The 57,671-nt window shown below is 40.4% G+C and carries 44 protein-coding genes (2 of these 44 running past the window's edge); 18 read left to right on the top strand and 26 right to left on the bottom strand.

The annotated features are described in order from the left end of the window. Both AN213_RS12945 and upp read right to left on the bottom strand, forming a co-directional pair. Positions 1-669, bottom strand: partial view of a uracil-xanthine permease family protein gene (locus AN213_RS12945; protein WP_054562436.1) — the 5' portion only. 570 nt of this gene lie to the left of the window's left edge; 669 of the gene's 1,239 nt are visible here — the first part of the coding sequence; the start codon lies at positions 667-669; the stop codon falls past the left edge of the window. Positions 670-678: 9 nt separating this feature from the next. Next, a complete protein-coding gene (upp, locus tag AN213_RS12940; RefSeq protein ID WP_054562437.1) occupies positions 679-1,308 on the bottom strand; it encodes a uracil phosphoribosyltransferase in 630 nt (209 codons plus the stop codon). 192 nt (positions 1,309-1,500) lie between these two features. Between upp and AN213_RS12935 the strand changes: the two genes are divergently transcribed. Further along, the gene (locus AN213_RS12935) at positions 1,501-2,319 is read left to right on the top strand and encodes a hypothetical protein (protein WP_160318716.1); all 819 of its coding nucleotides are present in this window, start codon (positions 1,501-1,503) and stop codon (positions 2,317-2,319) included. On the opposite strand, the gene AN213_RS12930 is transcribed toward AN213_RS12935, so the two are convergent. From AN213_RS12930 to AN213_RS12890, 9 genes are all read right to left on the bottom strand, one after another. After that, positions 2,316-3,287 (bottom strand): Gfo/Idh/MocA family protein, encoded by a 972-nt coding sequence (locus AN213_RS12930; RefSeq protein WP_055198796.1) that lies wholly within the window; start codon positions 3,285-3,287, stop codon positions 2,316-2,318. The two genes, AN213_RS12935 and AN213_RS12930, sit on opposite strands and share 4 nt — an antisense overlap. Positions 3,288-3,289: 2 nt before the next feature. Continuing rightward, a complete protein-coding gene (locus tag AN213_RS12925) occupies positions 3,290-4,237 on the bottom strand; it encodes an aminoglycoside phosphotransferase family protein (RefSeq protein ID WP_055198795.1) in 948 nt (315 codons plus the stop codon). 145 nt (positions 4,238-4,382) lie between these two features. Continuing rightward, positions 4,383-6,638 (bottom strand): acyl-CoA dehydrogenase, encoded by a 2,256-nt coding sequence (locus tag AN213_RS12920; RefSeq protein WP_054562441.1) that lies wholly within the window; start codon positions 6,636-6,638, stop codon positions 4,383-4,385. 253 nt (positions 6,639-6,891) lie between these two features. Next, on the bottom strand, positions 6,892-8,424 hold the full coding sequence (locus tag AN213_RS12915; protein ID WP_055198794.1) for a phospholipase D family protein: 1,533 nt from the start codon (positions 8,422-8,424) through the stop codon (positions 6,892-6,894). 158 nt (positions 8,425-8,582) lie between these two features. Continuing rightward, the gene (locus AN213_RS12910; RefSeq protein WP_054554573.1) at positions 8,583-8,777 is read right to left on the bottom strand and encodes a (2Fe-2S)-binding protein; all 195 of its coding nucleotides are present in this window, start codon (positions 8,775-8,777) and stop codon (positions 8,583-8,585) included. Between the two features lie 883 nt (positions 8,778-9,660). Then, entirely contained in the window at positions 9,661-10,164 is a 504-nt protein-coding gene (locus AN213_RS12905) for a hypothetical protein (protein ID WP_055022465.1), read from the bottom strand. A 448-nt stretch (positions 10,165-10,612) separates the two neighbouring features. Further along, on the bottom strand, positions 10,613-10,900 hold the full coding sequence (locus tag AN213_RS12900) for a hypothetical protein (protein WP_150114719.1): 288 nt from the start codon (positions 10,898-10,900) through the stop codon (positions 10,613-10,615). 505 nt (positions 10,901-11,405) lie between these two features. Then, positions 11,406-11,888, bottom strand: a complete 483-nt coding sequence (locus AN213_RS12895) for a hypothetical protein (protein WP_055198792.1) — start codon at positions 11,886-11,888, stop codon at positions 11,406-11,408. 206 nt (positions 11,889-12,094) lie between these two features. Further along, positions 12,095-12,691, bottom strand: a complete 597-nt coding sequence (locus AN213_RS12890) for a hypothetical protein (protein ID WP_150114718.1) — start codon at positions 12,689-12,691, stop codon at positions 12,095-12,097. A gap of 557 nt (positions 12,692-13,248) precedes the next feature. On the opposite strand from AN213_RS12890, the gene AN213_RS12880 reads away from it, so the two are divergent. Beyond that, complete coding sequence (locus AN213_RS12880) at positions 13,249-13,947, top strand: hypothetical protein (RefSeq protein WP_055198789.1); 699 nt, start codon at positions 13,249-13,251, stop codon at positions 13,945-13,947. A gap of 57 nt (positions 13,948-14,004) precedes the next feature. Here AN213_RS12880 and AN213_RS12875 read toward each other — a convergent pair whose 3' ends face one another. Next, positions 14,005-14,421, bottom strand: coding sequence for a hypothetical protein (locus AN213_RS12875; protein ID WP_054562460.1), 417 nt, complete (start codon positions 14,419-14,421; stop codon positions 14,005-14,007). 298 nt (positions 14,422-14,719) lie between these two features. On the opposite strand from AN213_RS12875, the gene AN213_RS20085 reads away from it, so the two are divergent. After that, the gene (locus AN213_RS20085; protein WP_095209755.1) at positions 14,720-16,993 is read left to right on the top strand and encodes a CHRD domain-containing protein; all 2,274 of its coding nucleotides are present in this window, start codon (positions 14,720-14,722) and stop codon (positions 16,991-16,993) included. A 53-nt stretch (positions 16,994-17,046) separates the two neighbouring features. On the opposite strand, the gene AN213_RS12865 is transcribed toward AN213_RS20085, so the two are convergent. From AN213_RS12865 to AN213_RS12855, 3 genes are all read right to left on the bottom strand, one after another. Continuing rightward, complete coding sequence (locus AN213_RS12865) at positions 17,047-17,532, bottom strand: DUF6436 domain-containing protein (protein ID WP_095209754.1); 486 nt, start codon at positions 17,530-17,532, stop codon at positions 17,047-17,049. A gap of 13 nt (positions 17,533-17,545) precedes the next feature. Further along, a complete protein-coding gene (locus AN213_RS12860; protein ID WP_055198787.1) occupies positions 17,546-19,012 on the bottom strand; it encodes a methyl-accepting chemotaxis protein in 1,467 nt (488 codons plus the stop codon). A 76-nt stretch (positions 19,013-19,088) separates the two neighbouring features. Next, on the bottom strand, positions 19,089-19,643 hold the full coding sequence (locus AN213_RS12855; protein ID WP_055198786.1) for an isochorismatase family protein: 555 nt from the start codon (positions 19,641-19,643) through the stop codon (positions 19,089-19,091). Between the two features lie 253 nt (positions 19,644-19,896). On the opposite strand from AN213_RS12855, the gene AN213_RS12850 reads away from it, so the two are divergent. After that, on the top strand, positions 19,897-24,348 hold the full coding sequence (locus AN213_RS12850; RefSeq protein WP_095209753.1) for an EAL domain-containing protein: 4,452 nt from the start codon (positions 19,897-19,899) through the stop codon (positions 24,346-24,348). On the opposite strand, the gene AN213_RS12845 is transcribed toward AN213_RS12850, so the two are convergent. The 4 genes from AN213_RS12845 to AN213_RS12830 all read right to left on the bottom strand — a co-directional run bounded on the left by AN213_RS12845 (position 24,323) and on the right by AN213_RS12830 (position 31,457). After that, positions 24,323-27,109 (bottom strand): response regulator, encoded by a 2,787-nt coding sequence (locus tag AN213_RS12845; RefSeq protein WP_236702927.1) that lies wholly within the window; start codon positions 27,107-27,109, stop codon positions 24,323-24,325. The genes AN213_RS12850 and AN213_RS12845 overlap by 26 nt on opposite strands. Before the next feature lie 63 nt (positions 27,110-27,172). After that, positions 27,173-28,066, bottom strand: a complete 894-nt coding sequence (locus AN213_RS12840; RefSeq protein WP_055198783.1) for a cation diffusion facilitator family transporter — start codon at positions 28,064-28,066, stop codon at positions 27,173-27,175. 260 nt (positions 28,067-28,326) lie between these two features. Beyond that, on the bottom strand, positions 28,327-30,261 hold the full coding sequence (locus AN213_RS12835; RefSeq protein WP_055198782.1) for a methyl-accepting chemotaxis protein: 1,935 nt from the start codon (positions 30,259-30,261) through the stop codon (positions 28,327-28,329). Between the two features lie 230 nt (positions 30,262-30,491). Beyond that, positions 30,492-31,457, bottom strand: coding sequence for an AraC family transcriptional regulator (locus tag AN213_RS12830; RefSeq protein WP_055198781.1), 966 nt, complete (start codon positions 31,455-31,457; stop codon positions 30,492-30,494). Positions 31,458-31,554: 97 nt separating this feature from the next. Between AN213_RS12830 and AN213_RS12825 the strand changes: the two genes are divergently transcribed. The 11 genes from AN213_RS12825 (at position 31,555) to AN213_RS12775 (ending at position 42,589) form a co-directional block, all read left to right on the top strand. Further along, positions 31,555-31,875, top strand: coding sequence for an Mpo1-like protein (locus AN213_RS12825; RefSeq protein ID WP_055198780.1), 321 nt, complete (start codon positions 31,555-31,557; stop codon positions 31,873-31,875). A 9-nt stretch (positions 31,876-31,884) separates the two neighbouring features. Continuing rightward, positions 31,885-32,634, top strand: coding sequence for a class II aldolase/adducin family protein (locus AN213_RS12820; protein WP_055198779.1), 750 nt, complete (start codon positions 31,885-31,887; stop codon positions 32,632-32,634). A gap of 9 nt (positions 32,635-32,643) precedes the next feature. Beyond that, positions 32,644-33,531: a bile acid:sodium symporter family protein gene (locus AN213_RS12815; protein ID WP_082422973.1), complete on the top strand. Its 888-nt coding sequence runs from the start codon at positions 32,644-32,646 to the stop codon at positions 33,529-33,531. A 256-nt stretch (positions 33,532-33,787) separates the two neighbouring features. Next, positions 33,788-34,693, top strand: a complete 906-nt coding sequence (locus AN213_RS12810) for a GGDEF domain-containing protein (RefSeq protein WP_055198778.1) — start codon at positions 33,788-33,790, stop codon at positions 34,691-34,693. A gap of 122 nt (positions 34,694-34,815) precedes the next feature. Then, positions 34,816-35,769, top strand: coding sequence for a slipin family protein (locus AN213_RS12805; protein ID WP_055021437.1), 954 nt, complete (start codon positions 34,816-34,818; stop codon positions 35,767-35,769). A gap of 8 nt (positions 35,770-35,777) precedes the next feature. Beyond that, on the top strand, positions 35,778-36,230 hold the full coding sequence (locus AN213_RS12800) for an NfeD family protein (RefSeq protein WP_054562474.1): 453 nt from the start codon (positions 35,778-35,780) through the stop codon (positions 36,228-36,230). Positions 36,231-36,333: 103 nt separating this feature from the next. Beyond that, the gene (locus AN213_RS12795; protein ID WP_055198777.1) at positions 36,334-37,170 is read left to right on the top strand and encodes a patatin family protein; all 837 of its coding nucleotides are present in this window, start codon (positions 36,334-36,336) and stop codon (positions 37,168-37,170) included. Between the two features lie 190 nt (positions 37,171-37,360). Continuing rightward, positions 37,361-39,445: a carbohydrate-binding family V/XII gene (locus AN213_RS12790; RefSeq protein ID WP_236702926.1), complete on the top strand. Its 2,085-nt coding sequence runs from the start codon at positions 37,361-37,363 to the stop codon at positions 39,443-39,445. 199 nt (positions 39,446-39,644) lie between these two features. Continuing rightward, positions 39,645-41,270 (top strand): methyl-accepting chemotaxis protein, encoded by a 1,626-nt coding sequence (locus tag AN213_RS12785; RefSeq protein WP_055198775.1) that lies wholly within the window; start codon positions 39,645-39,647, stop codon positions 41,268-41,270. A 39-nt stretch (positions 41,271-41,309) separates the two neighbouring features. Next, entirely contained in the window at positions 41,310-42,116 is an 807-nt protein-coding gene (locus tag AN213_RS12780) for an ABC transporter substrate-binding protein (protein ID WP_055198774.1), read from the top strand. A 2-nt stretch (positions 42,117-42,118) separates the two neighbouring features. Then, positions 42,119-42,589, top strand: coding sequence for a DM13 domain-containing protein (locus AN213_RS12775; RefSeq protein ID WP_055198773.1), 471 nt, complete (start codon positions 42,119-42,121; stop codon positions 42,587-42,589). A gap of 84 nt (positions 42,590-42,673) precedes the next feature. Here the strand turns inward: AN213_RS12775 and ahpF are convergent, their stop codons facing one another. The 3 genes from ahpF to AN213_RS12760 form a co-directional block, all read right to left on the bottom strand. Further along, a complete protein-coding gene (gene ahpF, locus AN213_RS12770) occupies positions 42,674-44,254 on the bottom strand; it encodes an alkyl hydroperoxide reductase subunit F (protein ID WP_055198772.1) in 1,581 nt (526 codons plus the stop codon). A gap of 155 nt (positions 44,255-44,409) precedes the next feature. Continuing rightward, complete coding sequence (gene ahpC / locus AN213_RS12765; RefSeq protein ID WP_054553958.1) at positions 44,410-44,979, bottom strand: alkyl hydroperoxide reductase subunit C; 570 nt, start codon at positions 44,977-44,979, stop codon at positions 44,410-44,412. Positions 44,980-45,187: 208 nt separating this feature from the next. Further along, positions 45,188-45,691, bottom strand: a complete 504-nt coding sequence (locus AN213_RS12760) for a 2,4'-dihydroxyacetophenone dioxygenase family protein (RefSeq protein ID WP_055198771.1) — start codon at positions 45,689-45,691, stop codon at positions 45,188-45,190. A gap of 142 nt (positions 45,692-45,833) precedes the next feature. Between AN213_RS12760 and AN213_RS12755 the strand changes: the two genes are divergently transcribed. The 3 genes from AN213_RS12755 to AN213_RS12745 all read left to right on the top strand — a co-directional run bounded on the left by AN213_RS12755 (position 45,834) and on the right by AN213_RS12745 (position 49,176). Beyond that, positions 45,834-46,853 carry an AraC family transcriptional regulator gene (locus AN213_RS12755; protein ID WP_054562482.1) on the top strand — a complete coding sequence of 340 codons (1,020 nt, stop codon included), beginning with the start codon at positions 45,834-45,836 and terminating at the stop codon, positions 46,851-46,853. A 97-nt stretch (positions 46,854-46,950) separates the two neighbouring features. After that, positions 46,951-47,631 (top strand): SDR family NAD(P)-dependent oxidoreductase, encoded by a 681-nt coding sequence (locus AN213_RS12750; RefSeq protein ID WP_095209752.1) that lies wholly within the window; start codon positions 46,951-46,953, stop codon positions 47,629-47,631. 9 nt (positions 47,632-47,640) lie between these two features. After that, positions 47,641-49,176, top strand: a complete 1,536-nt coding sequence (locus AN213_RS12745) for a long-chain fatty acid--CoA ligase (RefSeq protein WP_055198769.1) — start codon at positions 47,641-47,643, stop codon at positions 49,174-49,176. 326 nt (positions 49,177-49,502) lie between these two features. Here the strand turns inward: AN213_RS12745 and AN213_RS12740 are convergent, their stop codons facing one another. From AN213_RS12740 to AN213_RS12725, 4 genes are all read right to left on the bottom strand, one after another. After that, complete coding sequence (locus AN213_RS12740) at positions 49,503-50,033, bottom strand: cell division protein ZapC domain-containing protein (protein WP_055022164.1); 531 nt, start codon at positions 50,031-50,033, stop codon at positions 49,503-49,505. A 120-nt stretch (positions 50,034-50,153) separates the two neighbouring features. After that, positions 50,154-51,164 (bottom strand): quinone-dependent dihydroorotate dehydrogenase, encoded by a 1,011-nt coding sequence (gene pyrD, locus AN213_RS12735; RefSeq protein ID WP_055198768.1) that lies wholly within the window; start codon positions 51,162-51,164, stop codon positions 50,154-50,156. A 114-nt stretch (positions 51,165-51,278) separates the two neighbouring features. Beyond that, entirely contained in the window at positions 51,279-56,117 is a 4,839-nt protein-coding gene (locus AN213_RS12730) for an NAD-glutamate dehydrogenase (RefSeq protein WP_054561586.1), read from the bottom strand. A gap of 212 nt (positions 56,118-56,329) precedes the next feature. Then, positions 56,330-57,671, bottom strand: partial view of an RND family transporter gene (locus AN213_RS12725; RefSeq protein WP_054551390.1) — the 3' portion only. It continues 983 nt past the right edge of the window; only the last 1,342 of its 2,325 coding nucleotides appear in the window; its start codon lies beyond the right edge, outside the window; its stop codon occupies positions 56,330-56,332.

The raw sequence follows: 57,671 nt of genomic DNA, 5'->3' as shown, positions 1-57,671 counted from the left end.
CCATTTAAACTCAGGATAAGTAAATGCAGGTACCGCAAACCAGTTTGCTTCGGTGACCGCATTAAATTCAACAATACCTATAAATAACGAAGCAAGGTAACCTGCTACCACACCAGCAAGAATAGGAATAAGTTTAAATACACCTTTACCCCATACCGCAAAAATCAGCGTAACCAGTAATGATAAACCAGACACCCAAATGGCTTGCTCATAAGGAACTAATTGTGCACTGCCATCCCCTGCTTTACCCATAGCCATATTCACAGCGACAGGTGCTAAGGCTAAACCTATTACCATAATCACTGGGCCAACAACCACAGGCGGTAACACTTTATGCAGCGCATTCACGCCTTTAAATTTTACTATCAAGCTAAGCGCAAAATAGCAAAAGCCTGCCACCATTAAACCGCCCATAGTTGCGGGAATACCCCACATTTGCACTGAGGCGATAATAGGTGCGATGAAAGCAAAAGACGATGCTAAAAAGATGGGAACTTGGCCTTTGGTAACCACATGAAACAGTAAAGTTCCTAAACCTGCAGTAAATAAAGCCACATTGGGATCAAGGCCTGTCAGTAATGGCACAAGTACCAGTGCGCCAAATGCGACAAACAGCATTTGCGCGCCAGTTAGAATGGTTTTTAACGAAAATGTTTGATGATTTTCCACGTGAGCGCCTTACACTGTGCCAAAAATCTTGTCACCGGCATCTCCTAAGCCTGGAATGATATATCCTTTTTCGTTTAAGTGACTGTCTAAAGATGCTGTGAAAATTTCAACATCTGGGTGGGCTGCAAGGGTTTTTTCTACGCCCTCTGGTGCTGCCACTAATACAATCACTTTAATATCTTTACAACCTGCTTTTTTAAGCATGTCGATAGTTGCAATCATTGAACCACCGGTTGCAAGCATTGGGTCAATAACAAGGCTTAAGCGCTCATCAATTTTACCAACCAGTTTTTCAAAATAAGGCACTGGCTCCAATGTTTCTTCGTTACGCTGAAGACCAACAACACTTACTTTTGCAGCAGGTAATAACTGCATTACGCCATCCATCATACCAAGGCCGGCACGAAGAATAGGCACAACAGTAATTTTTTTACCTTTGATATGTTCTACATCTAATGTTGAACCATCCCACCCTGTGATTTGAACACTTTCTAATGGGAGGTTTTTTGTTGCTTCGTAAGTAAGCAAAGTACCTACTTCAGACGACAGCTCACGAAAACTCTTAGTACTAATACCTTCTGCACGCATAAGGCCAAGTTTGTGTTGAACTAACGGATGAGTAATTACATGGATAGACATAAGTAGAACCTAAATGAGATAAATTACGCCTATTTTAGCGCAAAATAGTCTTCTCGACTGCAAAAAATGCATGTTCACCGCATTAATTCTTTGAATTGGTCTAAAATCATACTAACAGTTGCAAATATTAATTTTTTTGCAACAACACGCACCGGCAATATTTAACATTTTATTTATTTTGGGCCTGCAGTAATGAAAACGTTTATCTTCAACTCGATACTACTTTTGTGTATTTGCCTACCGGTCCACAGTGAAACTCTCGATATTCAAGTTATGGCAGACTTTGTTCCCCAAGATGGCGGTAACCCTGAAAATGAGGCCACCACGTTTTTACTGGCTGCAGCAGCTGAATTAGGCGATGAAATCAGCCTACATTTTATACCTGCAAGCCGCTTAAGAGAGTGGCAGCAATTAAGCAAAATGAACAATGTTTGCTTGTACAATAAATTAAAAACCCCAGAGCGTGAAGCTCATGCTGTGTTTAGTCAGTACCCTCTGATGGCATTTCCTTCAAATAAACTGGTGGTATTTAATAAGCCCACCATTCCAGACGCTATTACCCTACTACAAGCTATCTATTACTATGACTTAACAATTGGCGTCACCAAAGGCCGTTCATACTCAGAAGAGATTGATAAGTTTGTCCGTTTAAATGATGAGCACTTTTTTATACTCGATGGAGCTACAAATGCACCAAGACTCGGGCAAATGCTATTCCAAAATAAAATTGATGCCGTTTTAGAATACCAAACGATATTTAGCAACCGTTATAAACGAGCTCCGGGACTGAGTAGTATTCGTTATATCAGCCTTAAACCAGAAAAAGCCGCGGTGTTTGGTTATATTGCTTGCTCACCAACAGAGGTTGGCAAACAAGCAATCGCGCTGTTCGACAAAGCGCTTAAAACAGAAAAGGTACGCACTTTAGTTAGTGAGCGCCTAATGGCGCTATTTCATGAAGGTGAAAACACACAAATTGTAAATGCCTTCAATGCAGCGTTTGAGCACTAAGCTGATAAAATCTGCTCCATAACCCAACTTGTATGTAGTGCGCTCTCACCGGTTGATGGGTGTGGTTGCTGAGCATGAAAATAGTTCGCCATATTTTCAACATGATATTGTTGAATATGCGCAGGGTTATCAATTACGAGCTGTTGTTTGCCCTGTGCGTTGTTAAGCACAATCGGCTTTTCGTCAAAAACACTAAAGCTAAGCTCGCCTTCACTGCCGTAAATCATCACATCATCAAAACGGTTTGCTGAAGCAAAGTTCCAGCTCCCGGTGCCTGTAACACCAGATTGATGCTGCCAGTGAGCGGTAATAGCATCGAATGCTGAATATAAGCCTTGTTGATTAGCACATAAACCATGCACCTTACTAAAGTCACCTAAAAGGTAGGCAAGTAAATCAAGACCATGGCTGGCTAAATCGTCGAAGTAACCTCCTCGTGCCACATTTTGATCTGTGCGCCAGTTGTACTCACCCGATAAATCAAGGGTGTTAGGAGCTTTACTTAAATGCCAACTAACATGACGAGGCTTACCAATGGCGCCTTGTTCTAGTAACTGTTTAACGTGATTAAAGCGTGGTAGTGAACGGCGATAATAAGCCACAAATAGCGGCTGTTTAGCCTCTTTAAACGCTGCGACAATGTCAAGGCTGTCTTGATAACTTGGCGCCAACGGCTTTTCAATACAACATGGTTTACCTGCCGCAGCAACTTCAAGAGCAAACGCTTTATGGCTATCTGGCGGCGTGGCAATATACACTGCATCAACACTGTTATCGTTAATTAGTTCGCTTGGTGATGCGAACACCTTTGCGACATTATGACGTTTAGCGTAATCATGGGCTTTTTCTAGGTCGCGACGTGTCACTCCAATAAGCGCAATACCTTCTGCTTGCTGATAAGCAGGGCCGCTTTTCACTTCGGTTACAGCACCACAGCCAATAATGGCAAATCGCATTGGCTTATTCATTGCTAATCCTTTATTTTTAAGTACGTTACAAATTGCTGCTGCATGTAGCCGTTTATTTTTGCATGTTCAGGGCACCAACCTGCTAAAAAACGATAAAAATCGCTCCATGCGTAACACCAAAGCGCTCGCCAACTGCTAACAACAAGCGCTGGGTTTACATTCGGTTGATAACGTTTTAGTGCCTGTGTGAGGGTGTCAAAATAGCGATTCAAATAGTCATCGGCAACTGATTTTAATGCCGTATCATTTAAGCAACTGCCTAAAAAATACATCACATCAATCACCCCAACACCCTTGCCAACATATTGAAAGTCATAGCCAAGAACATGCTGGTTTTGTGGCGCAATCGCAAAATTGGCAAGCTTAGCATCACCATGAATTAACGTTTGGTAAGGTGACTCACTCAGCGCAGTATCAATAGCGTGTGCCTGCGCTTTTAAGCTTAAATCGCTCATGCGCTGTAGCTCATCAGGCCGCGTTGCTAAATGCCAATAACTACCTCGCGGCCAAAGGCCATTGGAAGAGCTTGCTAAATGAAAAGCATGAAAGTGTGCAAGCCAGTTTATAATTGCTTGAATGTCGCTGTGTGTAGCACTTGCTTGCAGGTAGCCAAGTGCACTGAAATCACTAAATAACAGCGCTTGCTTACTGCCCTCTTGTATTGCCTCAATACAGTGGATAGCCGCAGCTTCATGGGGTAATTGCTTAGCGTAGTGTCGATACCAATTAAATTCGACTAAATAAGATTGCCGCTTTCTGGCAAGCGCAAAATCACTTTGTTTTATACGACTGTGATTGATCTGACTAGGCACTTCAATCGCTTTAATTACCGCAGCAGCACCATTCATTTGACAACGAATAATCTCACCGCATCCACTCCATACTGATGCTGCTTGCTGTAGCTCTGTAATGTTTGAAAAGTGACAAGTAACGAATTGCCTAAGATCCATAACGCTCTGTAATTTATATAAACTGATGGCAATAGTAGGTGAAATTAGCTATTGGTACAACGGCCTATAGGCAATAAAAAACCCGTGCTAAGCACGGGTTTTCGAAGATAAAGTCCTAATACTGCTCAGGACTTGCATTGTTGAATTACTCGTTTACCACACTTTTAAGTGGGTTTACTGGCTTTGCATTGTCATCCAGTAAGTTCATATCAAAGTCGAACTCATCAACACGAATCGCTTTTTCACGTTTCTTGTTGTAATCAATCAGTTTTGCATACTCTTCTTCGTTGATAACACTTGCAACAAGTGCATTATCAAGCGTTTCTGCAAAACGAACGCCCGGCTTAATAGTTTTAGCACGAAGTGCTTTTTTAACTTTCTTAAGTAAATCAAGGCACGCCATTTTCGCTTTGTACGCTTGCTCATTGATGTAATGACCATCACCTTCAATTGGGTTTACCAAGTGAGTGATTTGCGCTTTAAATGCGGTATCCATTTGCGCTTGAGTCGCAAGTTCACGGATTAAATCATCGCTGATCTTAGGCATTTTCATTGAGTAATTCATCGTAATGAAACGCATAAACTTACGAGTACCACTTGCAGGGAAGTTATCTAAGAACTTATGCAATGCTTCTTCAGCGCTTTGTAGTGCAAAGCGAGTCGCATAGTGGAAGTAAGGTGCAGCTTGCTCACGTTCACTGCTTGCTACTTTTTGCTCGTAATATTTAATTGATGCCATAGCAGCGTATAAGAAGCTCATTACGTCGCCTAAACGTGCAGATAACATTTCTGCTTGTTTAAGTTTGCCGCCAAGTACCAATAACGAGAAGTCAGCGTAAACTGCAAGTTTTGCAGATAGTTTGTGTGCTGCTTTTTCGTATTCACGTACTTCTGGTAGTGACGATTTAGCACCCGCAGTAAACGGTAATACGCCTAAACGGAAAGCTCGTAAGCTATTAGCTACGCTGTAACCCACTGTTTTACGTAAGATGCTGTTGAATTCTTTATCTGCATTTTTGTCTTCGCTGTGGATAGACTCAACCATAGTTTGTAGGTAAGGGTGACAACGCATTACACCTTGACCAAAAATCATTAGGTTACGAGTAAGAATGTTTGCACCTTCAACCGTGATCGCGATTGGTTGTGCAACATAACCACTTGCTAATGTATTTTGCGGACCATTTTGAATTGCCTTACCTGCTTGAATATCCATTGCTGAATCAAGCACGTTACGACCAATTTCTGTCATGTGGTATTTAGCAATCGCAGTAACTACAGATGGTTTTAAGCCCATGCCTAAACCTTCTGTTGTTAATACACGCATTGCTTCTTGAAGGTAAGTTTTACCTGCGATATCAGCAAGCTTCTCTTGGATACCTTCGAATTGACCAATCGCCAGACCAAACTGCTCACGTACTGCTGCGTACTCAGAAGCACCTTTAAATGCTACTTGTGATGAACTAACACCAAGTGCCGGTAACGAAATACCACGGCCTGCACCTAAACAGCTAACCAGCATTTGCCAGCCACGGCCGATGTTCTTTTGACCACCAATGATGAAGTCCATTGGTACAAATACTTTTTCGCCGCGAGTCGTACCGTTGTAAAAACGGATGCCCATAGGATCATGACGATTACCAAGTTCAACACCTGGGTGATCTTTAGGAATAAGCGCACAGGTAATACCTAGGTTTTCTTTGCCACCTAGTAAACCGTCAGGGTCAACTACTTTAAATGCTAAACCTAATACTGTCGCAATTGGCGCAAGTGTAATGTAGCGTTTGTCCCAGGTAATTTCTAAACCTAACACTTCTTCGCCATTGAACTGACCACGTTTAACAACACCAATATCTGGAATACCACCCGCATCTGAACCCGCTTCTGGGCTAGTTAGTGCGAAACATGGAATATCACGACCATTTGCAAGGCGTGGTAAGTAGTGATCTTGTTGCTCTTTAGTACCAAAGTGAAGTAATAGCTCACCTGGGCCTAATGAGTTAGGAACCATCACGGTTACCGCAACCGCAGAACTCTTAGTCGCGATAGTTGCAACAATTGTTGAGTTTGCATAAGGGCTGAATTCTAAACCGCCGAATGATTTAGGAATGATAAGCGAGAAAAAACGCTCTTTTTTCAAGAAATCAAGAATGTAGTCAGGAAGATGAACACCATTTTGAATTTCAGAATCATCAATCATTGATAATAATTCTTTCACTGGGCCATCTAAGAATGCTTGCTCTTCAGCGCTCAGCTTAGCTGCTGGCACGTCACGAAGTGCATCGAAATCAGGTTTACCTTGGTAGATTGAACCTTCTAACCAAACATCACCCGCATCTAACGCTTCTTGTTCTGTAATTGAAATACTAGGTAATACTTTTTTTAATTTTGTACGTAAGCTCATAATAAACTCATCCGACCAGATAGTGATACCTACATTACGTCATAAAACGAGCAATAGATCAATTGGTCCAACCAGTTTTTTTAACATTTTTTTATATTTATTTTTTCTTTGCACGCTAAGCACTTGAATACAATGGGTTTACACGTGTACGCTCAAACGCCATTTTTTATCCCGAAATGGTTAACAACTAAAGGCTGAAAACAAAAAGCCCAACTAAAAAGTTGGGCTTAGGTATAAATACTGAAGGAATGGCTTATAGCTCATCTTCGATAGGGAATAACGAAATAAACCACACTTGAAAGCGTCGCCACGAAGACGTTTGTGGTTCTTCATCAAACTGCTCATTACTCACGGTATCGAGCCAAACTAAGTTATTATCTTTGAGCTCAACTTTCCAGGCATATTCAGGCATTTGCGTATCAACCCAATGGGCCAAAAAGCGGCTAAGTTTTTCGCTTTCGATTAATACGCCCATCTCGGTATTTAAATCAAGCGAGCGAGGGTCGAGGTTCATGGTGCCCACAAAAATCTTTTCATCATCAAAGGTCATGGTTTTTGCGTGTAAACTTGCTTGTGATGACCCGGTTACTTTACGCCCTGCTTTGCGCTTAATGGCCATTAAGTCACTGGGTTTTAACTCCCATAGCTTAACCCCACCCTTTATAAGATCTTCTCGGTACTTTTTATAACCAGCATGCACCGCAGATACATCGGTAGCAGCTAAAGAATTAGTCAGTACAGTGACATCAACGCCCTGCTTTGCCCAATTGGTTAGTAATTTAACGCCCTGCTCACGAGGAATAAAATACGGCGACACAATAATTGCTTTTTGTTTCGGCTCGCCCATTTCTTTAAACAACATTGGCGACATATTGGCCGATTTTTCACTGACGTCGTTCATCACCTTATCGGGGTGATCATAAAACAACACAGACTTTTGCCAATCGAATTCTATTTCATCGTGCAACAAGCGTTTTACAAAGGCGCTTTCGCGTAACTGCTCAACGTAATTACTCTGCTGATTTTGCTCAACATAGGTCGATAAAGTTTTAGTGATATCAATAAGTGATTGCTCATCACGTTCACCGTGCAAGTCTTCAACAGGGTAAGACAGCTGATGATTCCAATATAAATCAAATGCTTTTGATGCCTCTGGCACAATCTCGCCAACACTCATCACATCTAAATCAATAAATTCAGAATGATCTTCAGCCGAGAAATACGCATTACCTATGTTGCGCCCACCGGTGATAAAAATCCGATTATCAACAATAAAGCTCTTGTTATGCATACGTCTTGAAAGCTGGCTAAAGTTGGTAACAAAACCGAGCGCTCTAAAACGACGGTTAGGAAATGGATTAAATAATCGAACTTCAATATTAGGGTGAACAGCCAGTGCAGCTAAATCAAGCTCACTGTCGGCTTGCGATAAGTCATCAAGCAACAAGCGAATTCTTACCCCCCTATCTGCGGCTTTTAATAAAAAGGCCGTAAATAAAATGGTGGTTTGCTGCCTGTGGTATAAATAGTACTGCACATCAATGGTGTGCTCTGCAGAATCAATGAGTGCCAACCTAGCTACAAAGGCATCGACCCCATCTGCTAAAGGATAAAACCCTGATAACCCAGGATGATTATTACCCACTGCATCTCCTATGGTACTGGGTGTATCCGCTGCAATGGCATAGCTTGGTTGAATTGACTCTCGTGAAGGTAACTGCGCACAACCCGCGGTGATTAAAATGAGTACTGCACAAAAAAGTGATTTTGAAGAGTCTATTATCATGGCTTCCTACCAATGACCGTGTGATACACGTATCTGCTTTGTTATAACCCTAATAAATGAAGGGGTTAAAAGCAAATAAAAACTCGTAAGTATGGGGATTAATTAGAAGAATTAAACGAAGGAAAAATTCTTAAGCACGCATGCTTAAGAGCAAGTAATTACGCTACTTGCTCAGTGATATCTGCAATTTCGATCAGTTTGCGATTAAGAATTTTTTTACAACAACCACAACACTTGCCGCACTGGCTACCCACTTGCAGCTCTTTTGATAAATCGCGCATCGTCATAGCGCCATCATCAATTGTTTGTTCGATTTTTTTATCAGTCACACCATGACATAAACAGATATACATGAATGCAAACCACTCTCATTTCTCTTGATGGTCTGCATATTAATCTAAACGGTAATAGTTCGCAATAGTGTTATAGGCAATATTTGCATAACTTTTATACCAAAATCTCATAATTAGCACACAGCTAAAAATTTTCCCTTATGATTTGGGCAGTTAGTTAAAGGCGAGCAAAGAAAAAATTTCTAACTTTTTTGAGGGGGTTTAGTTTGGAGTTGAATGAAAAAGAGAGGATGGCTCAAATACAGAGCATTGGGCGATGAAAAATAAAGAAGCCAACACTTTAAAAACTCTTAATCGTCAGGAACATATCTGGTTTTAACTTTTTTAAGCAAAAGACAAAAAGAGAGACCTGATCCTATAGTCTTTTCACGGACTTTAGCCTCCCTATGAGATTAATTTCTGGCAACTGTTTGACCATACAGCCAACGCTTGGTTTGTATAAAAAGCTATGTGATCAAGTGAGTAAAATTGGGCTGGTAGCTAATTCTTTTGATGGGATGAATCGTTTTTAAAACTTCATTTTCCATTCAGAAATCGTGAGCTCATAAACCTTTTATTTCAACCGACTCTACCAACGAGCTTAAAAACACTCAAACAACAAATTCTGTCTCGATTCATTTAATTAATAACAAACACCCGCCACGTAAATACACTTCATTAAGGGCAACTGAAACAAGTACCGTGTTCATACAAATCAAGTAAGCTGTGTCACTTAAAAACAGCAGAGCTAGCTATTTGAGCCAGCGCCACTAGTTAGCAGCACCGACATAAATTGCACGACCTGCTGCTAGCAAGTGCGCAGTTCTACTGGGATTGGCTGCGAACTAAAAGCTTTTTGTTCCGCAATAAATAGGAAAAAGGCAAGACGCGGCCCTATTTTTTCTCATTCTTTACGATAAATGATAAGTGCATCAAGCTCTTTTCTTAGCTTCCTCAACATAGGGTCTGAATTCTCTTCATCTAAGACAACTCTTTTTTTACCATCGATATCGAAATACTGGCAGAATTCTTGGTTCTCTGTAATCGGACTACTAATTTTATAGCTTGTACTTTTTATCACATTATTCCGTATGCGGACGTATTCAGCCTTTGTGATAGAGGTCGTCCTTTTCGCCAGTCCACTTCCTGCACTGACAATAACGTAGTCACCATTAACCTCTCCAATGAACAGATATGATTCAAATACCCAACCAGAAAAGTTATTCTGATAGTGGAAAACATACTCTTTTGATTTTGCTGTTAATGATTTATCCAACTTAACAATCAATGGAACCTTGCTTTCTTTTGGAGTACATGTGAGGTTCGTCGTTAAAGGATTTGCAAAGGAAGCAAACGATAGCAACACTAGGCATAATGTTAACGTTTTTTTAGCGTAATGGAATTTCATATGTCTTCCCTCGTCTAGTGTAAGTATTTCGCTCAACCATGGGGACAGGTCTTGCTTTTTGCCACCATCTTACTTACACGCGAATAGCGTAATTGAAAATAATCACCCAACTCTTTTCTTTGCTCGACAATTACCGCTAACTTACGCCTTGATGTTGCTTTAGATTTGCCAAATTGGAGTAACATTTTGTCGATTTCAATCCATTCTGGAGTTTGTGCTTGCCCATCGTAAAATGCCCTACACGTTGAGAACTTCTATTAAACCATTGCTTATAAACAACATTGGACTAGCTAAAAGGCAAAAAGAAAGACCTGACCCTATTGGTTTTAAAATAACCTTCAAATTTGTTTAGACTGTTCATTTCAGCAAAGGAAGTTACACAAAATCAGAAAGTGCTAAATTAACCCATTGCAACTATTTTTCTAGATTAAAAGTCTATTGAGGCCCCTTAGTGATCATGATCTCCATAAACAAGTATTCTATCTGAATCCATAGGTTTATAGAATCCAACACTTTTTGACTGAGACTTGAAGATTTCCACCGTAACATCTAACTCTTCTAGTGATTTTACCCAAGTAAAACTATCACTAAAACAAGAGGAAAACTCATATTCGAAAGATACATTTGAAGGGTAGCCTCCAAACTCCAATATGACACTTTCCTTAAAAGGCTCAGGACCGCTCACTTTATGTTCTTTGATATAAGAAACGTTTGGGTCTTTAGATTTCCAGTCCATTAGACACTTTCTTTCATAAGGATTAGCTAGAATAAAAACCCCATTCTCATCATGGTTATAACCATAAGCTATATAAATTAATACAAAATTTAGGATTATCGATACCAAAAAAATTATACTTCGCATATGACCCCTTTATTCCCAAAACCACTCAATACCCGAAAGTGAGACTTGCTACCAATCACTGTTTGTGACTCGTAGTTAATTTCAGTAGAATAATCAATTAAATTATCGTTGATTAAGGTTCCATCTTTAAAAAACCTCAAACTCATACTAATACAAATCTTCACTATATTGAGTTTGGTTTGTTGTGGTCACATCCACAGTCCCCCAGCAATTGCTTGGATTATTACACGCCCATACGTTGCATTGGTTTGAATTTTCACAATACCTTTCTAATAGCAGCAGTGATAAAACTATGTTCAAATTTGCCCCCTTGGAGATCTGATAGAACGCCTCCAGCAGTTGTTTTCTTGAGTTAAAAAGAGCACATCCTTGCTAACATTTACTTTCTTACGCTCAACTCAAAAATCAGGTTTTCATTTCCTTCTCTAAGGTAAGCAATTTTTACAACTCGCCCCTCTTGGATTGTATCTGAATCATGCTTTCTATTCGCAAAAAAGGTGTTTTCTGTTCCGTAATCATTGTACTTAAAGCGTACTCCATCAACAGTAAAAGCCTCTTCTCTACTATTTCTTTCAACAATTTGAATATCTTCAATAGCTCCTTCAACTGTAGAATAATTTCCAGAATCTATGCCATTAGATTTTAATACTAGGCCATAAAATGACAGTGACTGCATTACAAAAAAGCCAAATACAAATAAGAAGCCAAACCAGAAGTTAACTTTCTTTTCAAACTGTAGTTTATTTTCGTACCAGTATTTTATCTTCGGGCAGCACAATATTAGTAGAACAGAACAAACAAGTGTTAAGTAAAAGCCAATTTTGGTTCCCATAAAATCGGACTGAAAATAAAGTTCATACATTAACTAAATCTCCTATGGCTAATCTATGGGCAGAAGTTGCCGTATGAACCATGCTAGTTTCTTTTCCCCGAGCCGATATCGAACGAACACAAAATGGGTTCAGGTCTTTCTTTTTTGACCTCAACTAAAGACTGAACTGAAGTGGGTATTATAATTTAGAAGGAAAAATGTAGCTTGACCTCTTTGTAGATAAAAGCTACTTACTATTATTCTTTATTTTTAAAGCTTAAATCATTATGACAAAAAGCATCTATTAAACCATCACTATCCGCTTTATTTATTTTTGCTTCTTTAGGGAGCTCTATATGCAAATAATCATAGTTGTATTTACCTTCATCAGTCATTCGATTTAGTTTATATCCAATCATAAATTTATCACCTCCACTGTAATCTAACACTGATATGTTACAACTAGTTGTGTAGTTAATCGAAAATACTAATGAAGCTTTAGCATCTTCGAATTCATCATAGCTCGCAAATAGAGGCACTGAGAAACTATCTATTTCCCCAACGTACTTATAAAAAACTTCTTGTTTGTCAAAGGATGACCCTCCATCTGTATTGACAATTTTGACAAATGTATCAATTGTAGGCTTAATTTTTTCAAATCTAATACTTGTATTAATAGCTTTAGAAAAGAACGCATTCTCCGCATTAAACCCATAAGCTAAGCAATTTGTTGCTGCAAAGGTATCACCAGCAAAACTGAGTAACAAATCAGAATCTTCACAATATTCTGATATAGGCTGTAACGCCATGGAAATGCCGCTTTGGAATAAAAGGATAAAAATTAAATACCTCATAGTATCTCCAGCATTTAATTTGAAACCCTACGATTAGCTCAGAAAAAACTGTTACGTTTTTTGGCATAGTGCTTAACCATAATCCACGAAAGGAAAACAAGAACCGACTCCTAGCTCTGTTGAACTCCATTCAATTTTATTAAAAAAACCATAATGAAAAACATTACTACAATTGCTATAGATGAGTATTTAATGGCTTTACAAACCCACACTTTGTCTTCCCGATAGGATTCAACTTTGAACAGCTTAAAACCATGATAAATTGCACCTGTTCCGCCGTAGTAGTTTATGAAAAGCTCTTTTTTTGCGAATTTTGGAGCTAAGATAAACGAAACCATTACAAACAAAAATAAAACAGCCGAAAGTACCATCAAAATAATAAGAAAATAATCTATCATTTCACCAGTTCACATTTACATATTTATCAGTAACTTACTATACCAATAAAAAGCAAGTTATGCTCCAACCAAACTTAAACACAATCTGGTGTTTTAGTTGATAGTAAAGCACTGCATTTGCTATTTTACGCCCAACACTAAATCAGTAATCGAGGACACATGGAAGCGCCTACTTTTAAATTAACCCGTGATAACTTTAACTCAATCTTTTTTCAGACTTTCATAAAAACGAAAGTGCAAACTGAAATACCTATCTTGAGATGCGCAGTCCCTTTACCTAAAGCGCAGAAATTCAAAGCAAAATTAATCACTGGTGCTATATTCATCATTGCTTGCCACCTTGTTTGGAAAACACAATCCGGTGCAGGTGCAATTGCCGCTGTGATCATTACATATCTCAGTTACTTTTTAGTTCAAATGTTTATCGCCAATAAGCGTTACTTCATTCATGAATCCCCGTTGTGCGAAATTAAAATAAACCAAGAACAGGTTTACCTGCCTGCACTTTTATTCGATGACAGAAAACCACGAACAATTAAAAGAGAAGATTTACTTAATGTTGAGGCCGTATGGAATTTTACACGCACCAAAAGCGGCTACGATATTAACGATCCACAACCTAGGCGTGCCTATCTATTTTCTGTAATTTTTAAAACTCGCTATGGTGATTCAATTCCTTTAAATGACTGGAGCTTAGAACACCCTGAGCTCTTCAAGACACTTGTTGAGTATGATTACCCAGTCACTATGATCAGAACAGCCAAACGCGGGTCACCAATAACAGTTCACATAAAATGGTTCTTCCTATTTACCTTTATATGTACTCTCATCTACTCACTTATAAAGTATGTAATTTAGCGGACTTATAAATGTGCAATTGGCAAAGCAACTGCGAGCAAGCGCTTTGCCTTAAACTTAGGCTTTATTGTTAAACAGCATACCAGAATGATTACTAGAAGTAGGAGCAAACAAAGAGTTTATCATCGTAGAAACATTACTTTTTACGGCAAGCTGGACTGCATTTATTTCTTCATCAAGTTGTTTATTAAGCTCTAGTAACTCACTTTCTCGTTGTTCTGGAGCTAGGTCTTTGTTGCTTTTTAAACTATTAATCTTATTTTGTAACTCCTTTATTTTTACTACTAGCTCTTGTTGTGTTTGTGATGTCTTTGATTGAGCTTCTGCTTGTGGATCAGAATCAACGCCCGCTTCTTGTTGTTTAGAGCCTTGAAGGTTTATTGCTTTTTCACTTTCTGGGTTTAGCTCATTTTTATTTTGTTGATCTAATAATGGCTCTTTTAGGAATGAGGATGTGTACGAAGTTAGCTGCATAGTTTTCCTATCGTTAATTTTTTGACGTTTAGCTATAAACCTTTTGATAACAAAATAGATGCACAATCCGTACCCATTTACCACCCAACACTTTTTATGTTGCTAAGCATGTATGTTCCTTTAAAGTTAGCGATATTAAACTTTAACTATTAATCCCCTCTTTCAACAAACCAATACTAAAGAACCAGTTTTTAACTTTTAAATAACCTTTTGTGATCTCTTTTTAAACACCTGCCGTAAGCCTTATTGAAATGGACACGTCGTAACGTCCGAACATACAAAGATATAAGGAAGAACGATGAAATACATACTCCTGGCTAGCAGCTTACTTTTTCTCACCGCGTGTAGCGATGATGATGACGATAATACCGAAGTTGTTACCCCTCCCCCAGTTCAAGAATTCACTCCAAGTAAAACCTATTCTGTAACTTTAAGTGGCAAACAAGAAGTGCCAATGAATGACTCAATGCAAACAGCGACTGCAACGGTAGAGCTTGACGAAAGTTTAATGCAATTTCGTGCAACACTTGATGCAAGCTCAGTCGAAGGCTTTAGTGCAGCACACATACACGACGGCGATTTAGGCGCTAATGGTGATGTTGCTTTTGCATTTGAAGCCACTACCGATGGTATGTATGAAGTCGCAATTACCGACCTTGATGAAAGCTTGATCGCTGATTTAATGGACGGAGATTGGTACATTAACCTTCATACCGAACAATATGCAAACGGCGAACTTCGTGCGCAAATTGTGCCTGATACAACGAGTATCATCACGTTTGTTTTAAATGGCGATCAGCAAGTGCCTATGAACGACAGTGACGCAATGGGTTATGGCTATGCATCTTATGATAGCGCCACGACAGAATTACGGCTTCGTGCGGTGACTATGGGTGTTGATGACGCTACAGCAGCTCACATCCATACAGGAAAATTAGGCTCAAATGGTGATGTATTCGTGACTTTAGAACAAGACGACGAAGTCATGACTGACTGGGTTGTACCAGAAGGCACCATGATCGACAGCGACACTCTGGCAGTACTTTTAGACGGCGGTCACTATGTTAATGTTCATACGCCTGAATTTGCCGGTGGCGAAATTCGCGGCCAAATCTTAACAGACAACTATGCAGTTGCGACCTTTGACTTAAGTGGTGATCAAGAAGTGCCTATGGTCAGCACCATGGCTGATGGTGATGGTTATGCCCTTGTTGATACAACAGACTACAGCGTAGAGCTTACTGTTGTAACATCAGGCTTAGACGATGCAAGTGCTGCGCATATTCATACAGGTCGTATCGGTACTAATGGTGATGTATTAGTAGCTCTTGAACAATCAATGGACGACAGTAATGTCTGGATGACACCAAGCAACACGCAAATCAATGCGGATATTTTTGCAGTGCTGGCTTCTGGTGGTCACTATGTCAATGTTCATACACCTGCTAATGCTGGCGGCGAGCTTCGCGGGCAAATCCTAACCAGTAACTATGGCTTTACGAGCTTTAAACTAAGCGGTGATCAAGAAGTTCCTGCTGTCGAATCTGATGCAAGTGGTGAAGGTTATGCATTAATCAACATGGATAACTATGCCTTAGAGCTATTAGTAAACACAATGGGTGTTGATGATGCGACAGGTGCACACATTCACACTGGCCGAATTGGCACGAATGGCGACGTACTCGTTGCACTTGAGCAGTCAACAACTGACGCAGGCATGTGGATGACACCAGCAAATACCATGATCAACGCAGAGATATTTGAGGTACTTGCATCAGGTGGTCATTACGTTAACGTGCATACACCTGCTAACACGGGTGGTGAAATTAGAGGTCAGATCCTAACAGATAACTATCAACTCGTTACTTTCCCACTTAGTGGTATGCAAGAAGTTCCAGCCGTTGATACAATGGCATCAGGTAGTGGTTATGCCTTAGTTAACATGGATAATTACCATCTAGAATTAAGAGCGTTAACCGAAGGTGTGAGTGACGCCACTGCTGCTCACATTCATACGGGTCGTATAGGCACCAATGGCGACGTTCTTGCTGCGTTAGAGCAATCAAGCGATAACATGAACTTATGGCAAACACCTGAAAATACCATGATTAATGCAGATATTTTTGCAGTACTCGCATCAGGTGGTCATTACGTCAATGTGCATACTCCTGCAAACCCAAGCGGTGAACTACGCGGTCAAATCCTTACCGACAACTATGTGTTTGTAACCTTTCCGCTAAGTGGTGAACAAGAAGTACCCGCGGTCACAACGGATGCATCTGGTGATGGTTATGCGCTAGTGAATACCAATGATTACAGTGTTGAGCTGCAAGTACTAACATCGGGTGTAAGCGATGCAACTGCAGCCCATATTCATACTGGTGTAGCCGGTGAAAATGGCCCTGTGTTAGCTCCTCTTGTACAAGACAGTGATGACATGAATCGCTGGATGAGCAGCACAGGCTTGATGATAGATGCCGATATCTTTTCAGTTTTAGCTTCAGGCGGTCATTATGTAAACATTCATACGCCTGCAAATCCAAGCGGTGAGATTCGAGGCCAAATTCAATAACTTTATAGAGTCAGAGGCCAATATTTTTGGCCTCTTTTCGTTACTTTCCTCGCTCAATTAATCTCACAATAGCACCCCTCAGCATCTGAGTTAATAAACTGGCTATTAAAACCCGCACGTAAGTTTGCGATTACTAACTCAACAAAGCCATTCTGACTTGAACAAGCGAGTCCTTTTGATAATGGCCCTGCATACACAAGCTGTTGATTTTCTGAAACAAGTACTGCGGCAGGTTGAGCGGGTAATATTGCAGCAACCGCAGATGTTGGTTTAAGTTTTACTACTTTAATACCTTGCTCTGAAGCATAGCTGCTAAGGCTTATTATGTGCGGTTGTGAGCGCTCTGAGCATACACAGGTATTTTCATCAATAATGTACAAGGTATCGGCATTGTTGATATCAAGCCCCATACTTTGTTGAAAAGCAGGTAACCAATTTGTTGTGGCTAGCTTTTTATCTGGATCAAAGGTGCTTGCTTGTTGAGAATAAGCAAACACCAAGGCTAATGCCACAGAGGCAACCCAAAGTAGAGTTGCCATTATCAGCCATTTGCTATTTGAATTTAGCAATACCTTGCTCCAGCACATCGATACTTACATCAATTAACTGTACGCGATCGGTGAGTTTTTCAATCATCAAGTTGTCGTTGGCTTGGTTAGCAATTAAGGCCTGTGAATTATCGGCAATAGCACGCGTATTACCCGCTTGATTTTGCACTACATGAGCAACCGACTGTGAGCTACTTGCAGCAACATTCACCTGCTCTGTCATCTCGGTAATTTGCAGTTTCATCTGCGAACTAATTGCAGATAACTGCTCTATAAGCGCAACACTACCCTGCATCGACTTAGTTGATGAGGCGCTGTTTTGCATCAAACTTTCAAGCGTATTGGTTATTTTATCCGTCGTGTTTTTACTGCGTGTTGCCAAGTTTCTAACTTCATCAGCCACTACCGCAAAGCCGCGGCCTTGTTCACCTGCACGCGCAGCTTCAATTGCAGCGTTAAGCGCAAGTAAATTCGTTTGCTCAGCAATTGACGAAATTTCATTGAGTAATTCTGAGATATGCGAACATGCACTCACCAGTTGGCCTATGTTTTGATCTGCTTCTTGAAGGTTATTAGCAAGCTCAGCCGTTTTGCTGTCTGTATTCGCCACCTCATTTAATGCCTCTGTGGCACTTAAATGGAGCTGCTCAAATTGTGTTTGCAGTTCATTACTCTCTTGTTCCACATGAGCAAAGCCTTCGGCGACTCGTTCACCTGACTGCGCGATATCCGTCGATAACTGCTCACGATGAAGTGCTTGCTCATGCAATTCGTCGTGTACTTCAAGTAATTGTTTAGACTGGTTTTTTAAAACACTACTTTGGCTTTGAACATCACCAATCACGCTCGATACAAAACCTAGTAAGCGGTTAAAACCCGCCACGGCTTCACTGTGGCTATCATCCGCTCTTAAACTAATGTTAATGCTGTTTTCATCGGCCATTATTTGCTCTGTTGTTGTGCTTAACGATAAGCCAGAACTACGTTCACGGTGTAGGGTTTTTGCAATGTAGCCGGCTACAATTGCTTCAACAATGGCATACACGGCATGGATAAGTACGGTGCTAAAATACAATCGATCTGGGTCAAAAACGTATAAACCGACTTCGTTTATCTGTAAAAAGTAAAAGCTCAAATGGTGAACTGCCACAAAAGCAAGTGCAGTAATAAACACGCGCCATTCAACAAACATGATCAACACGGCCATTAAAATAAATATTTCAAAGTGAACTTCAATTAGGCCGTAGCTTTGTTGGATGTGTAAAAACGAAAACATCATGCAACCGGCAGCCACAACATGGGCTGTTAATTTGCTCGTTGGATATTGATGGAGCATCCAAAGCGGTAAAGATAGCAATAATAAACCGGTTACCACACCGGTAATTAGGGTCGAATAGATAAAACCTAAAACTAAAGATTCAACAAACAATAAAAGGAACAAATAAGTAAAAAGGCGGCGCACACTCGTCATAGATAAAGCCTTAATCATTAAATAATTTACAAAAATACAATTAATCGAGCCAATACGGTTTGATGCGCGTCATGGTTCACTTTATTAATTGCAATAATGCCCTAAATTGATCGGTCCCTGCTTTTTCTAGCCATTGAAATATCACACTTTCTGTACAAGTAATAATAGCACCTGCTGCCGATAGCTGCTTAATTGCCAACTCTTTGTGTTTTTCGTTGCGTGATGCAATGGCATCTTCCACTACAAACACTTGGCAACCATTGGCAATTAAGTCTAAACATGTTTGCAGTACACACACATGCGACTCTGTACCCGTTACCACTATTTGCTTACGGTTAGAGCCAGCCAATAGGTTGTTAAATTGAACCTCTTGGCATGCGCTAAAATGTATTTTGTGATAGCAGTTAGTGCCAGTTATAAAAGGTAAGAGCTGTTCACTACTTTTACCTAACTTGGTTGGATTTTGTTCGGTAAATAAATAGGGAATATCTAAAGCTTTAGCTGCTTTTATTAACTTTTCGGTCTGATTAACAGCTAAACCAAAGTCGTTAATTACCGGTTCAAGCCCTGCCTGAAGGTCAATAATTAATAACAAGGCATTACTTTTTTGGCTGATAAATGAATGGCACATCACGTTCTCAAATTGCTGATAATTGAACTAGTTATAGCATAGGTTTCAGTTTCAGCACCAAGTAGACCTTATTACTATTTTTTCTTTTCAGAACCATTAATTACGGTCATAATTGTGCTATATTTTGTTAAAAATTATGCGCAAATAATAATTTAGGGTTAATCAGTCAGTGCCTAAACTTTTTCTTTTGATTTTCAGTTTGCTGTTCTTCACGCTCTCCTCTTCAGCGTTGGCACAAAACTATGCTTTGCAAATGCAGCGTATTTCAACCGATGAAGGACTTACGCAAGGCAGTGTAACTAAAATCGTGCAAGACGATTTAGGCTTTATCTGGATTGGTACCTACCAAGGCTTAAATAGGTATGATGGTTATCAGGTAGCGCCTTTTGCTGGAGAGTACATGCTCGATCAGCGACAAATTACCGCAATGCATAAAACTGACGACGGAAACATTTTCGTCAGCACTGAGTTTTCAGGTGCTTTTCTAATAGACCCAAAAACGCTAAAAGTTGAAAAAATCTATTCTGGCAAACTAGACCCTGAAGATGTTTTCTTTTCGCCTATTTTAGCAATCACTGAAGACGATCACTTTTTTTACTTCGCTATTGCCCAGCACGTTTATTCATACAACAAGCAATCAAAAAAGTTTTTGCATGAGTTTTCTATTAATAAAGAAGAGCACATTGTGCGGGCACTCACCCTGCACGACAACTTTTTATATATCGGCACATCAAATGGGCTTTTTTCAAAAAACCTTGCAGATGATCATATCTCGCATATTCCGCTAACCGATAAATCTCAGGTCACCGAAGATAATAAAAACGTAAAATTTTTAAGGGTCGATGCGCAGCTCGGCTTATTTGTAGGCACTGTAGAGGGCATGTTTGATATCCCTTTTAACGCTAACCGTTTACTGGCATTTGATAAGGTAAGGCTGTTAATCCCTAACTTAAATATTTGGGATTATTCTGTTAGCTCATTCGGTGAATATATCGTCACAGAAAAAGGATTGTTCGAATTTAATCGCCAAACCATGTCAGTTGAGTTCATCTTAAACTTTGAACAAAGTAAGTTTTTAATGTCTGACAATTCAATTCAAGATGTAATGATTGATAAAACTGGCTTGCTGTGGCTTGCATCCCGCTCACAAGGCGTTTTCACATGGTCAACACTAGCAAGACGTTTTAAACACATTGAATTAAAAAATAACCAAGCTCGCTTCAATAATAATGTCTGGTCGGTATTACAAGATCAAAATGATACCGTTTGGATAGGTACAGATAATGGCCTAATGAAGTACAACCAACTTACTAAAGATATTACACCCTACTTAGTTAGTAACGATGAAAAAGCCTTTCATGGTGAGCATGGTATTTATGGTATTACTGAAGCTAACATTGATGACAGCAACCGTTATCTGTGGCTAATGAAATACATAGGTCTTGCCTTGTTTGATAAACAGACAGGCAAATTAGTGCCTATAAAAGGCAATGCTGAGACCATGCACCTCATAAATTACGGCCCTAACTGGGGCTTTCGTGCTATGGGTAATGATCAATTTGCATTTTTAGATGACCAAAATTTTTATAAGTACAATGGTAAAACAGGCGAACTTTCAACAATTAAAGGACTAAAAGAACAAGTTGACCTAGTTAATGCCCATGCTTTTTTAAAGCCACTGCCAGACCACCCCGACGAATACGTACTGAGTATGTCTGGCAAATTGTACCGCTACAATGAGCAGACTCAAAAGTTAACACTGATATACCAAACAGAAAATTATAACCCATTAGCGTTCACTACCATTGATGACTGGGTGATGGATTATAACAACACCCTGTGGCTTGGCTCAGCTGACGAAGGGCTTATTGGCATCGATGCTAAAACCTATGAAGTTAAACATCGTATTAATATACAGTCTGGCTTAAAAGCTAAATCTGTTTTTGCATTGCAAATAGATCGTTTTGGCTTTTTATGGTTAGGTACTCAAAATGGTCTTTACCGCCTTGATTTAAGCTCCTTAGAACTTGACCGTTACTTTATTCGCGATGGTTTAGCCGTTAATGAATTCAACATTGATGCCGACACCACCTTACATAACGGACAACTTGCATTTGGTAGTACCCGAGGCGTACTTTTACTTTCACCAGAGGACTTTTTATCGTCGCCTGTAGAGGCTGGTAATATAAATACCGAAATTACCAATGTATCTTTGCTTTCGCGAGAGCTTAACTACCATCCATATAAATATGTAAATACGCCTCTGCAGATCACTTATGATGATATGGGCTTAGCAGTCACCTTTTCTAACTTTGATACCATTAATAAAGATAAAACATCGTATCGAGTGACCCTTGATGGGCCAACCTCACTGCAATACGACAAGCTAACAACCAATGAGGTCTTTTTCACCAAATTACCGCCTGGTAATTATGTGTTATCAGTGTCGTCGTCAACCGAGTTAAGCGATGCAATATCAGCGTCTAGGCAACTAAGATTTAATGTTGCACATGCACCTTGGTCATCTCCTGCTGCAAAAGCAAGTTATGTCATTATTGTTTTAGCTGTTTTGTTTTTCCTATTTTGGCAATACCGTGCTCGCCAGCAAATGATCGGCCGTGCTCATGCAGAGGCAGTAAAATCACAACAACAAACCGAACTCGCTTTAAGTAGTACTAAAAGTGGTGTTTGGGAGATTAACCTAGTAGAACAGTTTTTAAGAACGACCCGCTTTTCTGCTGAACTGGGCTATGCCGAGTATAAAGATGGTATAAGCCTCAACAAGTTTGTGAGCTTAGTCCACCCGCACGATCGCAATAATGTAACTAGCCAGTGGCAACTATTTTGTAAGCAAACAAATAACCAACAATGGAATACCACTTACCGTTTAAAACATAAAAATGGTAACTGGCTTTGGTACGAAGACATTGGTCGTACTATTGCAACCGATGAAAAAAACCGCCCATTAAAAATAACCGGTATTTATACCAATATTACAGAGCAACGCGCTAATGCCCAGCAAGCCAGTGTCCTCGGCGAAGCATTTGGGCAAATAAACGACTGGTTGCTAATTTTAGACAATCAACTCAAACCATTTTCTGCTAATGCCAGTTTTGGTGAAGCATTCGCCACGCCAAACAATGTTGCAGAGCTTACTAGTCGCGACTTTATTGCAGCCATAGGCCGTGCAAAATACCTTGAATATATAGACGTATTAAAAACACTTAAACCCAAGCAAAACTGGAAAACAGAAGCTGTTATTCGCACGCTAAAAAGCCCTGCACACCCAGTTCATATTAGTGTCACGGCTGTAGCCAAGGAAAACCAATCAATTAGTCATTATGTAATTGTAATTTCAGACTTAACAGAGCAAAAACGCGCTGAAGACGATTTGCGTTATTTAGCAAATTATGACCCGTTAACGGGCCTGCCTAACCGCTCTTTAATGTATACAAAAATTAGCAACTGTATAAATAACGCCAAAAAATACAATAAACTAGCTGCATTATTATTTATTGATTTAGATAAATTTAAACCAGTAAATGATTCATTCGGGCACGCTGTCGGCGACCAATTACTTTGCGATATCACGCAAAGAGTAAGCCTGATGTTACCCGAAAACGCCGTAATAGGCCGTCAAAGTGGTGATGAGTTTTTGGTTCTTATTAAAGACCTTCACTCACCACAAACACTCAGTGATCTCGTTAAAAAACTCACTGAAGAACTGGCAAGCAAGGTTATAATTGACGACTTTTCAATCAACATTTCAGCAAGTGTTGGTGTCGCTCTTTACCCATTTGATGCGAAAACAGCAGATGATTTAATTAAAAATTCAGATATAGCCATGATGCATGCTAAGCAATCTGGCCGTAACAATTTTAAATATTTCACAGAGCAGATGAATAACCAGCTTACCAAAAAGCTGTTACTTGAAAATGCCTTGAAAGATGCGTTTAAAGACGATGAGTTATTTAATAACTATCAGCCTATTGTTAATGCTAAAACTAAAAAAATAAACGGCGTTGAGCTTTTAATGCGTTGGAAGAACGAGCAAGGTTTTGTGTCACCTGCCGAATTCATTCCTATTGCTGAAGAGATAGGTCTAATCGATGCGTTGACTGAGCAAGCACTTGATAGAGCATTAACAGAGCTGCTGCCAATGCTACGTGCTAACCCACAGTTTTATTTATCATTAAACTTGTCGCCAACGCATATTTTAAAATCAAACTTAACTGAACGCTTATTACTTATTTTGAATAATCACATGGTTAAGCCTGTGCAACTGCGTCTTGAAATTACAGAAAATACGCTTTTAGAAGATAAAGAAAAAGCTTCTAAACAGCTGCAAAAACTTAAAAATGCCGGCTTCAAACTATTACTTGATGACTTTGGCACAGGTTACTCGTCACTAACTTACCTAAGTCAATTCCCGATTGATGTGATCAAAATTGACCAAAGCTTCGTGCGTAATATCGGCCAAGATAAAAGTAATGAGTCAATAATAAAAACCATCCATGCGTTGTCATCGAACTTAGGCTTATATTGTATTGCTGAAGGAGTTGAGACTAGCGAGCAAATCAGTTTCTTAACTGAGATGGGGTGCGAAGATTTACAAGGTTACTACTTCGCAAAACCCATGTTGGCCGATGACCTCATTGCAGAAAGTACGATTCAGGCAATCATTGATCGACTAAACGCGCTTTAAACCATTTATTCAGACAGCGATAAAGCTCATCTTTATTAATGGGCTTCGAGATAAAGTCATCCATCCCAGCTACAAGGCAGCGCTTTTGGTCGTCTTCAAAGGCGTTCGCCGTAATAGCAATAATGATAGCTTCGCCATACAGCGCAGGGTTCTGTTTAATTGCTTGTGTACATTGATAGCCATCCATGTGGGGCATTTGGCAGTCCATCAATATAATATCTGCCGTAAAACTTTTAAGCTCTTCAAGTGCCTGTAAGCCATCGTTTGCCTTTTTGATAGTACACTGGGTGTCTTGCATCATTTTTTGCAGCACGATTTGATTTACAGGGTTATCTTCAACAATTAATACATTTATGCCACTAAGTGTTGGCTTGTCTGTACTTTGTTCTGCAGTTGCTTCTGCATCGCTTACCATCACTGGCACAATAATAGTAAATTCACTCCCCTCACCTTCTTGGCTCACTAAAGAGAGCTCTCCATCCATCAACTCTATAATTCGTTTACTAATGGTGAGCCCGAGCCCAGTACCACCATATTTTCGTGTGGTCGATATATCGGCTTGGGTAAACTCTGTAAACAATTTGGCCTGTTGATTTACTGAAATACCAATGCCTGTATCACGAATTGATATTTCAAGAGCGCCATCGACCATTTGGCAATGCATGTTTATTTCACCTGACTCCGTAAATTTACCCGCATTGCTCAAAATGTTATTGATTACTTGACTAAATCTCAGTGGATCTAAACGGATATACTCAGGTATGTTGTCTGCAATGCTCAATTTAAATTTAACGCCAGATTTGACACTGGTGCTACTAAAAACTTTGGCTAATTGTGCCAGTAAGGCTTTAATTTCAACAACACGGTCTTCGAGTTTAAGAGCGCCCGCTTCAATTTTCGAGAAATCTAAAATATCATTTAAAATCAACAATAAGTTATTAGCACTTTGATGGATCATCGCCAGCTCATCACGCTCAGTTTCGGGTAGTTTAGGGTTTTCTAATAGCAGTTGAGTCATGCCTAAAATACCATTGAGCGGGGTGCGGATTTCATGGCTCATGTTCGCTAAAAATTGCGACTTAGTACGGTTGGCTTGATTCGCTAAGCGAACAGCTTCGACTAGCTCATTCGTTTTATCATTAACTTGTTGCTCGAGCTGGGCATTAAAATCGGTCAGTTTGTTATTCAACACTTCGTTTTCGTGATTCGCTTGATGCAAGCGATTAAAATTAAGCGCTAGCTTATTAGCTAAACTCGAAAACTGCGACTGCAAACGACTCACTTCTAGCCAAGTTTGTGGTAAGTCGGTATCTGTGATTGCCCGTTCAGGTTCAAATTTGTCGATTTGTTCAGCTAACTTTTCGATAGGAGCAATTAACCAGCGACTTAATTGCGTGATAAACACACTGGTTAATAAAATAATAAACAATATCATCACCAAAGACTGACCCCATGCACTCACCGCAACATTGTTGGCATGTTTGCGATTGAGCATGGTCATTACAATCCAGTTATGCTCTGTTGAGCGAGCTTCTCTGGCGTAAAACTGCTGCTCGTTCTCAGCATCAAACATCTTAAAACGAGCTTCGTCTGCAAACGAATCTATTTCTTCATCTGTTAATTGTTGTAGCTCTTTAAAGTCATCTAATGTGCTAAATACCACTTTGTTGCTGGCATCTAAAATCAACAACTCGCCTTGGTGACTAAATAGACTGGGCCTGAGGCCTGCAAAATAATCAAACATCAGTGAGCCTTCAACGACGCCAGTAAAGGTATCTTCAATATAAATCGGTGCTGATACTGCAACTATAGGTAAAGAACCAAAACCGCGGCCCTTAAATATTGTTGAGATATAACCAAGCTCATTATTAGGTGCATTTATAAAGTAATCTCTATCTGCCACATTGGCGCGAATGTTTGACTGCTGCAAACTAATCGCTAACGATTGTGGATAAAAATGAGTGACATCAGCAAGAGCATCAGCAATTATCTGTGTTCTAAAATCAGGGTATAGGTTTGCCATATTTTCAAGAGCAATTTGACGAGGGACACCGTTGGCAATGCTTCTGGCAGTGAGTACCACCCCTTTTTTATTATGATCAAGGTGAGCATCAATGGTGCGTGCGATTTCTTTGGCTTTTTCTTTTAACTGCGAATTTATCTCATACTCAATGCGCGCATAATGGTTATTGGTTAGTACTACAGAGGTTAATATGACTACCAGCACAACAAGTAAAGTAACAACATAGTTAAGTATTTTATAGAGCGACGAATAATGTTTATGCCACGAATAACGGCTAAAGAAGAAGCTCAGTAAATCAATAACAGATAAGTAAATTGCCGCATTTAAGCAGTACTTAGCAAGTGCAATAGCAATCGTTAGAATTGGTAAACCTAAAAAGAAATGGCCAAAACTCCAAAGTAGTGGCAGGCCTATCACTAGCCAAAATAGCATGCCTCGTAAAAATACCGGCCGCGCTTTTGATAAGCAGTATAACTGTAAGCAAATAAGCTCAAGTGCAAATACTATGGACGGCCACGCATGCCCCCAGCGGTAAAAAATAAACCCTGTACTTAAAATAAAGGTGATTATTGCAAACCGCCAACCAAGTAGCAGCAAGCTTAGGATCACAAAAAACTGACCAAGAAGAAATTCTGAGCTATCTAAAAACCAAATTGGTAATAAATTAACAACTCCCGCAATACAACCAAGCAGTACTGCGGCTAAAAAGTTGAAATATGAAGGCTTATTTTGAAGCAAAAAAGGTATCCTAACTTCATAGTGATACCTTTAAATTAAAAGAAAATTAAACTTTTTGCCACTTTAATTAACATGGTGGCATTCATGACTTTCTATTTGCAGCACACTTTTTCCAATTTTAAAGCGCGATTGCAATAGTTTTTCGACCTTTAAGCGACATGCTTCGTCATGCTTTTCAACGGTACAATGCTGTTTTAAAACAACGTGCGCGCCAACAATAATGTCTTTGTCTTGGCGCATTACCGTGACATTATGAACATTTTGTACATGTTCAACCGAAGCGATACTTTGTTCAATATCAGCTACATTCGGCAGCTTACTTCTATTTTCAAGTAAGCCTTGAATACAACGAATGATCACTTTAACCCCAGTAAACAAGACAAAGGTAGCAATCAACATACTCGAAATAATATCAATTTCGGCCCAGCCAGTTAGGTGGATTAAAATACCAGCGAAGAAGGTTGAAACCGTTGAAATTAAATCAAAAAACGAGTGTAAAAACACCGCATACACATTAATGCTTGCTTTGCGCCCTTTGTATAGCACCCATGCTGCAGCACCATGAAACAAAAAACCAATAGCTGAAATGACCGACATTAAATAGCTATTAATTTGTAAATCATGACCATCGCTATGATGAAGGTAGCGCTCCCCCCCTTCATAAAGAATAATTAAGCTAATGCTTAAATATAAGATGCCATTGATCAAGCCACCCGTGAGCTCTGCGCGCTGGTAGCCATCATTAAAGTTTTTCGCGAAATATATCGCCATGCTTGAGGCAATAAGCGCGATGAATAAAGAACTGTTATGAACAAACAAATGCCCAGCATCAGCAAGTACAGCAAGCGAATTCGAATAATAGGCGCCAATAACCTGTATCACCATAAACGAGCACGTTATGGCTAAGGCAATCAACAAGCGGCGTCTAGATGCTTGGTGTGTTGTAATATCTGTCATGAAGAAGTGAAATACCTATCAGCTGGAAATGCGGTAATGATATAAAGTCTCAATTGTAATACGCAGCGCACTTAAACGCACTAAAAACTTAGTTAATAGTCCCTTTTTGAAAGTTTTTTGCACGATGTGTTACTAATAAGAAAGGAATTAGCAGCAAACAAGTAAACTAAAACACTCACTTGTAAGCTAAAAAACAGTAAGGCGTTAACAACACATGTTGTTAACGCCTTTTACTCGAAGCAGATTTAAAAAGCAGGCTATTAAACTTTAAACTGACTGACTAAATCTTTAAGGTGCTGAGCACGCGATAACAAGCTTTGCGTGCCACGTTGTTGTTGCTCAGCGTTATCATGTATTTGCATTGCACTGTCTGAAATATCATGAGCCGACTGATTGATATGCTCAACCACCGTGCCCTGCTCTTCTGTCGCAGCAGCAACTTGGTGGTTGCCTTGGCTAATAATTTCAAACTTCTGCTGAATAGACTGAAGTGCAGACACTGCAACGTGCGTAAGCTCAGTGACCTTTTGGCTACTTTGCGTGCCTTCGGCAATCGCCTCTTGTGATTGCAATGATGAGCTTTGTAAACGCGAAATCTGTTCTCTAATTTCAGAAGTCGATGTTTGCGTACGCTGTGCAAGTGAGCGTACTTCATCAGCAACGACCGCAAAGCCACGGCCTTGCTCACCCGCCCTTGCTGCTTCAATTGCCGCATTGAGTGCCAATAAGTTAGTTTGCTCTGAAATTGCATTGATCACTTCAACAACCGAGTTGATCTCAGCTGCTTGATTAGCAAACTCACCGATACTTTTATCAACCGTGATCAAAATATCATTCAGCTCATTCATGGTTTGTGCTGTGGCAGCCATACTTTGATTGGTTTGCACGGTTTCTCGTACCGCTTCTTCCGTGTCGCTTGCTGTACGATGAGCAATATCAGACACCTCATTAATAGTTTGCCCCATTTCTGTAATAGCTGTGGCAACTTGATCGGTTTGCGCGCGCTGATCTTCGGTAGCAACAAAGGTTTTGTTGGCAAAGCTCGCAAGGTCGTCAATCCCCTCTCGCATCGCTTGCTCGGTGACACTGATTTCATCTACCAACTCAGCTACTTTACCTATGATGGCATTAAAGCCTTTAGCAAGATGCCCCAGTTCATTATCAACACTGTCATCTAAACGTTTTGTTAAGTCACCGCCGTGGCCTGCCATACCCAGTAGTTCGTCGCCCACACTGCGTATTTTCTTACTTAGCCAATTCGCAAAATAAAGTGTTAACACTAAAAATATACCTGCAAGCACGACACTTACGATAATCGACATCCAAACGACTGTATTAATCGCGCTTGATATCTCTTGCTTAGGCTGAACCGCCACAAGAGTAAGGCCAGTGCCTTCGATTGGCATAACCCCAGCATAAACATCTTCATCTGCGAGCTCCACTTGCGATAGAGTAAAGCCAGTATGTTTACTGCTCAAAAAGCTTTGTAATGCGCTTAATGAAGCGACGCTTGTGACTTGTTTACCAATATAAGCATCATTTGCGTGTGCAATAATTCGCTTGCTCTCATCAATTAAGAATAAATACCCTTGCTCACCAATTTTACGCGACGTAACAATGCTAGAAATATCTGAAATATCATAACCAAGCCCTGCCACACCGAGGCGTTGCCCTTCAATTTCAACCAAGGTGTTAACGTATAAAGTGAGGTGTCCACCCTGCTCACTCACATCTAAAGCCAGCGCTTGGCGTTTATCTGAGCTAATAAAGTCAAAAAACCAACTGTCTCTTGGCTCACTTTGTGAGATTGATTTGAAAAAGCCGTCTTGTGTGTAATAACTCATTGAGTTTTTGCTTACCCAAAACACCGATGACGCACCACTTTTTCTTTGTAAGTCAGCAAAGTACGCCATCACACGTTGATGAATTGGTGAGCTTTTCTCACCTTCGTTCATCCACGTATGCAGAATTTGGTTTTCAGCTAAAGACTGTGACACAGAGATCGGGTAACGCATTTGAGCGTCAATTTCGGCAGCCACTTTACCCACAGCGTCAGGCAATAATTGCTTTTCTGTTTGTTGGTAATAAAGCCGAGAAAATTGGCTGGTATTGATTAAGGCGCTAACCACAGTGACAACAAACAATGCAATTAACACAAAACTAATAAAAATAGTGCGCAGCGATAGATTTCGCATTCAGCAAGCCTCATACTTAATGGTGGAGTTTTGGTTTTAGATCATCCTTGCGTCCTATCAATAATTTTAGGTAACAAGTCTGTGTTAAGCAATTGCTATTTAAGCTTTTACTGTTGTTTTTTGTACTAATAATTATCAAACTCAAACAGAATAGGAACAAACGCCAGCTTGTACCTTTTTACTAGTTAAAACGCTAGATACAAACACCTCACTGAATAAAACCGTGCTTATTATGACTCTGCTATTATTGCCATTTTTTGCTTGTAGGTTTTTGGCGACATGCCATACCAGCGATGAAATGCATGATGAAATGCGCTAATTTCAGAGTAGCCACATAAAAAGGCTATCTCAGTAACTGAAAGATCTGTTTCGTTTAACAATGACACACTTTTTTGCTGTCTTAAACTTGCTAATTCTTTACTAAAACTTGTGCTCTCTTTTGCAAGACGGCGCTGCAGCGTTTTTTCACTCATATTAAGTGCTTTTGCCATTGCTTTACTGGTGGTTTGGCCTTGAATTAAATGCTCTTCAAGCAAAATTCTCAATACCTGCGTCACATTCGTTTGCGTCACTAGTTTCATCTGGCTTGATAAAACTGGTTCACTATCGGTATTTTCGCTAAAAAACAGGCTGTGGGTCGTTGCGCCGTATTCAATTTTGCAATTAAAGTGCGCATTAATCTCACTGTGTGGCTCTTTACGCTGCAAGCAAATTCGCGTTGGGTGCCAATCTTTTCCCTTTACAGTGCGCGCTATTTTTACACAAAACGCCATGGGCGCTTCGTAGCTTAGCAGTGACATATCACGCTCACCATCACTAAAGTTAAAGCGAAGTTCATACTCACTTCCATGATCGATAAGCGACACATTATGTGTATCGCCCATCAATTTTTGATAACGCAATATCAGCCGAAAAGCACTCAATAACTGTGTTGACTGAATAATCGCCATGCCTACCACCGGAATAGCGCGTACATTCATGTTACTGCCAACATAAAGACCTAAATGGGTGTTTGGTAACATGGCTTGCGCCTGCTTCCAAAGCATACTGACACTGGCTTGTGGGTATCGGGCTGTTTGGCTACTTAATTCTGCTAAAGGAATATTTGCCGCTGCAAACAATTCATTAATTGGTAAACCCTGCCACTTAAACGACTCAGCCATAGCACGAAGCCACCAGCTTGATAAGGTTCTCATGCATGTCCTAAACAAACAATTTAATGACCTATATTATCAAGTAAATAAAAGAATAAAAGCCTATTGTTAACCTGTAATTAACAACGGAGACAACAATATGGGCACTGTAGCAAGTAAACGCGAGTTCGCGAGCTTTAAAGAGTTTTACCCCTATTACTTACAAGAACACAAAAATAAAGTCTGTCGACGCTTACATTTCATTGGCAGTTGGATTGTTTTGGCTATTTTGTTTGCCGCTATTTATCAGCAGCAATATAGCTGGCTAATTTTATGCCCAGTTGTGGGCTATGGCTTTGCTTGGGTTGGTCATTTCTTTTTTGAAAAAAATCGCCCCGCTACTTTTAAACACCCTTTTTATAGCTTTATTGGTGATTGGGTCATGTTTAAAGACATTATTATTCGCAAAGTACCATTTTAGGAAAACACCATGACGATGAAACACACAGTATCAGAGCAAGAATGGCAAGCCCGTGTTGAGCTTGCTGCCGCGTATCGCCTAGTTGCTTTATATGGCTGGGATGATTTAATTTTTACCCATATTTCAATGCGTGTCCCCGGCACAGACAACGAATTTTTGATAAACCCGTATGGCATGATGTTTCATGAAATTACGGCATCAAGTCTTATCAAAGTAGATCAACAATGTAATAAGCTGCATGACAGCGAATACCCAGTTAACCCTGCGGGGTTTAATATTCATAGCTGTATTCATATGGCGCGTAATGATGCCCACTGCGTTATTCACACCCACTCACTCAATGGCACGGCAGTGTCTGCTAACAAAGACGGCTTATTGCCTATCTCTCAGCAAGCTGTTGTTGTGCACTCAGGTTTGGGTTATCACGACTACGAAGGCATTGCCCTTAATCCTGCAGAACAAGACCGTTTAGTGAATGACCTAGGTTCTAATAACTTTTTAATGCTACGTAATCATGGCCTATTAACTGTGGGTAAAACAGTCGCTGATGCATTTTTGTTTATTTATGTTTTTGAAGCTGCATGCGCTGTACAAACTCGTACTTCACAAAATACCGAGCAACTCGTACAAGTACCTAGCGCGATTATTGAGGGTATCAAAGGGCAAACTGAAGTTGCTACTAAGGGACTGGGTGGCGCAATTGCTTGGCCTGCCTTACTGCGCTTACTCGACAATAAAAGTCCGGGTTACGATCAATAAGGATATACCATGCAAATTGATATCATGACTAAAATAGTGCTGCCTTTAGCACTATTTATCATCATGTTTGGCATGGGATTAGGGCTTAAAAAGCAAGACTTTAGGGCATTATTTATTAGCCCCAAAGCACTTTCAATAGGCTTAAGCTGCCAACTACTTTTATTGCCAAGCGTTGCGTTTTTATTAGCAATGAGTTTTACCCTATCCCCTGAGCTCGCTATTGGCCTGATTTTAGTGGCTTGCTGCCCGGGTGGTGTGACCTCAAACCTTTATACCTATTTATTCAAAGGGGATGTTGCGCTTTCAATAAGTCTAACAACGCTAGCAACATTTATCTCACCGTTTACCTTGCCACTGATTATGCATTTTGCCATGCATACATTCAGTGTGCCGGGCCACGAATTCGCTTTGCCAGTGATTAAAACCATAGTGCAAATGCTGATGATAACGGTACTTCCTGTTTGCTTAGGAATGGTATTTAATCACTTTAAACCCCATTTGAGCTTGAAAATAGAACCCTTTATACGTCGTTTTTCGAGTGTATTCTTAATTGTGATAGTGCTTAGCATTATTCATAAAAATGCTGACCAAATGCTGAACTTTTTTGCGACCAGTGGCATTGCAACGCTGACATTAAACCTCAGCACGCTGTTACTAGGGCTGTTTTTTGCAAAAATATCGGGCTTAGATCACAAGCAACAAATGAGCATTGCGGTTGAAGTTGGGCTACAAAATGGCACCCTTGCCATTTTAATTGCGAGTACCTTAATCAATAATGCCGCCATGGCAATTCCTGGAGCAACCTATAGCTTATCAATGTTTGTAACGGGTTATATTTTTTGTCGCTTATTTAGCGCGCATCATACAAAACACCTTGCCATTCTCAACAAAGCATAAAAGCCAAAGTGATGACTAAAAACAAGGAAGTTTTTAATCACACAGTAATAAAAAATAGTTAAAATTTGAGATAACCAAACGAGTCTAAAATACACCTAATAACAAAGTTCATCACCCATCCTAACTATTAATTTTTTATTTATTTTTCATAACTATACCTAAATCATTAGTTATAATTTTTGCTCTGTGGTCAGTCTTGTTTAATAAGATATTTTCGTTCACTATCAATTTATGGCTTGTTATATAGGGACATATTGTGGCCGAACTTAATAACTCTAAATTGCCCGTTCATGTTGCTGAATTAAAGTTTGCACTTGATAACGTACCCGCATACGTTTACATAAAAAATGAGCTCGGGCATTACGTTTATGCTAATAAGCTTACCTTGGGTTTATTTGCTTGCTCTGAGCAAGAATTACAACATAAAAGTGATGTGGACTTTTTCCCAATTCCTGACGTAAAAAAGCTAGCAAAAATAGACAAGCAGGTGCTCAGCGGTGAGCGTACCCGTGAAGAAGTTGAGCTTACCTTTCCCGACGGACACCAATATATTTTCTGGGAAGTGAAAACCCCTATTATTTGCGACACAGAGCCCAACAAAGTCATCGGCATTTTAGGTATTGCAACAGACATTACCGAACGAAAACACCTTGAAGAACAACTCCTCTACGCTGCCTCCACCGACCCGCTAACTGAACTTTTAAACCGCCGCTATTTTTATATTCGCTTATCGCTTGCGTTACAAATGAGCAAGCGCGACCAAAACTATGGTGCAGTAATATTTATCGACCTTAATAAGTTTAAAAAATTAAACGATCAATATGGCCACAATACCGGCGACGCTTATCTTGTTGAGATTGCACAAAGAATGAAAACAGTTGTGCGCGAAAAAGACTGTTTAGCCCGCATTGGTGGCGATGAGTTTGTTGTATTACTTGAAGGGCTAAGCCGAAATGAGCAAACAGCCAAACAAAATGCCTATCGCGTTGCCGATAAACTGCAAACAGCCATCGAAGTTGAGTTTATTCACCAAGATCTTAACTATAAGGGCTCAGCCAGTGTCGGCGTCACCATGTTTTTAGGTACACAAAAAACTGCTGAAGAGATTGTCGCACAAGCAGATCAACATATGTATTTGATAAAACATGCACTGAATTATTAATACAAGGCATAAAGAATAAAACTGCACTTAAACAGCTAACGATTACAAATCAATAGCGCGCTTTGCTTTGTGGTGGTAATCTGAGCAGTGAAAAATAATATTAATTGTATTAAGGAAAGTACATGGACCCCGTTTCTAGCATTTTAGACCTGTTGTTAAATGTAGAAGTCTTTCTTCTAATTTTTGTTTTAGTGCTACTAAAAAGTAGCGTTAAATTTGTGCCGCAAAATCGTGCCTGGTTAATCGAGCGTTTTGGTAAGTACCATTCGACCAAAGAAGCCGGCTTAAACTTTATTGTGCCATTTATCGACCGTATTGCCGCTGACCGCAGTTTAAAAGAACAAGCGCAAGATGTGCCTTCGCAGTCTGCTATCACCAAAGATAACATCTCGCTTATCGTCGATGGTGTGCTGTATTTCCGCGTGCTTGACCCGTATAAAGCCACTTATGGTGTTGATGACTATGTATTTGCGGTTACTCAGCTATCGCAAACAACGATGCGTTCTGAACTTGGTAAAATGGAACTAGATAAAACCTTTGAAGAGCGCGACATGTTAAACACCAACATAGTTACCGCGATTAACCAAGCATCTGAGCCTTGGGGTATTCAGGTTTTACGTTACGAAATTAAAGATATTGTGCCACCTAATTCTGTAATGGAAGCCATGGAAGCACAAATGAAAGCTGAGCGTGTAAAACGTGCGCAAATTTTAGAATCGGAAGGTGACCGTCAATCTGCTATCAACGTGGCAGAAGGTAAAAAGCAAGCGCAAGTTCTTGCAGCAGAAGCTGAAAAAGCCGAGCAAATTTTACGCGCTGAAGGTGAAGCGAAAGCGATTATCGCCGTTGCTGAAGCACAAGCAGATGCACTACGTAAAGTGGGTGAAGCCGCCGATACAGAGCAAGGCCAAAAAGCAATTCAACTCGACCTAGCCACTAAAGCCATTGCCGCTAAAGAAGCCATTGCTCGTGAGTCATCTGTGGTATTACTTCCTGAAAGTGGTACTGACGCAAGCTCGATTGTAGCTCAAGGTATGTCTATTATTAACTCTTTGAATAAAAAGCAACAAAGTTAGGTGAGCTAATGGCATTTTTAGATACCCATTTAGCCGAAGCACTGATGATTATAGGTGTTATCGCGCTAATTGTTGAAGTTGCTGTACTGGGTATGAGTACCTATGTATTACTGTTTTTAGGCTTATCTTTATTTGCCAGTGGCTTACTAATGAATATAGGTCTACTTGATACGAGTTACACTACCGCGCTTTGGAGCAATATCGTGTTTACTCTTGGTTTTGCTCTCGTGCTTTGGAAACCTCTCAAACGCATGCAGGATAAAACCGATACTAAGCCGATACATAGCGATTTTGCTGAGCTTACCTTTGTCGTTAATGCCGATGTTGATGATAAAGGGTTAACCACACATCAGTATTCGGGTATTACATGGCAATTAAAAAGTCAGTCTCCCATTGCTGCTGGTAGTACAGTAAAAGTAACCGACAAACAAGTTGGTGTACTCTGGGTAGAGGCGGTATAACTCAGCAATAGTTAAACCTCATTTAGAGCCAAAACTCTATTTAGTTTTGTAACCGTGTTTGCTATGGTTAGAAGCACTCACGGTTACAAGCAAGGTTGCGAAAATGAACAATAACAAGGCACTCGTTGTAGAAGGTGGTGCAATGCGTGGCATTTTTGCCACTGGCGTACTGGATGCTTTTATTCAAGCTAATTACCAACCTTTTAATCAATGCTATGGTGTTTCTGCCGGAGCCACTAACATTGCCGCCTATTTGTGCGCCCAATACAAACGTAACCATGCAGTGATCACCGATTACTCTTGCCGACCAGAGTTCATCGATTTTGTTCGATTTATTAAAGGTGGTCACCTGTTTGATTTAGACTGGCTATGGCAAGAAACCATCCGTGATATTCGTCTAGATCTCGACACCTTCGAAAAACAAGCCAGTGAATTTTATATAGTCACAACCAATATACAAACTGGACAGGCAGAGTACTTAAAAGCAAATGCAACACTTCTAGAAGAGCAATTAAAAGCCTCATGTGCGCTGCCGATTGCATATCGAGAATTTCCTGTTATCAACAATTTGCAACTCACTGATGGTGGCGTGGCAGATTCTATTCCTATTCGTAAAGCATACGAGATGGGTAATAAAGAAATCACCGTTATTTTATCTCAGCCTCTTGGCTATAAGAAAAAGCCTTCAAAAGCGCCTTGGTTCGTTAAACGTCTTTATAAAAACACCCCGGCATTAGCAGAAGCCACCTTAAGGCGCGCAGAAAATTACAATCAAAGCATTGATTTTATTACCAACCCACCAAGCGATTGTAAAATTAATATTATTGCACCGCCACCCAACTTTGCTGTTGGTCGAACAACTAAATCATTTGAAAAACTCAGTGCGGGTTATGAAATGGGCTTAAATGCGGGCTCACATTTTTTAACTCAAGTTGCCTAAGCTAACGCTTTAAAAATAGGAACAATTTTTAAGCGTTTTCGATGTCATTGGCTATACTTTAAAGAGTTATGTTAGCCAAGGATTGACCATGAAACTCCCCCTACCTTTTATTACTGCCCTCAGGCTTTTAATACTCTCTTTTCTATGTTTTTTTTCATTTTTTAGCCAAGCTATTGAATGGCCTCAACAAGTGCAAACATCACAAGGCACACTCATTGTTTACCAGCCACAACCCGAGAAACTAAATGGTAATACTTTAACAGCCCGTGCAGCAATGTCATTTTCGGTTTCTGGCAATAACGCAGTGTTTGGCGTATTTTGGTTTACAGCTAAATTAGATACTGATCGCGAAAACGATACCGTCACCGTTCGCAATATAACAGTCACCGATGTACGCTGGCCTGAGTCAAAAGATGCAGGCGAACAAAAATTTACTGCTGTCGTTAATGAAGCAATAAAAACCAGTCAATTCGAAACCTCGCTTTCGCAACTCACCGCCAGCCTTGAAAGTGCAGAAGCAGCAGAACAAAGTTTAACGCAGTTAAAAACCGACCCTCCAACGATTATTTTCACAGAGCAACTGTCGGTATTATTGAGTTTTGATGGTGAACCTAAGTTTAGTAAAATTGAAAACAGCCAATATGAGCGCGCTTTAAACACTGCCATGACAGTGATTAAAGATAGCAAAAGCAAACTATGTTATCTCACCGATGGGCAATTTTGGTATCAGGCAAAACAAGCCAAAGGGCCTTATGACTATACTCAGTCGCCACCCGCTGAACTTGTAAAAATGCTTCCTAAAGATACCGAAAGCTCAGATCTAAGTGCGCCACCAGCCATTGTTGTTACAACTAAACCCACCGAACTTATTGCAACTGATGGCGCAGCTAAATGGAAAAGCTTAACTGGTGGCGAGCTCATGTATGTGTTTAACACTGAAACCCCGTGGCTACGTGAAATGCAAACGAATAACATGTATGTCTTGTTATCTGGACGCTGGTATCGCGCAAAACAACAAACAGGCCCATGGACCTTTGTACGTGGCGACGAACTACCAGAAAGCTTTGCCAATATTCCACCTGAATCAGATTTAGGGGGCCTCAGAGTTTCAGTTGCTGGCACTGAAGAAGCTGACGAAGCAGTATTAGATGCAAAAGTGCCGCAAACAGCGGCTATCAGCCGTAAAGACACTAGTTTAACTGTGTATTATGATGGTAAACCTAAGTTTGAACGGATCCCGGGCACGCAAGTTTCTTATGCCATTAATACCGATGCACAAGTGCTGCAAATTAAAGGCAAATATTATGCAGTCGATAATGCAGTGTGGTTTAAGGCAGACTCCGCACAAGGCCCTTGGCTTGTTGCTGATAGCATTCCAAAAGACGACATCGCAAAAATTCCTCCAAGTTCCCCCGTTTACAACGTCACTTACGTCGAGATATACGAATCAACTCCTGAGGTGGTGTATGTTGGTTATTACCCAGGTTACATGTGGTCATACCCTTATTATGGCGTGCCAGTGTATGGAACGGGTTGGTATTACCCGCCATACTGGGTCGGTGGCTACTACTACCCTCGCCCACCAACTTGGGGGTTTAATATTGGCTATAACAACTGGACGGGTTGGTCGTTTGGCTTAAGTTGGAGCAATGGTTTTTTAAATCTAGGTATGAATTGGAATGTTGGATGGCCAACCCATTATCGACCTTATCATTGCTGTAATGGCTGGTATGGGGGTGGTTACCGCGGCCCAGTTATTATTAATAATGGCAATATCAATATTGGTAACAAAATTAATGTCGGTCATAAACCTGGCCACCATAATAAGCAACCAAGGCATAATATTTATAAACGCGATCAGAGTAAGTCTCGTCTCGCTTCAAAGCAGCAAGTGAAACGCGATTTAAAAACAGCCATCAGCCAACACGATAAAGCAAACAACGTGTTTGCGGATCAAAAAGGTAACGTGCTCAAGCGTGATGGCGATAAATGGCAACAACGTGTTGAGGGTAAATGGCAAACATTACCTACCGATAAACAGCAACAAATCAAAGATCGGGCACAAAATATTGACCGCCAACAAGTGCAAAATAAATTGCAAAGCATAGATAAAAGTAAAGCGAAGCAAACATTACAGCAACGCCAGCACACTCAAAATAGGCAACAAAATCGTATGCAGCAATTAAATAGGGCAAATAGAGCACGTCAGCAAGGTATGCAGCGTCAACAAATGCGCCGTAATACACAAAGACAAATGCCTAATCGCGGCCATTAATGTAAAAACAGGAACAAAACAAAGCCAGTGTAAATACTGGCTTTGTTATCTTAACCAAAGGTATCGCCCTCTGTCGCTACCTTTAAGTCGTAATAGATATGTCTCTTAAGAAAAAGCCTGCAAAACAATTGCAAAAACTTGCTTAAAACTATTTCTCTATTAGTTTTAATACTAAGTCCTTACAAAAATTTGCACGCTCATGTTAAATAACTACACCGTTCGTACGCGATTAGCCGTCTTGGCTTTGTTACCGGTTACAGTTTTTGTGATCACCTCTATTTTTACAATGTCTATTATGTCGGGCATGGTAAAAGGCATCGACAGTTTGTATGACGATAGAGTCATCCCCCTTGAGCAGATAAAAACAGTATCGGACAATTACGCAGTTAGCATTGTTGATCTATTCCATAAATACCGCGCTGAGCAAATTTCAAAAACTGACTTTCTAGCCGCCGTTGAAAATGCAAAAAATGTTGCTGATAGCAAATGGAAAAGCTACTTAGGGACCAAGCTAACCACAGAAGAGCAGCGCTTAGTTAATATCGTGGAAAAGAATCTCGCTGTAGTAGAAAGCGAACTAAGCACATTTTTAAACCAAGTAAAAAGTGACCAACTCAAAGCAGTACCTAACGAGGTATTCGTAAAAAATCTTTACGATGTGTTTGACCCTCTCAGTGAAAGCTATCAAGGGCTAATAAACTTACAAATCAATGAGGCTAACAAGTTTAAAAACGCCGCAGATAAAGATTTTGCTCAAGTCAGTATTGCAATGACAGCCTCTATCACTATATTAATAATTTTACTATTGGCTATTGCCTTTATTATATACCGCTCTATCCATAACCCATTGTTATCGCTTAGTGAAACGATAGGCTCTATCTCAGAAAATGCCGACTTACGTCTACGTGCAACAACCCATGGTAATGACGAAATAGCCCAAGCAGCACATCACTTTAATGCCATGATGGAGCGCATTCATGCACTTGTAAATGATGTAACCAGTGCAACACTCACCCTTTCATCTGCTGCTGAGCAAATGAACTCAATTAGCGACCAAGTTGCAAGCACAGCCACAGAGCAAGAACATCAATCAGCAATGATTGCCACTGCCATTACACAGATGAGCAGTGCCATAGAGCAAGTGGCCGCAAATGCATTATCAACATCAGAAAAAGCCACTCACACTGATAAAACTGCTAAACAGGGTCAGCAGTCTGTGCAAGAAAATATCGACGCAATAAACCGTCTATCACATATCGTTAATGCGAATACAAAATTAATCAATGAGTTAAATACACAATCAACAGATATCAATCAAGTGGTGATGATGATCCAAGGCGTTGCAGAACAAACCAATTTACTCGCTTTAAATGCGGCCATTGAAGCAGCACGCGCTGGTGAGTCGGGTCGCGGTTTCGCAGTAGTAGCCGATGAAGTAAGGCAGCTTGCACACAACACGCAAAAAGCCACAGCCAGTATTAACGAAATGATCAGTAAACTACAAACAATTGCGCAGCAAGCCGTTACCGCCATGGGTAATGCCGACGAAAGTGCTAAACAAAGTGTTGAATACGCAGAGAGCTCATCACAATTACTGACTGAAATTACTCAAGAAATGACACTTATTGCCGATATGAACAACCAAGTATCCACCGCAACGGATGAGCAAACCACTGTTGCAAACGAACTAAGTTGTAATATTAATGAATTTAGTAGTAGCATTTCACTGGTTAGCGAAAGTTCGCAACAAAATGCGCAAGCCAGCCAAGAATTGGCTTCATTGGCTTCGCGTTTACAACAGCAGGTGCATGTTTTCAAAGTATAGTCGTATAAAACTGCGCTCAAAAAGCAGAGACTCGAAATAATGAACAGAGCAATACTGATATTAAAAATGACGTTTGCTCTGTTGAGTCTACAGGCCTTAGCTCATGAGCAAATCGTTATTCAGCTTGCTAAACCCAGCTATACCGATGCGGTAAAAAACCAGTATATTCACGATATCCTCAACAAAAGTTTTGCCGCAATGGATGTGGATGTTGTGCTGCTTTATAACGTTAAACCTATGAACGATAAAAGAATTATCGAACAGCTCAGCCATAATAAAACGATAACCTTAGCGTGGCTTTCTTTACCTCATAAGCAGCTTGATTCATTAGTCAGAACGACAATCCCACTCTATAAAGGGTTACACGGCAAGCGTTTGCTTATTATCCGTCATGAAGACCTAGAAAAGTTTAGCAATATTAAAAGCCTTGCTGAATTAACCCCCTTAGTTGGCCTGCAACAACAAAGTTGGTCAGATTATACCGTGCTGAAAAACAATGGTTTAACAGTTAATGGCGAGCTTGATTACCCAGGGATGATAAAAGCCCTTGAAACAGGGCTCGGTGATTACTTTCCACGCTCAGTACTGGCAATTGGCACCGAACTGAATAGACTAAAACAGTTCAACTTTGTCATTGCGCCAAACATTATGTTGCAATATCCCAGCGACTATTACTTTTACTTAAGCAAAGAGAATCAACACATTAGAGATATACTAGAACAAGGTATGCAAAAATTGCATCAATCAGGTGAACTTGAGAAGCTCTATTTGCAATACTTTGGTGATGTTGAAAAACAATTTTCTTTAAAGCAACGTCACATCATAACGCTAAAAAATAAGGAGTAAGCATGCTAAAAGCGCTGCTAATTATCATTATGACATTGGCGATTTTTGCTGCGGGCTTTATAGCTGGAGTGTACAGTTTACCTATTTTAACTGAACAACCAGCACCCGATATTGCTATTTTGAAGCAGCACCAAGGTCGATCGCAGTTTAGTGCAACGTTTAAGCCCAACCTCAAAGGCTCAGATCGCTTACATTATGGTGATGGCAAGGTGTATCTAACGAATGATGCTATTTCTATGCAGGGCACGTTATCACCTGGGCCTGACTATCAACTTTATCTATCGCGAAACTTTATTGATAACGAAGCCGATTTCTTAGCACAAAAAGGCACAATGCAGCGTATTGCGGGGGTACGTTCGTTCAATGGCTTTAAATTAGTTGTACCACAAGGTATCGATGTCAGTGATTACAATACAGTAGTTATTTGGTGTGAAAGTTTTGAGGAGTTTATTACTGCAGCGCAGTATCAATAGCTGTATTAATAAAAACAAAGCCGCCTTTGGAGAGGGCGGCTTTAAAGCGGCAGCTATGGGTGTGAGCTGCCTAATCAAGAGTCATTAAGCTGCATCTTCTGTGCTTTGAGTTTCATCGCTGTGGCGAATTAAGTAATCAAATGCACCTAAGCTTGCCGTTGCACCACTGCCCATAGCAATAATGATTTGCTTAAACGGCGTTGTTGTTGCATCACCTGCCGCGTAAACACCCGGTAATGATGTTGCACCTTTGCTATCAATTTCGATTTCGCCAAAGCGAGTCAGTGATAACGCTGAATCTTTTAACCATTCAGTGTTTGGCACCAAGCCGATTTGCACAAAGATACCTGCAAGCTCAAGTGATTTTTCATCGCCAGAGATGCGGTCAATATAGCTTAAGCCTGTTACTCGTTTACCATCACCAACAACTTCGGTCGTTTGCGCGTTTTTGATAATAGTAATGTTGTTTAAGCTATTTGCTTTACGAATAAGTACTTCGTCAGCACGTAAAGTATCAGCAAATTCAAGAACGGTGACATGCTCAACAATGTTTGCAAGGTCAATTGCAGCTTCAATACCTGAGTTACCACCGCCGATTACTGCTACTGCTTTGCCTTTAAATAACGGACCATCACAGTGTGGACAGTAAGCAACGCCATGACCGCGATACTCTTTCTCCCCTGGCACATTCATTTCACGCCAGCGTGCACCGGTTGCTAATACCACTGATTTAGCATTTAAAACCGCGCCATTTTCTAGCGTGATTTGATAATTATCTTGCTTAGTAAGCGATGCCGCACGTTGGTTTTGCATAACATCAACGTCGTATTCTTTTACGTGCTCTTCAAGTTGTGCAACCAATTTAGGACCTTCGGTCGCTTTAACTGATATAAAGTTTTCAATTGCTAATGTGTCTGATACCTGACCACCAAAACGCTCTGCAACCACACCCGTATTTAAGCCTTTACGTGCTGAATAAATTGCCGCAGAAGCCCCTGCTGGGCCACCACCAACAACAAGTACATCGAATAGCTCTTTATCGTTCAGTGCTTCGGCTTGGCGTGCAGCCGCTTTTGTATCTACTTTATTTAAGATATCAGTCAGGTTTACAGCGCCTTGGCTGAATAACTCACCGTTTAAGTACACAGCCGGTACTGCTAACACATTACGCTCGTTCACTTCGTCTTGGAACAAGGCGCCATCAATCATAGTAGCCGTAATATTTTCATTGTGTGCCGCCATCAAGTTAAGTGCTTGCACTACTTGCGGACATGTTTGACAACTTAATGAAATATACACTTCAAAGTTAAGCGGCCCTGGTAATGATTTAATTTGTTCAATTTCAGTCTCTGATGCCTTACTTGGATGACCGCCTGTATGCAGTAGAGCAAGGATCAAGCTTGTGAATTCGTGGCCCATAGGCACACCCGCAAATGTGATTTGCGTATTGTTAATAGGTGAAGATACCACCATAGATGGACGACGCACATCTTGGCTAGGGTTATCTCGCACCGAGAATTTGTCGCTTAACGAAGCTAAATCGTTTGCTAAGTTTTTAAGTTCTGTTGATTTATTGCTGTCATCCAAGGCGATAAGCAGCTCAACAGGGCTGGTAATAGAAGCAAAGTGGCTTGTTAATTGGTTTTTGATATTCGTATCTAACATGGCTTAGCCCTTGAGTTCAGAATAAATAATCTAGAAAAATTTTAAATATAACTGCCCACCACCCGCTAATGTGCTTAATGTGAGTTGTGATGGGCAATTAGGGTTGCATTGAGATAGCAAAGCCAAGCTTTGCTATCGTTTAATGCAGTGGCAAATTAGATTTTGCCAACTAGGTCTAGTGAAGGAGCAAGTGTCTCTTCACCTGGCTGCCATGATGCAGGACATACTTCACCGTCGTGGTTAGCAATGTACTGTGCAGCTTGTACTTTACGTACTAACTCTTTCGCGCTACGGCCGATACCTAAATCGTGAGTTTCGATTACTTTGATTTCGCCTTCAGGGTTCATTACGAATGTACCGCGAAGAGCAAGACCTTCGTCTTCAATCATCACACCGAAGTTACGAGTAATACGACCTGTCGGGTCACCAATCATTGGGAATTTGATTTTACCAATTGTGTCAGACGTATCGTGCCATGCTTTGTGAGTGAAGTGTGTGTCAGTAGATACTGAGTAAACTTCAACGCCCATTTCTTGCAGTTGCTCGTAGTAATCAGCAACATCACCTAGCTCTGTAGGACATACGAAAGTGAAATCTGCTGGGTAGAAGAAGAAGATTGACCACTTACCTAGCACGTCTTTTTCTGTTAGTTCTACAAAGTCACCGTTGTGGTAAGCTGTTGCATTGAATGGTTGTAGTTTTGTGTTAATTAATGAAGTGCTCATAGTATTCCTCATTGATGTATTTAAAAATGTTTAATTAACGCAGCCTTGCGTCTGCTTGATTAATACAATAGAGGTGTGAGCGATTAAAATAAAATTGATTGTTTAGATTAAATCGATTTGTTTTTTGGATTGGAAGAATGAAAATACCAAAAACTACAAAGCCCTCAATTACTTATGTAACAAAGGGCTTTCACTTCAGGGAACAAAATTACTTACTAAAACCGTATAAACTCTTTGGTTTAATGTAGTTAGGCTCAATTCCTTGCTCTTTTGCAGCTGCTAACATCACTTGCTCAATCCAACCTGCATCCATAATGTTCATATAGTTACCATCTGGGTCAAAGTTAATGTTAGACCCCATAACAACCATAAAGGTATCGGTCACTTCAGTGTTGTCTGCTGGTACTTGAAGTTGATGAATCGAACCGCCTGGCTCAAACAAATAGCTACCAGCCACTTGTAAATCGTCTGGGTATTCTGTGTAGTGCCAGCTGCCCGCCAAGGTATATAAATGTACAACACCAGTATGAAAGTGCTTTGGCAAAACCGTACCTGGCTCAAATAAAACACGTAATACCCATACCCCATTCTCTGAATCCAGCATGAGTGGATAAATGTGTACCCCTGGTAAGGCGTTTTTAATCAGCTTTTCATCATTTGTATGAATAGTCAGTAAGAAATCTTGATGATTAATAATATCTGGTAATGCCATGTGTGTGCCCTCTTTTCTAAGTATTTGTAAAACGACTCATTGCTCCAGTTAATATATTGTTAAACTTTAATGACTTATATTACTTTACTTTTCACGCAATTTTTTTTACTTTTTACGCCAGCGCACTAAAAAAGAGCACACTATGCCCCGTTTAACACAAGCACCTGATCTTATTAGAGTATCTGCTCTACACGGCTATATTGAACTGATCGAAAGTAAATTGGTGAACCCTGACGCACTATTATCGCGCGTTGGTTTAGACAGAAAACAATTACAAGATGCCAATAACTTTGTGCAGTATCAGCAACTCATTCAGCTTTTAGAACTCACCGCGAAAGAATTAAACCTGCCCTATTTCGGGCTAGAGTTAGGGCGGTGGCAAAGCTTAAATATCTTAGGATCTCTTGGTTATTTGATGGGTAATTGCGACACCCTTGAAATGGCACTAAAGAACTTAACTAAGTACTATCATGTACATCAAAATAGTGCTGATTTACTCCTTGAAGTAGACCAAGACTATATAAAGCTATCTTTTTTAGTTCGCACTAGCTTAAAGGTGAGTGTTTACCATGCTGCTGACTTAGCCTTAAGCGTTGGGGTCAATTTGTTAAAGCAGTTAACCGATGATCAAATAAAGTTGTCTCGTTTGGAGCTGCCCCATAGCTGCGATGACAACCAAAGTGTTTATCGCCAAGCGCTAGGCCAAATTCCAGTATTTAACTGTGCACAAACGGCAATTGTATTTGAGAGAAAATACCTAAAACTCCCTATTAAGAACTCAGATAAGCAATTGTTTTCTATACTTAGCCAGCAGCTTGGGCAGCTTCAAGACACAAAACGTGAAAACATTGCAGATCATGTTGAAGTACTGATCAAGCAATACTTACTCCACGAAGAGTTTGGCGTAAACCTCATAGCCGAAAAATTATCAATGAGTGCTCGTAGCTTGCAGCGTCACTTAACAAAGCATGACACAACCTTTCGTGAATTAGTCGATGATGTACGCTGTAATCTAGCACACCAATATTTAACAGAATCTAGCCTCAGTTTATCGAACATCTCAGATATCTTAAGCTTTTCTAATTACAGCGAGTTTACTCGCGCTTTTAAGCGCTGGTATGGCATTCCACCAAAAGATTATCGTAAGACACACTCGAGTTAATGGCGCAAAAAGTTAAAAACGGGTCGTTTAAAGCTAAGTTTTCTGTTAACAATTTATATATATTGACTAGCTAGTTTCGCTAATTAGTGGTCGTGCAATGTTAAGAAGAGTGTTTATTACCGGTGCCAACAGTGGCATTGGGTTCGAATTGGCAAAGCAATATATTAGCCGTGGTGACGATGTTGCGTTATTCGATTTACATTTCAACGAGCACACAAAACAATCGTTAAGTGATCTTGCTGATGATTACCAATACATTGAGTTTTTTGCTACGCATATCTGCGATACTGAAACGCTGCAAACTCAAGTAAATAATGCAATCGCAGCGATAGGCAAACCAGATTTAGCCATTTTTAGCTGCATTACCAATGTGCAACTAAGTAAAGAAAATAGTATTGCTTGTCAGCACTTTGCAACACTAATAACGCCACACTTAAGCATGAACGGCCACCTAGTAATTACATCCCCCCTTATTGATGCAACTAAATTTACGCCAGAGCCAAACGCTTTGATTTTAGCCAAAAAGCTACGCAAGAAATTTAAGCCAAATAACATAAAAATCAGCTTAATTTGCGCAAGCAAAACATCTAAAGCCATAACAAACCCAGCCAATACTGCACAACACATTTTGCGCAGCTTGGATAAACAAAAATTAATGGTGATCCTAGGCTTACAATCTAAACTAACCTATATCATGAGTCGTTACTTACCGAATTGGATAATGGGTTCTGTGATGGATCGCCTCATTAAACAACAATTAATAAGAACAACACGCTAAGGAATCCCCATGAACACACATGATAACCTCACGCAATTAATAGAGCATACTTGTCAGACTTATGCCGACCTTCCTGCCTATAACAGTGCAGGTAAAACACTCAGCTATGCCCAAGTTGAACAACAGTCTCGCTATTTGGCACAGTGGTTTCAACAACAAAGTGGTCTTGTTGCTGGAGACAGAATAGCCATTCAACTACCTAATGTTGTTGATTACCCTGTCGTTACCTATGCAGCAATTCGTGCTGGTTTAATCGTAGTCAATACCAACCCGCTTTATACTGCTCGTGAAATGCTACACCAGTTTAATGATGCAGATGTGAAAGCCATTGTTATTCTTGATGCTCTTACCGATAAGTTAGCAACGGTTATCAATGATACCTCGATCAATACCGTTATTGTTGCAGCGGCTGTTGCTGAGCCAACATTGCAAGAGGGTCAATTTTCGTTAAACGAACTCATTCGCCAAGGTGAAAGACTCGCCCCTCTTGATGCTCATCAAGCAAGTCGTGACGATATTGCTGTTTTACAATACACCGGCGGTACCACAGGGGTTGCCAAAGCTGCGATGCTTAGTCATGGCAACATTTTAGCCAATGCCGAGCAAATGAATGAGCGCTTTGACGATATTTTAAAGCCCGGTCAAGAAACGGGTATTTGCCCGCTTCCGCTTTATCATATTTACGCCTTTACAGTGAATATGGTTGGCCTATTTGCCATGGGGCAGTTTAACGTACTGATCCCAAATCCTCGTGATTTAGATGCGTTAGTTAAGCAAATCGAACCATTTGAGATTAATTACTTTTCAGGGATTAACACCTTATTTATTGGCTTGTGTATGCACCCAGGGTTTAAGTTACTTAATTTTTCAAACTTAAAAATGACCGTCTCAGGGGGCGCAGCTTTAACACATGCTGCAGCTGATGCGTGGATGACCACCACAGGTTGTACAATCACCGAAGGCTATGGCTTATCAGAAACCTCGCCTGTTGCAACCTTAAACGACTTTAAAAAAGAAGAAATTGGTAGTATTGGCCGCCCACTCTCAAACACTACTGTGGAAATTTGGGATGAAAACGACGAGCCTGTTGCTGACGGTGAGTCTGGCGAAATTGTTGTTAAAGGCCCGCAGGTGATGATGGGTTATTGGCAGCGCCAAGACGAAACCGACAAATGTATGAAGCGAGGTTTTTTCAAAACCGGTGATGTGGGTCTAAAACTACAAAGTGGTAATTACAAAATTGTAGACCGTTTAAAAGACATGATTATTGTTTCTGGCTTTAACGTGTACCCTAACGAAGTTGAAAACGTACTTTGTCAGCACCCAGCTATCTGCGAAGCAGCTGTTATTGGTGCAAAAGATGAAAAAACCGGTGAGCGTGTCTGTGCCTACATTACTTTAAAAGAACAGATTGATGAGCAACAGGTAAGTGACTATTGCCGCGAAAACTTAAGTGCTTATAAAGTGCCTAAATCAATCATTTTTATGGAACAATTGCCTAAATCGACGGTTGGCAAAATTCTACGTCGAGAGTTACGCCAATAATAAAGCGATCGTTTTAGCCGCCTAACTGGTATAAAATAGTTAAAAGATAAAAGCATGCCGTTAGGGCGTGTTAACCTTTTATGATTAATTTTGCAGCAGTGTGTTTGGTATTTAGGCAAGGCAGAGCCTATGTAGTGTGGTTGTTCCACATAAATAGGCGATAACGCAGCATCAATGCCAAACACGCGCTGCCCTTCGGGTTCTTCCTAGGGGCGATTAACTCTTTGTTGCTCGATTTTTACTTAGCCCACTAGGTTACAAATCTCGCGCCGCGATTAAATCGCCCCTAGAGTGAACAAATTTTAATTCACAAAGGTCAACACGCCCTAGGCTGATTTAAACTGTTTTTGTTGAATATAAACAGGATGGATACGGTTATTTAAAACCTTAATAGCCTCAAACTGTTCAAGAGAAAGGTTTTCGTCTAGTTGAAAGTGTTGGCTCAGGTTAATACACACTGAGGCTTCGCTTGAGTGGTCAACAATTAAAAACTCACCTTCTTGTGCCTGTGAGCACAATTTCACTACAGCTTCGACACTTGGCTGACTGCCATGATACTCATGAAAGAACCAACTTTTTGCAAGTACTGGCTTTAAATGAAATTTGACCGCAGTAGCATTTAGCGCGATTTGGCAAAGCTCCGCAGGGTTCCATAGTGAGAAAGTTTCGAGGTATTGATAAACTTGCTGATAAAATGCAGCGTCTTCAAGGCTAAAGTTAGGCTCTTGTAAAACAGCATCGGTGAGTTGGCGAAGTTTGTAAGGCGTGCACAGTTGCATATCTTGGTCTAGGTCAACCAAAAGACGATTGTTTTTTGCACAAGCAAGCCATTTCCATTGCTTAGATGCTTGTAACATGTCTCCTCCCTAACGAATAAATACTGTGCGCATAATCACAAATTATAACTAAAGCAGACCATTAATAAAATGATTTCTTAGAACATTTTATTAATGATCAATTGCTTAGATAACTGATCCTTATAAGCTATTTAGGATCGTTTTTACCAATTCTGGGCCTTTATAAATGAAACCAGTGTAAACTTGTACAAGGTCTGCACCTGCTGCAAATTTTTCTTTTGCCGAATCAGCATCATCGATGCCACCCACACCAATGATAGGTAGTTTACCTTCGGTTAAACGCTTAAGTTCACTAACCACGTGGGTTGAACGCTGACGCACAGGCTGGCCTGATAAACCACCCGCTTCATTTGCATATTGTTGACCTTGTACCATTGCACGCTCAAGTGTGGTGTTTGTAGCAATAACACCATCGATCTTATTGTTGATCAATGACTCACTAACTTGGCCAATTTGTACTTCATCAAGATCAGGGGCGATCTTAACTAGCATAGGCACTTGCTTGTTATGTTTGGCCACTAGATCAAGTTGTTCATTCTTTAAGCTTTGCAATAAGTCATCAAGCGCTTCGCCGTATTGTAAATCACGAAGACCTGGGGTATTCGGTGAAGAAATATTTACTGTGATATACGATGCATGCTCAAATACTTTACGCATACAGTGAATGTAATCATCTTTACCCTGTTCGTTTGGTGTATCTTTATTTTTACCAATATTAATACCTAGAATACCGTCGTATTTCGCTGCTTTAACATTCTTAACTAGGTTATCAACGCCCTTATTGTTAAAGCCCATGCGGTTAATAATCGCATTTGATTCAGGTAAGCGGAAAATACGCGGCTTGTCATTACCCGCTTGAGGACGTGGTGTAACAGTACCTACTTCAACAAAACCAAAACCCATTTGCGAAAATGCATCAATACACTCGGCATTTTTATCTAAGCCTGCCGCTAAACCTACTGGATTTTTAAACTCTAAACCTAAAAAGTTAACGGGTTTATTAGGGACAGATTGAGACCACGCAGCACTCAATGGCGTATGAGCAAATCGGCGTAAATTATTAAGTGCAAATTCATGAGCCCACTCCGCATCACGGGTAAACATAAAACGGCGAGCTAGATCATAAAACATGGTTTGTTCCTTAGGTAAAAATAAACAAGGTAGCCGTTTGTAAACGGACCATTGCAAATTAAGGGCAAAAAAATACCCCAGCGAGCTGGGGTATGTATTTTAACGACTTTTCACTTATTTGGAAGTGTCACAGTTGTGGCTTAACAACATTAGTTCACGAAGTGCCACTGAGAACTTCGCAAAATCATGGCTTTGCGATGTTTTGAACTCAGATAGCATCTGCTTCCAACGTTGTAATAGTAGATCTTGGTTATCCATCCACTCATCAATTTGTGCATCAATGTCTTTGCTGTCTGCAGCAAAGCTATTAAGTACCACAGCTGATAATGTACGTTGTTGCCAATCTAGCTCTTCACGGTAAGAAGCACGAGCAAGTGCTTGCCAGTGGTTCGCAACTGGTTGGTTGGTGATTTGGTCAAGGAACCAATGTAAGCCCATACGCGCACCTAGCTTGAAGTAGGTGTTAGAAACCATATCAATGCTACGCTCTGAATTGTTAGCGATTTCAGCTAAGTCCATTACAGAGAATAAGCTTGATAGTGACACAATACGTGTTGCAAGTGCTTTTGGTACATTGCTGTCAATTAGCTTATCTGCCGCTTTAACTAGGCGCTCGCTTTCTTTTTCAACCATGTAGCTGTTTAAGTTTTCACTTAAATCAGCAAATGTTGGTGCAAAGAACTCAATTGCTTGCTCAATCGTTTGTGCTTTATTGCGATGACGTAAGAACCAACGTGTTGCACGACGAACCGTACGACGTAATTGATATAGCATTTCTGTTTGTACAGCTGCTGGGATCTTATTATCAAGTGCAACAATTGATGACCATGTTTCTGGCATCTCGAACACTTCTTTTGCGATTGAGTAGCAAAGTGCGATTTCAGCTTCGTTAGCACCTGTTTCTTCGTGCATACGAACCATAAAGTTAAGACCCATATCGTTAACGATGTTGTTTGCAAGTTTCGTTGCGATAATCTCTTTACGAAGTGGGTGGTTATCCATTGCATCGTTGAACTTCTCACGAAGTGGCACTGGGAACGACTTAACTAATAACTGACGGTAGTAAGGGTTTTCAGTGATTTCATCAACCACTAGAGACTCTTTAAGAACCATCTTCGCGTAAGAAACAAGTACAGAAAGCTCTGGACGAGTTAAATCTTTACCCGCTGCTGCGCGCTCTGCAAGCTCTTCATCCGTTGGAATGAACTCGATTGCACGGTTAAGCTTGCCATCTTTTTCAAGGGCATGGATGAAACGTACTTTTTCTTTAAGCGTTGACGTACCTTTTGATTGAGTAATCGATAAGGTATGCGTTTGACGGTAACAATCTTTTAATACTAACTCAGACACTTCATCAGTCATTGAATAAAGTAACTCATCACGCTGTTTACGTGTTAAGTCACCTTCAGCAACTAGGCCATTAAGTAAGATTTTGATGTTTACTTCGTTATCTGAACACGCAACACCACCTACGTTATCGATGAAGTCAGTGTTAACGCGACCGCCTTTAGCCGCAAATTCGATACGACCTAATTGAGTCGCACCTAAGTTACCGCCCTCACCTAGGATCTTCGCACCAAGCTCAGAACCGTTAATACGAAGTGCATCATTCGCGCGGTCACCCACATCAGCATCAGTCTCTTTAGAGTTCTTGATGTAAGTACCGATACCACCATTCCAAAGTAAATCAAACTCCATCATTAGAGCTGCTTTGATTAACTCGTTAGGTGTCATGCTCGCTTTCTTAGTGCCAAGCATTTTCTTCATTTCTGGGCTTAAGCTAATTGATTTAGCCGCACGAGAGAAAATACCACCACCTTGAGAAATGAGGTCTTTGTTGTAATCTTCCCAAGAAGAACGCGGTAGATTAAATAAACGCTCACGCTCTGGGTAAGATGTCGCTGCATCTGGGTTTGGATCAACAAAGATGTGCATGTGGTTAAACGCTACTTGTAAGCGAATATGCTTAGAAAGCAACATACCATTACCAAATACGTCACCCGCCATGTCGCCGATTGCCACCACAGTGAAATCAGTTGTTTGACAGTCAATGTCCATTTCACGGAAATGACGCTTAACAGATTCCCACGCACCTTTTGCAGTGATACCCATTTTCTTGTGGTCGTAACCTACTGAGCCACCTGATGCGAATGCATCACCTAGCCAGAAGTTATATTCATTTGCAATGCCGTTAGCGATATCAGAGAAAGTCGCAGTACCCTTATCGGCAGCAACAACTAAATACGGGTCATCTTCATCATGACGAACAACATTAACTGGTGGAACAATCTCACCACGTTCAATGTTATCTGTGATATCTAATAAACCACGGATGAAAATCTTGTAACACTCTTGGCCTTCTTTGAAGAATGCTTCACGGTCTGTCGGTAGCTGTTTACATACGAAACCACCTTTCGAACCTACTGGTACGATAACCGTGTTTTTAACTTGTTGCGCTTTAACAAGACCCAGCACTTCAGTACGGAAATCTTCACGACGGTCAGACCAACGTAAACCACCACGAGCGACTTTACCACCACGTAAATGCACACCTTCAACGCGCGGCGAGTATACAAAGATCTCAAATGCAGGCAGTGGTAATGGCATTTCAGGGATCATAGAAGGCTGAACTTTGAACGATACGTATGACTTAAATTGGCCGTCCGCTTCTTTTTGGAAGAAGTTCGTTCTAAGAGTTGCATTGATCATATCAACGTATAAACGGATGATACGGTCATCATCTAGGTTTGCTACGTTTTCTAGTTCAAGGTTAACTTGTGCTACTAGCTTCTCTAATGTCTTTTCACTACCTGGGTTCTTAACTGAGAACTTTTTAGTGAATAAGTTAACGATTTGCGATGCAATGTGTGGGTAATTTGCAAATGTGCTTTCGATGTAAGTTTGCGAAAAAGTTACACCAATTTGACGCATGTATTTAGCGTAGGCACGAAGAATAGACGCTTCACGACCTGTTAAGCCACCCATTAATACTAAACGGTTGAAACCATCATTTTCTAAACGGTTATTCCACACGTTCGTTAATGCAGCACGGAAACGCGCTGACACTTTATCAAAGTCAGCAATGCCCTTGTTGTCAATTAGCATGGTGAAATCCATGATCCAATTAACTTTACCGTCAGTTGTTTTCACTGAGTAAGGTGTTTCACCTACTACGCGTAAACCAAAGTTTTCTAACATCGGCATTACGTCAGATAAGTGAATTGGCACATCTTTATGGAATAAGCTTAAACGAACAACATTGGTGTTTGCTTCTTCTTGTGGACGGTAGAACAACATCTCAAGTTTGTTCTCGTCGTTTAGAAGTTCTAGCTTTTCAATATCAACAACCGCTGCACTTGGTAAAACCTGGTCTTTATACGCACTTGCAAACGCTTGTGCATATTTACGGTTTAGTTCTTTACCGCGTGCTTCACCTGCGCTTTCAAGTAGTGCAGATTGGAGTCTATCTTCCCAAGTACGGGCAGCTTCAATTAGGTTGTTTTCGATGTCTTTCACGTTATATTCAATATTATTGTCAGTCACACGCACCGTGTAATGTGTACGGGCTAATGTTGACTCAGAGAAGAAAGTAGTAAATTCGACTTTGTCGTCAGAATTAAATGCATTGGCTAAGATACGTTGCGTTTCACGACGTAGTGCCGTGTTATAGCGCTCACGCGGAACATATACCATGCAAGAGAAGAAACGGCCATATGCGTCTTTACGCACAAAAATACGGCACATATCACGCTCTTGTACTTGTAATACGCCCATGGCAACTTCAAGTAGTTCAGCTTCACGTGCTTGCACAAGCTCATCACGTGGATACGTTTCTAAAATATTTAATACCGCTTTGTATGCATGGGTGCCTTTAGCAAAGTCACACATTTCCATAATGCGGTTAATCTTACTTTTCAGTACAGGTACATCAGCGGCGCTGTTGTTGTAAAAGCTTGATGAGAATAAACCAAGGAAGCGATCTTCACCAATTACATTACCCTCATCATCAAAACGCTTAATACCCACGTAGTCGATGTATGCAGGTCGATGTACACGAGACACTGAATTTGTTTTCGTTAAAATTAATAAGTTACTGCTACGCGCTTCTTGGCGCGCTACTTCAGGTAACTCAGAAAGTAAGCGGCTATGCTCTTCGTCTGTGTTTTTCATTAGACCAAGGCTAGTGCCCTTTTTACCTTTTAACTGGTAATCACCTTGCACTGGCGAAAGTTCATATTCACGGTAACCCATTAGCGTAAAGTTATCTTTAGCTAACCAGTCTAAAAACTCTACCGTTTCTGCAACTTCGCTTTCGTTATTATTATGGTGGCGTTTAGGTAAGTCTTTCGTTACCGCAATTAGCTTTTCACGAATTGGCTGCCAATCTTCTACAGCGATAGAGACGTCAACTAACACAGACTCAAGTTCTTTTTTGAAAGACTCAATTACTTTTGCATCTGTTTGACGATCAATTTCGATAAAGAACACAGTTTTTGTCGACGTTGATTCTTGCTCTGCTTTTAAGCTTGAAATACCGGTGATTTTAGCATTTTTATCACGTTGGATTTTCAGCGGAGAGTGAAGTAATAAGTGAGAAGCGATGTTTGCGCGGGTCATGGCCATACGCACAGAATCAACGAGGAAAGGCATGTCTTTCGCGATGATTTCAACAATAGTGTGCGATGACTGCCAGCCATCTTTTGCTACTTCAGGATTGAAAACACGGACAACCGCGTCATCAGAATTATTTTTTTCTAGCGAGTTCCATAGGCTTAGTGCAGCGCCATATAAGTCACTATCGTTGCGATGAGCCAAATCCTCTTTAGACATATTGCTGTACAAGGCTTTGGCGAATTTCTCAACGAGTAACACATTATCAGCGTGAACTTTTTTCTGGATCAGCTTACAGACATTATCTAAGATAACCGAGGCTTGCCCTTCATTTCGTGTCATTGTATGTTCCTTAATCTATACTACTTATCGATTAGTAGAATATTTGTACAGCCATTTATTAGCGTGGAGTCAGGTAAATTCTAACTCTTTTACAGCTAATAAACAGCCTTTTCGATGAAATCATTTTAAGCTTTTCAGCTATTTGGTCATCTATTCACAAAATATAGATATAAATGGCCATTACTGGCCATATTGGAGCACAATTATTCACATTATTTTTTCTGGTCAGTCCAGAGGAAGCTACCAATAGCAGGTAAAAGTAGTACTGCACCCAACATGTTAACCAAAAACATGAAGGTTAGCAGAATACCCATATCCACTTGGAACTTCAGATCAGAGAAAATCCATGTGCTAACACCAATGGCTAAGGTAATACCTGTGAACAGCACTGCACTACCACGCTCTGCTAATGCATTACGATAAGCCACTTCGAGTGCCACACCTTGTTTTAGCTGCCCCATCATTGATGAAAGTATGTAAATCCCGTAATCGACACCAATACCAACACCTAAAGCGATAACTGGTAATGTCGACACTGTTAAACCTATTTCAAGTTGTACCATCAACGCTTGCGCTAAGGTTGATACGATGTACAGAGGTAATACAACCGCGACCGTTGCCTTAACACTTCTAAAGCTAATTAAGCATAGCAGGATTACGGCGCCGTAAACGTAAAGCATCATAGGTAGCTGTGCAGCCGATACCGATTCGTTCGTTGCAGCCATTACACCGACAGGGCCTGACGCCAGCTTAAACTTTAATTCATCGGTTTCTTCAGCCTTAGCAAACTCTTTAACTTTAGCTACCACATGGTCAATTGTTTCTGCTTTGTGGTCATTTAAGAAAATAATCACAGGCATTACAGAGCAGTTTCCATCGAGTAAACCTGAGCTTGTTTCAACCCGTGAAGTAGCTTGCACTAAACTTGCCGTATTGCGCGGCAAGCTTTGCCATTTTAAGTTACCTTCGTTGAAGCCGGCGTTCACAGATTGCGCAACTGAGCTTAAGCTCACAGCCGATTGTACCCCTGCAACGTTTTCCATCTGCCATTGGAAACGACTAATACGCTCCATAACATCATGCTCAGTACACGCAGCAGGATACGCTTCTACAATCACTTTTAGGATATCTGATGAAATGGTGTATTTATCAGAAATCAAAAAGGTGTCTTGGTTATAGCGGGCATCTTGGTGCAAAGATGGCGCACCAGCATGTAAGTCACCAATACGCATTTTGTCAGCTTGCCAGTAACCCACTGCAAATAACACAGCCGTAAAGACGATAATAAAACCAGCTGTTTTACGATCAGTCGCTTTTACTAATAGCTCGCGTAACTTGTCTAGTAGATTTGGTTTGTCTGTGTGAGTACCTGCTTGAATATGCACAGAGCCTTCAAAACGCATGTACGATGCCCATACAGGTAATAAAATTAAGTTGGTGAAAATAATTACCGCCACACCTAAACTTGCTGTGATAGCAAGTTCACGAATAATACCAATATCAATGGTGAGTAAGGTTAAAAAACCAATTGTGTCTGATAGCAGTGCAATACCA

This window comes from Pseudoalteromonas sp. P1-8 (assembly GCF_001399985.1).
GTDB lineage: Bacteria > Pseudomonadota > Gammaproteobacteria > Enterobacterales > Alteromonadaceae > Pseudoalteromonas.
Note: the sequence above shows the minus strand (reverse complement) of the source record. Positions and strands in the feature narration are given on the sequence as shown.

Coding starts and splice junctions, on each gene's coding strand:
- upp (WP_054562437.1), bottom strand. CDS start 1,308: ATGTCTATCCATGTAATTACTCATCCGTTAGTTCAACACAAACTTGGC.
- AN213_RS12935 (WP_160318716.1), top strand. CDS start 1,501: ATGAAAACGTTTATCTTCAACTCGATACTACTTTTGTGTATTTGCCTA.
- AN213_RS12930 (WP_055198796.1), bottom strand. CDS start 3,287: ATGAATAAGCCAATGCGATTTGCCATTATTGGCTGTGGTGCTGTAACC.
- AN213_RS12925 (WP_055198795.1), bottom strand. CDS start 4,237: ATGGATCTTAGGCAATTCGTTACTTGTCACTTTTCAAACATTACAGAG.
- AN213_RS12920 (WP_054562441.1), bottom strand. CDS start 6,638: ATGAGCTTACGTACAAAATTAAAAAAAGTATTACCTAGTATTTCAATT.
- AN213_RS12915 (WP_055198794.1), bottom strand. CDS start 8,424: ATGATAATAGACTCTTCAAAATCACTTTTTTGTGCAGTACTCATTTTA.
- AN213_RS12910 (WP_054554573.1), bottom strand. CDS start 8,777: ATGTATATCTGTTTATGTCATGGTGTGACTGATAAAAAAATCGAACAA.
- AN213_RS12905 (WP_055022465.1), bottom strand. CDS start 10,164: ATGAAATTCCATTACGCTAAAAAAACGTTAACATTATGCCTAGTGTTG.
- AN213_RS12900 (WP_150114719.1), bottom strand. CDS start 10,900: ATGGACTGGAAATCTAAAGACCCAAACGTTTCTTATATCAAAGAACAT.
- AN213_RS12895 (WP_055198792.1), bottom strand. CDS start 11,888: ATGTATGAACTTTATTTTCAGTCCGATTTTATGGGAACCAAAATTGGC.
- AN213_RS12890 (WP_150114718.1), bottom strand. CDS start 12,691: ATGAGGTATTTAATTTTTATCCTTTTATTCCAAAGCGGCATTTCCATG.
- AN213_RS12880 (WP_055198789.1), top strand. CDS start 13,249: ATGGAAGCGCCTACTTTTAAATTAACCCGTGATAACTTTAACTCAATC.
- AN213_RS12875 (WP_054562460.1), bottom strand. CDS start 14,421: ATGCAGCTAACTTCGTACACATCCTCATTCCTAAAAGAGCCATTATTA.
- AN213_RS20085 (WP_095209755.1), top strand. CDS start 14,720: ATGAAATACATACTCCTGGCTAGCAGCTTACTTTTTCTCACCGCGTGT.
- AN213_RS12865 (WP_095209754.1), bottom strand. CDS start 17,532: ATGGCAACTCTACTTTGGGTTGCCTCTGTGGCATTAGCCTTGGTGTTT.
- AN213_RS12860 (WP_055198787.1), bottom strand. CDS start 19,012: ATGACGAGTGTGCGCCGCCTTTTTACTTATTTGTTCCTTTTATTGTTT.
- AN213_RS12855 (WP_055198786.1), bottom strand. CDS start 19,643: ATGTGCCATTCATTTATCAGCCAAAAAAGTAATGCCTTGTTATTAATT.
- AN213_RS12850 (WP_095209753.1), top strand. CDS start 19,897: ATGCAGCGTATTTCAACCGATGAAGGACTTACGCAAGGCAGTGTAACT.
- AN213_RS12840 (WP_055198783.1), bottom strand. CDS start 28,066: ATGACAGATATTACAACACACCAAGCATCTAGACGCCGCTTGTTGATT.
- AN213_RS12835 (WP_055198782.1), bottom strand. CDS start 30,261: ATGCGAAATCTATCGCTGCGCACTATTTTTATTAGTTTTGTGTTAATT.
- AN213_RS12830 (WP_055198781.1), bottom strand. CDS start 31,457: ATGAGAACCTTATCAAGCTGGTGGCTTCGTGCTATGGCTGAGTCGTTT.
- AN213_RS12825 (WP_055198780.1), top strand. CDS start 31,555: ATGGGCACTGTAGCAAGTAAACGCGAGTTCGCGAGCTTTAAAGAGTTT.
- AN213_RS12820 (WP_055198779.1), top strand. CDS start 31,885: ATGACGATGAAACACACAGTATCAGAGCAAGAATGGCAAGCCCGTGTT.
- AN213_RS12815 (WP_082422973.1), top strand. CDS start 32,644: ATGCAAATTGATATCATGACTAAAATAGTGCTGCCTTTAGCACTATTT.
- AN213_RS12805 (WP_055021437.1), top strand. CDS start 34,816: ATGGACCCCGTTTCTAGCATTTTAGACCTGTTGTTAAATGTAGAAGTC.
- AN213_RS12800 (WP_054562474.1), top strand. CDS start 35,778: ATGGCATTTTTAGATACCCATTTAGCCGAAGCACTGATGATTATAGGT.
- AN213_RS12795 (WP_055198777.1), top strand. CDS start 36,334: ATGAACAATAACAAGGCACTCGTTGTAGAAGGTGGTGCAATGCGTGGC.
- AN213_RS12785 (WP_055198775.1), top strand. CDS start 39,645: ATGTTAAATAACTACACCGTTCGTACGCGATTAGCCGTCTTGGCTTTG.
- AN213_RS12780 (WP_055198774.1), top strand. CDS start 41,310: ATGAACAGAGCAATACTGATATTAAAAATGACGTTTGCTCTGTTGAGT.
- AN213_RS12775 (WP_055198773.1), top strand. CDS start 42,119: ATGCTAAAAGCGCTGCTAATTATCATTATGACATTGGCGATTTTTGCT.
- ahpF (WP_055198772.1), bottom strand. CDS start 44,254: ATGTTAGATACGAATATCAAAAACCAATTAACAAGCCACTTTGCTTCT.
- ahpC (WP_054553958.1), bottom strand. CDS start 44,979: ATGAGCACTTCATTAATTAACACAAAACTACAACCATTCAATGCAACA.
- AN213_RS12760 (WP_055198771.1), bottom strand. CDS start 45,691: ATGGCATTACCAGATATTATTAATCATCAAGATTTCTTACTGACTATT.
- AN213_RS12755 (WP_054562482.1), top strand. CDS start 45,834: ATGCCCCGTTTAACACAAGCACCTGATCTTATTAGAGTATCTGCTCTA.
- AN213_RS12750 (WP_095209752.1), top strand. CDS start 46,951: ATGTTAAGAAGAGTGTTTATTACCGGTGCCAACAGTGGCATTGGGTTC.
- AN213_RS12745 (WP_055198769.1), top strand. CDS start 47,641: ATGAACACACATGATAACCTCACGCAATTAATAGAGCATACTTGTCAG.
- AN213_RS12740 (WP_055022164.1), bottom strand. CDS start 50,033: ATGTTACAAGCATCTAAGCAATGGAAATGGCTTGCTTGTGCAAAAAAC.
- pyrD (WP_055198768.1), bottom strand. CDS start 51,164: ATGTTTTATGATCTAGCTCGCCGTTTTATGTTTACCCGTGATGCGGAG.
- AN213_RS12730 (WP_054561586.1), bottom strand. CDS start 56,117: ATGACACGAAATGAAGGGCAAGCCTCGGTTATCTTAGATAATGTCTGT.